The organism is Streptomyces griseoflavus (assembly GCF_014649995.1).
In the GTDB taxonomy this organism is placed as follows: Bacteria; Actinomycetota; Actinomycetes; order Streptomycetales; family Streptomycetaceae; genus Streptomyces; species Streptomyces griseoflavus.
The window spans coordinates 111719-168086 of sequence record NZ_BMUC01000010.1 but is presented as its reverse complement, the minus strand read 5'-3'; the positions used below and the strand labels follow the sequence as shown (position 1 = coordinate 168086).

The following is a 56368-nucleotide window of genomic DNA, read 5'->3' as shown; positions in this document are numbered from 1 at the left end:
CACCTGCTCGCGCACCCACCGCGTCGGGCTGGGTTCGTACTCCCCTTGCAGAGGCATGGCATCCGTCCCATCGTCGTCGTGTACTCAGCCGAGTCGATCATCAGTGGAACACCGCCGCACGCGGGATTCATCCGGACCACGCGGTTTTTGAACAGGTGCCGCCGCCGCGCACACGGCCCGCTCCGCGGGCCCGCCCTGGGAGCCGGGCACGAGCGCCGCGAACCCGAGCACGGTGGGGGTGGCGCGTGCCGGACTCACGGGCGCCGCCCCCGCGCGCGGGACGAGCCGATGGTCCCGGTACCGCCGTACGGCGGTCGCCGCGCCCCACGCCGCCAGGGCCGGCAGCACCGGCACGCAGACCCGGCGCAGCAGCCCCGGCACCGGCCCCGGCGCCGCCGCGCGTGCCGAGCCGCCGAGTAGGGCGGCCAGGTCGTACAGTCCGTCGGCCGTGGCGACGCCGAGGGCCGCGCGGGTACGTTCCGACGGCGCCCACGGGGATCGCGATGCCGTAGCCGGCGAGCAGCGCGGCCCTCACGAGCGCGACAGCGGCGGTCCTCCCCGGGGGCCGGACCGCTGCTGTCGGCCCGCGGCGGACGCGGCGGCGGACAGCGGCACCGGGAGTGCACGAGGGCTCGTGGCGGGATCCTGAGCCCGCCCCGGCAGACGGGACATCGGTCTTCGCGGGGATGGTCAGGGTTCCCCGGTGACCGAGAAGCCCTTCCTCTACGTCGTGGTCTGCGCCGCGGGTGTCGCCTGCGACGTCAGCAAACTGATCGCCCGCGCCCAGGAGCGGGGCTGGGACGTCGGTGTCATCGCGACGCCCCTCGCCCTGAACGGTTTCTTCGACGCCGCCGCCGTCGAGGCGCAGACCGGCCGGCGGATCAGATCCGCCTGGCGCAGCCCGGGCGATCCGCGCCCCTTCCCGGCCCCCGACGCCGTGGTGGTCGCACCGGCCACCTTCAACACCGTCAACAAGTGGGCGGCCGGCATCGCGGACACGCTCGCCCTCGGCACCCTGTGCGAGGCCACCGGTCTCGGTGTGCCCGTCGCCGTCCTGCCGTGCGTGGCCGGCGCGCTGGCCGCCCATCCCGCCTACCGGGACAGCCTCACCCGGTTGCGCGGCATGGGCGTGCGCTTCGGCGATCCGTACGAGGGCGGGACCGAACGGGACGGCGGGCGGGCCGAGTTCGGCTGGGAGCGGGCGCTGGACCTGCTGCGACCGGAGTGACGCACCCGGCTCCGGGCGCCCGCCGGCGCAGCCGCTCACCCCGCGCCGACGGCCGGGCTCCCGCGTCGGTCCGGTGGGGTGACGAGCGGGCGGCCGACGGCCGCCCCGAGGTCACGCCTCGTCCGTCAGGGACAGCTCCGCCCAGATGGTCTTGCCGTCGGCCGTGTGCCTGCTGCCCCAGCGCTGGGTGAGCTGGGCGACCAGCAGCAGCCCCCGGCCGCCCTCGTCCCAGGTCTTGGCCCGGCGCAGATGGGGTGCGGTGTGGCTGGTGTCGGACACTTCGCAGATCAGCGTCGAGGCGTCGTGGATCAGCCGGAGCCGGATGGGCGGGGCGCCGTACCGGATGGCGTTGGTGACCAGCTCGCTCACCACCAGCTCCGCCGTGAACGACGCCTCGGTGAGCGCCCAGGCGGCCAGCTGGTCGAGGGCCTGCTTGCGGATCGGGGCGACCAGCGCCGGATCGGAGGGGATGTCCCAGGTGGCGACCTGTGAGGACGGCAGCCCGTGGATACGGGTCAGCAACAGGGCCACGTCGTCCCCGGCGCCGCCCGGCGCGAGCACCGACTGCAGCACGCGGTCGCAGGTCTCGTCGAGCGGGCCGGCGGCGCCGGACAGCGTCTCGCGCAGCAGCGCGTACCCCGCGTCGCGGTCCCGCCCGGGGGACTCCACCAGTCCGTCGGTGTAGAACGCCAGCACCGCACCGTCGGGCAGTTCCAGCTCGGCCGACTCGAAGGGCAGTCCGCCCACGCCCAGCGGCGGGCCCGAGGGCAGGTCCAGGTGCCGGGCCGTGCCGCCCGGCGGGATCAGGACCGGTGCCGGGTGTCCGGCCCGGGCGAGGGTGCAGCGGCGGGACACGGGGTCGTACACCGCGTACAGACATGTCGCGCCGACCTCGCTCTGCACCGGGTCGCCGCCCGACTCCTGCGCCAGGTGGTGGACCAGGTCGTCGAGGTGGGTCAGCAGTTCGTCGGGCGCCAGGTCGATGTCCGCGAGCGTGCGCACCGCGGTGCGCAGCCGGCCCATCGTCGCGGACGCCTGGATGCCGGATCCGGCCACGTCCCCCACCACCATGGCCACCCGCATCCCGGACAGCGGGATCACGTCGAACCAGTCACCGCCCACACCGGAGCGCGCCGCGGGCAGATAGCGGGTGGCCGCCTCCACGGCGGCCGTGTGCGGCAGGGTGCGGGGGAGCAGGCTGCGCTGGAGGGCCAGCGTGGTCTCGCGCTCCCGGGAGTAGCGGCGGGCGTTGTCGATGCAGACCGCGGCGCGCGCCGTGACCTCCTCGGCGAGCAGCACGTCGTCGTGGGTGAACGCCTCGGGGTGGCTGAAGCGGGTGAAGGCCGCGACGCCGAGCGTGGTGCCACGGGCCTGCAGCGGCACCGACAGGATCGAGTGCACTCCGTGCTCCCGGATCTCCCGGGCCCGCTCCTCGTCCGCGGCGAGCCACGGGTCGAGCTCGCCCGAGGACATCGAGGCCATGATGCTGTGGCCCGCGATCAGCGAGTCGGCGTGCGGCGCGGCAGCCGGGTAGACGACCAGCTCACCCGTCTCGACGGTCGCTTCGGGATCGCCCGGGGTGCGGGACCGGTGGGCGACCCGGCGCAGCGACACCGGAGTGGTCCGCGGCTGGACGGGCTCACCCCCGGGCTCGTCCGGCTCCAGCAGGTCCACGCTGACGAAGTCGGCCAGCGCCGGTACGCAGACCTCCGCCAGCTCCTGCGCCGTACGGGTGACGTCCAGGGTGGTGCCGATGCGCATGCTGGCCTCGTTGACCAGTTGCAGCCGCTCGCGCGCCCGGAACTGCTCGGAGAAGTCGTGGGCGGTGACGCACACGCCCCGCACCCGCCGGGACCCGTCGGTGAGCGGCGCCAGCCGGGCCAGCCAGGCGTGCGCGCGGCTCTCGCTCGTGGCCTTCATGTACGTCTGCATCTCGTGCGGCCGGCCGGTGCGCAGCACCTGGTCCAGGTGCCGCTCGAGCTCGCTGTGCTGCACCCGTCCGCCGACGTCCGTGGGCCGCAGCCCGCGCAGGTGGTCGGCCGGCAGTCCGAGGAGGTGCGCCATGGCGTCGTTGACGCCGCGCAGCCGCAGCGCCCGGTCGAAGACCATCGCGGCACAGGGCGACTGGTACACGGCAGCCCTGACCAGCGGTTCGTCGGGCAGTTCGTGATCCGAGGCCTCCAGCGGGGTGACGACGAGCCAGTCGCCCGGGCCACCGTCCGCCGGAAGTCTGTGGTGGGCGAGCACCCACACGGTGACGGTGCCGCCGTCGCGGTGCCGCAGCGCCAGGGTGCCGCTCCAGCGGTCGGCCGGCAGCGGGACGGAGGCCGACCCCTCGGCCAGCAGGACGGCGGCCGGCCGGCCGACGACCTCCTCGGCCGTGTGTCCCAGCAGCAGGCGCGCGCCCTCGCTCCACCGCGCGAGCGTGCCGTCGGCGGCGATGACGGCCCTGGCCGTCACGGCATCGTCGAACGGGTCGTCCGGCCTCATCGTCGCCACTCCATCGCGCACACTCACCGTGAACCGGTGTATCGCCAGAGCCCCAGCCTAGTGCGTCCGGGCCCCGCGCGAACGCGAACGCGGCACGGGAGCCGACCGTCACCAGTCCCGTCCCACCCGTTGACGGGTCGTCACCACAGCCACAACCATGGTCCGCGCACGGAGATGGGAGCGCTCCCAAAGTGCGCTCCGGAGTCCCGCACCTCCCCAGAGGAGCCCAGACGTGAACCGACGCAGAACCGCTCTGCTGTCCCTGACCGGCCTGTTGGCGACCGCCCTCACCGCGCTGCCCGCGGCCCCCGCCGGGGCCGACGAGGTCGAGCAGGTCCGCAACGGAACCTTCGACACCGGCACCGACCCCTGGTGGGCCTCCGCGAACGTCACCGCGGGCCCCTCCGAGGGCCGGCTGTGCGCCGACGTCCCCGGCGGCACCACCAACCGCTGGGACGCGTCCGTCGGCCAGAACGACATCACCCTGGTGAAGGGCGAGTCGTACCGCTTCTCCTTCCAGGCCACCGGTTCTCCCGCGGGCCACGTCGTTCGGGCGATCGTCGGCCTGCAGACGGAGCCGTACGACACCTACTACGAGGTGTCCCCGCAGCTCAGCGTCTCGGGGGACACCTACTCGTACACCTTCACCTCGCCCGTCGACACCGCGCAGGGGCAGGTCGGCTTCCAGCTCGGCGGCAGCGCGGACCCCTGGCGGTTCTGCGTGGACGACGTGTCCCTGCTCGGCGGCGTCGCGCCGGAACCGTACGAGCCCGACACCGGCCCCCGGGTCCGGGTCAACCAGGTCGGCTACCTGCCCTCGGGGCCGAAGAACGCCACCCTGGTCACCGATGCCGTCGAGCGGCTGCCCTGGCGGCTCACGGACGACCGCGGCCGGGTGGTCCGCAAGGGCTGGACGGTGCCGCGGGGCGTGGACGGCTCCTCCGGGCAGAACGTCCACTCGGTCGACTTCGGCTCCTACCGGGGGCGGGGGACCGGCTACACCCTCACCGCGGACGGCGAGACCAGCCGGCCCTTCGACATCGACGCGCGCGCCTACGAGCGGCTGCGGCTCGACTCGGCCAAGTACTACTACACCCAGCGCAGCGGAACGGAGATCCGCGACGACCTGCGCCCCGGATACGGACGCCCCGCCGGACACGTCGACGTGGCTCCCAACCGGGGCGACGGAGCGGTCCCCTGTCAGCCGGGCGTGTGCGACTACACCCTCGACGTCACCGGCGGCTGGTACGACGCCGGGGACCACGGCAAGTACGTCGTGAACGGCGGCATCAGCACCTGGGAGGTGCTCAGCACCTACGAACGCGCCCGGCACGCCCGCACGGGCGAGGCGGACAAGCTCGGCGACGGCACCCTGAACATCCCGGAGAGCGGCAACAAGGTCCCGGACATCCTCGACGAGGCCCGCTGGGAGTTGGAGTTCCTGCTGAAGATGCAGGTGCCCGACGGTGAGCCGCTGGCCGGCATGGCCCACCACAAGATCCACGACGAACAGTGGACCGGGCTGCCGCTGCTGCCGAGCGACGACCCGCAGAAGCGGGAGCTGCACCCGCCGACCACCGCCGCCACCCTGAACCTCGCGGCCACGGCCGCGCAGGCGGCCCGCCTGTACCGCTCCTACGACAAGGAGTTCGCGGCCACGGCGCTGGCGGCCGCGCGCAAGGCATGGACCGCGGCCCTCGCCCACCCGGACCTGCTCGCCGACCCCGACGACGGGATCGGCGGCGGGGCCTACCCGGACGACACCGTCTCCGACGAGTTCTACTGGGCGGCCGCCGAGCTCTACCTCACCACGGGGGAGCGGCGGTTCGAGGAGTACGTGCTGAACTCCCCGGTGCACACCGCCGACATCTTCGGCCCGACAGGTTTCGACTGGGCGCGCACCGCCGCGGCCGGCCGGCTCGACCTCGCGACCGTGCCGAACCGGCTGCCCGGCAGGGACAAGGTCCGCCGCTCCGTGATCGAGGGCGCCGACCGCTACCTGGCCACGCTGAAGGCCCACCCGTACGGCATGCCGTACGCGCCCGCCGGCAACCTCTACGACTGGGGCTCCAGTCACCAGGTGCTCAACAACGCGGTCGTCCTCGCCACCGCCTACGACCTCACCGGCGCGGCGAAGTACCGCGACGGCGCGCTGCAGAGCATGGACTACGTCCTGGGCCGCAACGCCCTGAACATCTCCTACGTCACCGGCTACGGGGAGGTCAGCGCGCAGAACCAGCACAGCCGCTGGTACGCCCGCCAGCTCGACCCGGACCTGCCGAACCCGCCCGCGGGAACGCTCTCCGGCGGACCGAACTCCAGCATCCAGGACCCCTTCGCCCAGTCGAAGCTGCAGGGCTGCGTCGGCCAGTTCTGCTTCATCGACGACATCCAGTCCTGGTCGACCAACGAGCACACGATCAACTGGAACGCGGCACTGACCCGGATGGCCTCCTTCGTGGCCGACCAGGGCTGATGCCGGCACCGCGGGCCGGCGGCCGCCGGCCCGCGGGAGGCACCCGCGGCCCGCGACACGTCGATCCGGCGTGTCGCGGGTCCGGAGGCACCCTTGTGGGTGGTCGTTCGGTACCCCTGCGGGTAGCCCTTGACCTGCGAGTATTTACGAGTAAGTACCCGAGCGGTACCGTGTGGGCATGCCTGCTCTCAACGTGGAGTTCAGCGACCGCGAGCTCGAGGACCTGCGGCAGATCGCCAAGGAGCGCGGTACGTCCATGAAGGCGCTGGTGCGCGAGGCGGCCGCGGCCGACATAGCCCGCCACCGCGCCCTGCAGGAGGGCGCGGAGGCCTTCCGCCGGTTCTTCGCCTCCCACAAGGACGAGTTCGCCGCCGCCTTCCCGGACGACGAACCTCCCGCCAAGGGCGAGGGGCGGGCCGCCTGACCGATGGCACCCGTGCTGCACATCGACGTGCCCTGGCTGCTCCAGCGCCACGAAGAGGTCCTTCCCGACCAGCCCACCGTCAACGACTTCTCCGCCCTGGTCGCGGCCGTCGCCCGGCATCGCGTCGACCCGCCCCGGCTGGGTGTGGACTCCGATCCGGCCTGGCGGGCGGCGGCCCTGCTGCACACCCTGGCCGTGCTCCGGCCGCTGCCCTCGGCCAACGCCCGCTTCGCCTGTTCCACCGCCGTGGCGTACATGTTCGTCAGCGGAGTCGGCATCGACCCGCCCTACGGCGCCCTGGTCGATCTCGCCCGTGACCTGATCTCCGGCGACGCCGATGTCTACGCCGCGGCCGACCGGCTGCGCTCCTGGCAGATCTGACACCGCGCCGGACGGGGCCGCGCGCGGTGCCCGCTCCCTCGGGGCCGCCGGCCGGGCGCGCCGGAGAGCCGCCGGCCGCGGGCACGGCCTCCGGGCAGGGCCGCGGCCGGCCGACCACGCACCGGCGTGCGCCGGGAGCGCGCGCGGAGTCCCGGCGCGGGCGCGGCGTGCGCACGGGGTGCGGGGCGCGTGCCGTCCTCGCGCGGGTGAGCGACGTGAGGCAGCCGCGCCGCTCCGGATGTGCACCAGGGAAAAACGCAGATCGAAAGCCGGAGCGACCGCTTGCCGCCGCCCTTCTCTTTCTGACTTTCTGTCAACGCGGGGATGTTGCCCCACCGCCTTGTTGGCCGAGCGCCGGTTGTGCGAGAGTGAGCCACCCGCGAGGGGGTAAAGGCCGGGGACGCACGAGAGTTGAGGAACCGGATCCGATTCGCCACGGGTGAATTCGCGCCCCCCGCGCCACGCCAAAGAGGTATGCACCGATCGGGCTTCCTTTTTCGGTGTCGGAATCGCTCGAATGTCACATGCGCTGTGGGAAGGAACCATCTCAGTGCACACCCCCCACCCTCCTCGACCTCCCTACCCGCCCCCGGGCGGGGATCCCGGGGAATCCGACGAGGCCCTCGCCACGCGGTTGCGGGGCCGGCCGGAGGGCGAAGCCGCCCACTCCGTCGCGCTGCTGACCGCGCGGCACTGGCGGCCGATGCAGGACTACGCGGCCGTCTGCCTCGCCTCGTCGGGACAGACGGCCGCCATGGTCACCGCCGCCGCCCTGCACCGTGTTCTGGGCCGGGTCGCCGTGGGCGAATCGGCCGTCGCGCTGCGGCCCGTCCTGCTGGTCGGAGTGCGGGACACGGTCCGGGAGTGGGCCGCCGACGACCGAATAGCCGGAGTTCTGCCCGGTCTGCAGAAACCGGCCGGCGGACGCGGCATGCGCGCCGCGACGACCATGACGCCGGAAAACCGCTCACTCGCCCAACGGGCATTCCGGTCCCTGCCCGCACTCGCGCGCTGTTTGCTCTGGCATGCCGAGGTCGAGGCCGAGCCGATTTCCGTACCGGCCGGTCTGCTGGGCATGGATCCCGACATCGCGTCGGGCGCACTCGAACAGGCGCGGGACACTTTCCGTCAGAATCTTGTCCACGCCCATCTGGAACTGGCACCGACGAAGGACTGCGGCTTCTACAACCGTCTCCTCGACGTGCCCATCCGCCGGGGCGGGGCCCTGCTGCCGGACGTCCGCAGGCATCTGGCCGAGTGCCGCTACTGCCGGAACGCGGCCGAACAACTGAGCCACTTCGAGGGCGGGCTGGGCACGCTGCTCGCCGAGGCCGTGCTCGGCTGGGGCGCCCGGCGCTATCTCGACTCGCGTCCGGGGCGTGCGGCGGCGGGCCCGCGCGGTGGCCGGGCCGTCCGCCGCGGGCGCCGCGGCGGCGACGGGGAGTCCGGCGGCGGCCGGCACCGTCTGCTGGCCCGGCTGCCCGTCCCCGACCGTCTCGCCGGCATCGCCCTGCCGGATCCGGTGCGCTCCACCAGGACCCTGTTCACCGGCCTCGGCGCGGTGTCCGCCGGGATCCTGGTGAGCGTGCTCATCGCCGGGCCCTCCACACCGGACGGCGGCGCGGCCGACCCGACGGGCTCCACCGGCGCGGTGGGCGGGCGTGCGGCCGTACCGTCCGCGTCCCCTCCCGGCGCCGCCGGACTGCCGAGCGCGCCGGGGCGCACCCGGCTGCGCAACATCGCCTCCGGCCTCTGCCTCGACACCCGGGGCGAGCCGCGGGACGGCTCGGGCACCCGGCTCGCGGAGTGCTCCTCGGCGTGGACCCAGCAATGGACGTACGAGGACGACGGGTTGCTGCGCAGCGTCGCGGACCCCGGTCTGTGCCTGGACTCGCACAAGGACGCCGGTGTCGTCGTCCTGGGGACCTGTGCCGAACCCGGCGACCCACGCCGTGACGACGTGCGCTACGACCTCACCCTCCAGGGGGAACTGCTGCCCCGCTGGGACGACCAGCTGGCCCTCCTCCCCGCCACCCCTGACGCGAACGCCGACATCGTCGTCAAGGTACGCGACCGGACGGTGAACCAGCGCTGGGCGGCCGAGTCCGTGGGCACCGGCACGGACTCCCTCTCCATCACGGGCACGGACATCCCGCCGGCCCGGCAGGCGAGGCTGCCGGAACCACTGGCGTGACGGCGCCGACGGCCGGGACGGGACCCTCTCGGGAAGTGGTCCCGTCCCGGCCGTCGACCCGGCGGCGGCCCGAGGTGCCCGGCAGGAGCCCGGCGGGGCCCACGAGCTCGTGACGGCCCCGGCGGCCGGCGCGAGGGCATCGCGGCCGCTGCGGACGGGGGAGCGAGTCACCGGGGCGGTGCGGGTGACGTGCCGCGCAGTCGGCGCGTTCCACGCGCCGCGCCCCTGGCCCCGAGCCGCGTGCTCGGACCGGCCGTGCCGGGGAGTGACGGCCCGCTGCGGGTCAGTGGCCGGTGTGCGTGAGGTCGCCGGGGCCGGGCGTGGCCGGTGTGGAGTGACCCGACAGCGCCAGGGTGAGGTCGAGTTCGGCGAGCAGGCAGCGGATGACGTGCTCCACGCCCGCCTGCCCGTCGAGGCCGAGCCCGTACACGTACGGGCGTCCCAGGAGGACCGCCCGGGCGCCGAGCGCCAGTGCCTTGAAGACGTCGTCGCCGGTGCGGACCCCGCTGTCGAACAGCACGGTGAGCCGGTCGCCGACGGCCTCCACCACGCCGGGCAGCGCGTCCACGGCGGCGATCGCCCCGGCCACCTGGCGGCCCCCGTGGTTGGACACCACCACACCGTCCATCCCGGCGTCGGCGGCGAGCCGGGCGTCGTCGGGATGGAGCACGCCCTTCAGCACGATCGGGCCGTCCCAGTTCTCCCGCAGGAACGCCAGGTCCGGCCAGGACTTGGCGGGGTCGGCGAACATGCCGACGAAGTGCATGACCGCCGCGTCGCGGTCCTCGTGCACCGGCTTGGCCAGCCCCGCCCGGAACGCCGGGTCCGAGAAGTAGTTGGCGGTGCCCACCCCGTGCAGGAACGGCAGATACGCCCGGTCCAGGTCGCGCGGGCGCCAGGACAGCAGGGGAGTGTCCAGGGTGACGACCAGCGCGGTGAACCCGGCGGCCCTCGCCCGCTCCAGGAAGCTCCGGGCCACCTCCACGTCCTTCGGCCAGTACAGCTGGAACCAGCGCTCCGCCTCGCCCATCGCCTCCGCGACCTGCTCCATGGGCGTGCTGGAGGCGGAGGACAGCACGAACGGCACACCCTGCGCGGCGGCGGCCCGGGCCGCCGCGCACTCCGCGTCCGGGTGCATGATCGACAGCACCCCGACCGGCGCCAGCGCCAGCGGTGCCGGCAGGGCACGGCCCAGCACCTCCACCGACAGATCACGCTCGTGCACGTCCCGCAGCACGCGCGGGACGATCCGGTGGCGGTCGAGCGCGGCGCGGTTGGCGCGGGCGGTGCTGCCGTCCCCGGCGCTGCCGGCGACGTACCCCACCGGGCCGGGGCCCAGCCGCTGCTCGGTCAGCTCCTCCAGCCGGGTCAGATCGGTCGGCAGCCGGGGCACGGCGCCGGTCATCCCGTTCAGGTAGATCTCGTACTGGAAGTCGGCCCAGTGCTTCGCCATCCGTCCCGCCCCGTCTCCTCCGGCTCTGTCGTCCCGCGCATACTCGCCGGTATGCGCGGGCCGCGTCCAGTACGGGACGACCCCGGCTTCAGCGGCCCGCGGCCGCCGCCTCGTGCAGGACCCGCGCCAGCTCCCCCGGGCGGGAGAACATCGGCCAGTGCCCGGTGTCCATGGTCACCAGCTCCCAGCGGCGGCTCCGCAGCGGTTCCGCCGCGGCGGGCGGGGGCTCGTCGCCGTCGAGGAGGCACTTCACGTACGTCGCCGGCAGCTCGGTGACCGGCCGGTCGAGGACGGCCGCCTCGGTGAGCGTGGCGCCGGGGTGCGGGGTCGATCCGCCGACGATGCGCGCGATCTGATCGTCCGTCAGCCCCTGCCCGGCGAAGTCGTCCGGCCCCGCCGGCGGCCAGAAGCCGTCATGGGCCTCGACGGCCCGCCGGACGTGGTCGCTGGGCCAGCCCGAGAGGAACGACTCCCCGTCGACCGGGAGGGCGGCGTCGACGAACACCACCCGCCGCAACCGCTCCCCGATCCGCACGGCCGCCTGGCCGACCGGGATCCCGGAGTAGCTGTGCCCCACGAGGACGACGTCGCGCGGGCCGAGGCGCTCCACCTCGTCCACGATGTCCTGGACATGCGTGTGCTGACCGGCCGGCACGCCCCGCTTCTCGGCGAGGCCGGACAGCGTCAGGGGATGGGCCTCGTGGCCCGCCGCCCGCAGCTCGGCCGCCACCTCGTCCCACGCCCACGCCCCGAGCCACGCACCGGCCGCCATCACGAATCGAGTCATGCCCGCACCGTAACGACGGGCACTGACAACGCCGCTGACCGCGGCGGGCGGGAAGCTCCGTCCGCCGGTGCGCGGGCGGACGCGCGATGACCACTGCGCGCTGCTTCCGTGAACACGAGACGTCACGGAACGGTCCGCCGAGAGCGGATCCGGAATGTTTCAGGCCGATTAATGAACAGGGGGAAGTCGGCCATCTGGCCACTTCGCATGTGCGACGCCCGCCCGGTTACCGGGCCGAGCCCTCCGCACGCCGTCGCTTCACGCCACTGATTCAACACGCAATGTTACCTGAATCTGCACATCCGATGTGAGTTTCCGCCGCGGACTCGGCAGACTCCGGCACGCCGGTCCGGCACCACCGAGCCCGGGCCGGCGACCCGACGAAACGAAGCGGAAGGATGCACACAATGCGGAACACCGCGCGCTGGGCCACCGTCCTCGGCCTCACGGCCGCAGCCGTCTGCGCACCCCTGTCCGGGGTCGCGCTGGCCGCTCAGGGAGACGCCCCGTCCGCGCTCTACGCCCCCTCGGCCCTGGTGCTCACCGTGGGCCACGGCGACAGCGCGGCAGCCGTAACGCCGGAACGCGCGGTCACCCTGACCTGTGCCCCCGGCCCCTCGGGCAGCCACCCGGCCGCGGCCTCGGCCTGCGCGGACCTGAACGGCGTCGGCGGCGACTTCGACGCGCTGACGATGCGGGAAGGCGTCTTCTGCACCCAGCAGTACGACCCGGTGGTCGTCACCGTCGACGGCGTGTGGCAGGGGCAGCGCGTCTCCTACGAGCGGATCTTCCCCAACACTTGCGTGATGAACGCTCACGGATCGAGCGTCTTCGCGTTCTAGACCGGGATCGCACGGTTCCCGTGACCGCGCGGCGGCCCGCAGATTTGGGGAGTGCGAGCCCCCACGCGGAACGTGCGATCTCGCGGAAGGAGGCCGGCGGGCGGAGTGGGGCCGCCCGCCGGCCTCCGGGACGTCCACGGGCCGCGGCTCACGCCCGGTCGCGGTGGCTGGTGTCGCACCACGGATAGCGGCGGCTGCGGCGACAGGTGCACAGGGCCACCCGGAAGCGGTCGGAGGACACGACCGTACCGTCCTCCAGCTCCACCTCCACCGGACCCTCCAGCAGCAGCGGCCCCTTGCGCTGCACGGTGACCCGCCGCGGGGCGTCAGACGGGGAGTTCGGCACGGACCACCACCAGCTCCTCCTCGTGCTCCGCCGGGGGCAGCAGCCCCCGCTCGCGCAGCCACTTCTCGCGCTCCTGGAGCACCGGCCCGAAGGCGATGCGCCGGCGCCGGGTGACCGCGGCCTTCATCCCGGCCGACCGCAGCAGACCGAGCGTCGCCTCCGGGTCGCTGAGCGCGGACTGCACGAGGAGCAGGACGCCACCGGGCCGCAGCAGCCCGGGGGCCTCCCCGCAGATCCGGTTCAGCACCATCCTCCCGTCGCCACCGGCGTCCCAGGCCCGGGCGGCGCCGCGCGGCAGCCTGTGGCCCCCCGGCGCGGGGACGTACGGCGGATTGGCGAGGATCAGGTCGAACGACCGCCCCCGCACCGGATCGAACAGATTGCCGTGGTGGACCCGCACGGTGACCCCGGCCCGCAACGCGTTCATCCGCGTCGCGCACACCGCCCGCCACGACACGTCGACCGCGGTGACGCGGGTGCCGCGCCGCGCGGCGGCCACCGCCAGCGCGCCGGACCCGGTTCCCACGTCGAGCACGTCGGCGCCCGGCGACACGGGCTCCTCGAACAGGGCGCCGGCCAGGAGTTCGGTGTCCTCTTGAGGGGCGTACACGCCCGGTGGTACGAGTGATTTCACAGCCCGCCGAGTACCCCGGTGCTCAGGAGGTATGGGTGGACTTCTGATCCAGGGGTGTCCGCAGGCCGGAGCGGCCGGCCCGCCAGTCCGCCAGCAGGGCGTCACCGAGCAGGTCCTCGGTGAACACCGTCGCGTCCACACCGAAGGCGATGTCGGGGGCCAGATGCGGCTCGTCCTCCAGCAGTCCGCCGATGACGTCGTGGCGCACCACCTGCTCGTGCACCGCGTCGGCCTCCACGTGCTCGTCGTAGAAGTGCTCGGCCGCCGGGCCCGCGCCCGTCCGCCGCATCGCCTCCGCGAGCCGCCGGGAGCCCGGCGAGGAGGTGATCTCGACCGTCGCGAAATGGCCCACCAGGGCGCCCCTGAGGGAGCGGTGCAGGCCGAAGAGCGACATCAGGTTCACCACCACGAGAAGCTCGGCGCGGGCGGCGTCCAGGTAGCGGCCGTACGTCGTGTCCAGGCCCAGGTCGGTCATCAGGTCGGCGAACAGGCGGGCGTGCACCCGGTCGGCGCGGCCGCCCCCGTACTCGTCGAACTCGACGGCCGCCATCGCCGCCTTGGCCCGACCCCGCAACCGGGGCAGGACCCAGGCGTGCGGGTCGGCCTCCTTGAGGTGGTACAGCGACCGCAGTGCGGCGTACTCGCGCAGGTGCCACAGCTCGCCCTTGTCGCGCAGGAAGTGACTGACGCCGGTGCCGTCGACCGGCTCCACCAGGATCCCGGCGAGCGCGTCGTCGACGGTGTCGTGCCGGCGGGCGTCCGCGCGGAGCGCGCCGAGGAAGCGCCGCTCCAGGGCGGCACGGGTGCGCAGCAGCTCCGGGTCCCATTCCAGGTCGGGGGCGACGCCCGCGAAGCCGCGGTAGTGCAGTTCGTAACAGAGGTACAGGGCGAGCTGGAGGTCGTCGCCGTACACCGGGGCCGCGTCGACGTCCCGCTCGGAGGGGAGCGGGCCGGTGCCGCGCAGATGGTCCTGAACGGCGCTGCTCACGGGGCCGCGCGGCGCGGGCAGCAGGGGTTCGTCTCGGAGGTCTTCCATGGGGCTCCGGGTACCCGGACGGCGCACGGAAACCCCTCACCGTGTGGCAGCGAGGCCTCCACGGGGTACCCCATGCCGGTATGAAGGCACTAGTGATCAACTGCACCCTGAAGAAATCGCCGGAGACGTCCAACACCGAGGCGCTCTTCCGCACCGTCACCGAGCAGCTGGAGAGGGAGGGCGTGCAGGTCGACGTCGTCCGCGCGGTGGACCTGGACATCGCACCGGGAGTGGTCAGCGAGGCCGTGCACGAGGGCGACGACTGGCCGGAGGTGCACCGGAAGATCCTCGCCGCGCGGATCCTGGTCATCGCCACCCCGACCTGGCTCGGCCAGCCCTCCTCGGTGGCCAAGCGCGTCCTGGAACGCATGGACGGGATGATGTCCGAGACCGACGACGCCGGCCGCCCGGTCGCCTACAACAGGGTCGCGGGCGTGGTCGTCACCGGCAACGAGGACGGCGCGCACCACGTCATCAGCGAGGTCAGCGGCGGGCTCCAGGACATCGGCTACACCATCCCCGGCCAGGCGTGGACCTACTGGAACCAGGGGCCCGGCCCCGGACCGAGCTTCCTCGAGGGCGGCAGCGGCCACGACTGGTCCCGCAAGACCGGCCGCGCCATGGCGGCCAACCTGCTGGGCGTGGCCCGGGCCCTGGAGGCCCGTCCGCTCGGTCCGCCCCCGCAGTAGGGGCCGGTCCCCCCGGCCCGGCCCCTGGGCGCGGGGTTGGGTTCAGCGGTCGCCTCGCGACTCCTCCTGCGCCTCGGTGCTGGGCGTGACGGCGTCGCCCGCCTCGCCGGGCTCCCCGCGGGCCGCGCCGGAGTCACGGGTGCGGCGCCCGGCCTCCTCGACCTCGTGCAGCACCTCCTCGGCGGCCGTCCGGGGCTTCTCGCGGTCGTCCTGCTCGGACATGGTGTCTCCCTTCGTCGTGTGAATCCCGGATCACCCGCGCGCGGTGGCGACGCGCAGGGGTACGGGACCGGTGCCGGCCGCCTCCTTCTCGTGGAGGCGGGTGATCTCCGCCCACCAGGACGGGCCGTCCTCGAGATGACGCAGCAGCACCCCCTCCCGCAGCGCCCAGGGACAGATCGTCACCGTCCGCAGCCCGGTCAGCTTCATCGCCGTGTGCGCCACCACCGCGCCCGCCAGGCTCTGCACGGAGCGCGGCGCGGAGATGCCGGGCAGCCGGGCGCGGTCGACGGCCGGCAGGGCGGCCAGCCGGTCGACGGCCCCCCGCAGATCGGCGCTGCGCAGCTCGCGCTCCACGAACGGCCCGTGCCGTCCGGGCGAGGCCCCGCACAGCCGCCCCAGCTGCTGGAACGTACGGGAGGTGGCGACCGCCGTGCGGGGCCCCTCCCAGCGGATCCGGGCCGCCACGTCACGCAGCTGGTGGCGCACACGGCGGCGCAGCGCCCGCACCCGCTCCGCGGCGGGCGGGTCCTGCTCCTCGAAGTACTCGTGCGTCAGCCGGGCCGCGCCCAGCGGCAGCGACGCCGCGAAGTCGGGCAGCCGGCCCCGCCCGAAGGCGACCTCCATCGACCCCCCGCCGATGTCCAGCATCGCCAGCGGCCCGCACCGCCAGCCCATCCAGCGGCGCGCCGCGAGGAAGGTGAGCTCCGCCTCGACCTCGCCCGGCAGGGTGCACAGTTCCACGCCCGTGCGCTCCCGGACCGCGCCCAGCACCTCCAGCCGGTTCGGGGCGCCGCGCACCACGGCCGTCGCGAACGCCAGCGGGCCGGCCGCCCCCCAGCGTGTGGCGGCCCGGTCCGCGGCGGCCACGGCGTCCACCAAATCCTCCACCGCTCGCCCCGGCACCGGTTCGCCCGGTGCGACCTGCTCGGACAGTCTGAGCCGCCACTTGGACGTGTGCACCGGAAGCGGAGCACCGCCCTCCGTGTCCGACACGACGAGTCTGACGGTCTTCGATCCCACATCCACCACGCTGGTCCGCATGGCCCGTGGGTACCCCGTTCACCGGTCCGGTCAACGGAGCGGCCGCCACGGAGGCCGGGGACCGGGACCGGCCACGGGAGAGGACCCACGGCGGCTCACGCCAGCTGCCGCCGCACCAGCTCGTGCAGCCGGCCGCCGGTGTCGGCGAGCAACCGGGCGGGCGGTCCCTGCTGGACCACCTTGCCGCCCTCCATCACCACCACCCGGTCCGCGTCCAGGACCGTCGACAGCCGGTGCGCGATGACGATCCGGGTCGCCTCCAGGGCCTTGGTGCTCTCGATCACCGTGCGCTGCGTCCGGTTGTCCAGGGCGCTGGTCGCCTCGTCGAAGAAGAGGATGCGGGGCCGGCGGATCAGTGCCTGGGCGATCATCAGCCGCTGCCGCTGCCCGCCGGAGACAGCGCCGCTGCCCGAGACGATGGTGTGCAGCCCCATCGGCATCCGCCGGATGTCCTCGGCCAGCCCCGCCATCTCCGCCGCCGCCATCGCCTCCTCCGGCGTGTATGGTTCGGCACCGCGGATCACGTCGAGGACGGAGCCGGTGAACGGCTGCGCGTGCTGGAGCACCACACCGCACTGCCGGCGCACCGCCGACTGGTCCAGGGCGGCCAGGTCCTGCCCGTCGTAGAGGACACTGCCGGACACCGGCCGGTCGAAGCCGATGAGCAGCCTCAGCAGCGTGGACTTGCCGCAGCCGCTGGGGCCCACGACCGCCACGAACTCGCCCGGCCGTACCTCGAAGGACACGTCGTCCAGGACCAGCGGGCCGTCGTCGGAGTAGCGGAAGGACAGCCGGCGCGCCTCGACCGCCCCGGTCAGCGGGCCCGGCCGGGTGCTCGCCGCGCGCACCTCGGGCGTGGCGTCCAGCACCGGCCTGATCTGCTCGAACAGCGGCAGCGCGGCGACCCCCGAGACGAACGCGCCGGTCAGCTGGGTGACCGAGGTCAGCACCATCGTCACCGACGTGTTGAAGGTGAGGAACTCCGCCGCCGTCATCGACCCCCGGGCGGGACCCGCCAGCAGCATGAACATCGCCAGGGTGCACAGCGGCAGGTAGACCGCGCCGAGCACCGCCGTCAGGTTCTTGATCCGGCCGGCCCGCTGCTGCAGCTCCCGGCTGCGGGCGAACTCCGACGCCCAGGCGGCGTACGCGTAGTTCTCCGCCGCGGCCACCCGCAGCTTCGGCAGCCCGCGCAGGGTCTGGAAGGCCTGATTGTTCAGCTTGTTGGTGAGGACCACCAGGCGGCGCTGCCAGCGCACCTGCCACAGTCCGAGCCCCAGGAACACACCCGCGACGACCACCAGCATCCCGATCGCCGCCAGCGCCATCGGCACGCTGAACCACAGCAGGACACCGAGGTTCACCGCCCCCACGGTGACCGCCTGGGCCACCGTGGGGGCCACCCCGGCCAGCAGCCGGCGGATCGCGCTGATGCCCATGGCCGCGCTCGCCAGCTCACCGGTGGACCGCTCGGTGAAGAAACGGGTGGGCAGCCGCAGCAGCCGGTCCCACACGGCGGGCTGGAGCGTGGCCTCCACCCGGCCCTCGAGCCGCAGCAGGGTGAGGTTCTGCAGCAGCATGAAGGCGGCGGCCACCACACTGCCGATGATCACCGCCAGGCACACCTGCGCGATCAGCCCGGTCTGCGCCCTCGGCACGAACTCACCGAGCACCTTGCCGGTCGCCAGCGGCACCAGCGCCCCGATCGCCACGGTCACCAGGCCGCTCAGCAGCAGACCGGTCAGATCACCGCGCGTGCCGGTCATGCAGAACCGCAACAGCCGCAGCGGACTCGGCCGCCGCTCGGGCAGCGGACGGTAGAACATCACGGCGCGGGGCTCGAACTCCTCGGCGTTCGCCCGCTCGACCGGCGTCTCCCGGCCGGTCGCGGGATGCACCGCCACATAGCCGCCGCGCCGCCACAGCAGGGCCACCGGTGCCCCCGACAGCGCCCGGTGACCCACCAGCGGACCGGTGTCCTCCCGCCACCATCGGCCCTGCAGCCGCACGACGCGGGTCCGCAGACGGGAGGCCAGGGCGATCCGCTCGACCGGGTCGAGACGGTCCGCGCCGGTGCCCGACTGCGCGGCCGGCGCCAGGGAGATCCCCGCCGCGCGCGCCACCAGCTCGCAGGCCGCGTACGTGGCGTCCGCGTCGGTCGCCGTCGCGCGCTGTCCCGGCGGCTTGCCGATGGCGGCGAGCAACGTCCGGTCGGCCCGGGCGCGCACCGCCTCACCGGCCCTGATGCCCTCCGCGGTCCGTGCCTCATGGGTGTGTTCCAGCTGTTCGATCCACCGGTCCAGCGTGGTCATCAGCCGGTACTGCTGGTCGACCATGCTCTGCCACAGCGCCGGATCCAGCAGGAGGTCGGCCGCCGTCTCCGCGCCGTACAGCGAGCCGTACTGCACGCTGCCCGGCGGCACCTGCATCCAGAACACGTCGTCGTCGCCGGGCGCGGCGGAACGCTCCGTGGCCATCGGTGCCTGGAACAGCACCGCCAGGCCGCGGCCCACGCCCAGGGCGAGGGCGTATTCCAGAGGGCTCGTGGTGGGCGGCACGTACTGCGGGTTGCCGTACTCGTCGTACGACCAGGTCCGGGTGCTCGCCGGCTGGTACAGCTCGCGCAGTCCGATGCGGTGCACCACGCAGTCCCGCAGCGGACGCGCCACCAGCGTGTGCGCCGGACCGGCCGGCGGACCCAGCACCAGGGAACCGGCCTCCAGCCGGCCCAGATGGTGCCAGTGGCCCTGCTGCTCCGCGTCCACCGCGAACAGGTCCACCCCGCCGGACGCGATCAGCCACAGCACCTGCGGCCCCTCAAGGTCCAGCCGGCCGGACCCGGAGCAGTCGATCGGCGTGCCCAGCGATCCGAGCGCTCCCAGGACGAGGTCGCCGCCCCGGCCCTCGTGCACGGCTGTCATCTCATCGCTCCCTGACCAGCGCCGCGTACGCGCCGCCGCGCGCCACCAGTTCCTCGTGCCGTCCGCGCTCCACGACCGTGCCGTGGTCCAGGACGACGATCTCGTCGCTGTCGCGCACCGTGCTCAGCCGGTGCGCGATCACCACGCAGGCACAGCCGCGCCGGCGCAGGTTGTCCATCACCACCCGTTCCGTCTCGGCGTCCAGCGCGCTGGTCACCTCGTCCAGCACCAGGATGCTCGGCCGGCGCACCAGCGCCCGGGCGATCTCCAGCCGCTGGCGCTGACCGCCGGAGAAGTTCCGGCCGTCCTGCTCGACCGGACTGTGGATGCCGCCGGGCCGGCGCGTGATCACGTCGTGGAGCGCCGCGTCCCTGAGCGCCTCCACCACCGCCTCGTCCGGGATCGACGGGTCCCACAGCGTCACGTTGTCGCGCACCGTGCCCTCGAACAGGAACACGTCCTGGTCGACGAAGGACACCGACGCGGCCAGCGCCCCGCGCGGGATGTCCTCGATGCGCCGCCCGTCGATCCGGATCACGCCCTCCCAGGGCGTGTACAGGCCGGAGATCAGCCGCGACACCGTGGACTTGCCGCTGCCCGAGCCGCCCACCAGCGCCACCTGCTGCCCCGGCCCGACGGTCAGGTCGAAGCCGGTGAGCAGCGGTTCGTCCAGCGGGTTGTAGCCGAAGGCGAGGTTCTGCAGCTCGACGTGTCCGTGCAGCCGGCGGGTGGACTCCCCGGCGCCCGGACGGCCGTAGAGCGGGTCCGTCCGGAAGTTCTCCACGTCCTTCAGCCGGGCCACGTCCGCCGCGAAGTCCTGGATGCGGCCCGCGACGCCGTTGAGCCGGGTCAGCGGGGCGGTGAACCGGGTGACCAGCGCCTGGAAGGCCACCAGCAGACCGACCGACACATACCCCTCGACCGCGCGCAGACCGCCGATCCACAGGATCAGCGCGCTGTTGAGCGTGGCGAGCGTCGGCGCCACGATGCCGAGCCACGCCGTCGGCACCCCGAGCCGCTGCTGTTCCTCCAGGGTGGTGGCGTGCTGCCCGGCCCACTTGCGGAAGTAGCCGTCCTCCCCGCCGGTCGCCTTCAGCGTCTCGATCAGCTGCAGACCGGTGTACGCCGTGTTGGTGAGCCGCGCGGTGTCCGCCCGCAGCTTCGCCGTACGGGTCGCGCGCAGCCGGACGACGACCCGCATCGCCACGATGTTCAGCAGTGCCACTCCGATGCCCACGAAGGTCAGCTGCGGGTCGTACGTGTACAGCAGCACCGCGTAGAGCACGACCACCAGCGCGTCCACGCCCGCCGCCGACAGGTCGCGGGACAGCGTCTCGGCCACCGCGTCGTTGGACTGCAGCCGCTGCACCAGGTCGGCCGGGCTGCGCTGCCCGAAGAACGTCACCGGCAGCCGCAGCAGGTGGCGCAGGAAGCGGGCGCTGGACAGGGTGGAGGAGATCAGCCGGCCGCGCAGCAGGTTGCCCTGCTGGAGCCAGGTCAGCACCAGGGTGAGCAGCACACAGGCGCCCATCGACGCGAACAGCACGTCCAGCGTCGAGGTCCGGCCGCCGATCAGGAAGTCGTCGATGAAGGTACGGCTGAGCCCGGGCACCGCCGCGCCCACGGCCACCAGCAGCAGGCTGGACAGCACCACCGCGGGCATGGTGCCCGCGGTGCCGCGCAGCCGGGCCGGCATCGCGCCGAGCACGCCCGGCTTGCGGCCGCCCCGGGTGAAGCCCTCACCGGGCTCCATCACCAGCACGACACCGGTGAAGCTGCCGTCGAACTCCTCCATGGGCACGAATCGCCGCCCCTTGCCGGGGTCGTTGATGTACACCCCGCGGCGGCCGAACCGGCGGCCCATGCCGTCGTAGACGACGTAGTGGTTGAACTCCCAGAACAGGACCGCCGGTGCCGTCACCCCGGCGAGCGCGGCCAGGTCCATCTGCATGCCCTTGGCGGTCAGCCCGTAACCGCGCGCCGCCTTCAGCAGGTTGCCGGCGCGCGAGCCGTCCCGCGAGACACCGCAGGCGATGCGCAGCTCCTCCAGCGGGACGTGGCGGCCGTAGTGGGCGAGCACCATGGCCAGCGAGGCGGCGCCGCACTCCACGGCCTCCATCTGGAGCACGGTGGGTGTGCGCACCGGCCTCGCACGGGACGTGGGCACCGTGCGCTTCGGCGGTGCGGCCCGGCGTCTGCCGCGGGTCTCCCGGGCGGTGCTCACGGCAGCAGCCAGTCGACGGGCCGCCGGTCGGCCAGCCGGACCGAAGCGGTGGCCAGGGTCATCGAGGTCAGCCCGAACGGCGGACCGTCCGCGGAGGACCACACGTAACCGCTCTTCGTGGCCGGCGACTTCTTCAACTCGACCGTGACGGCCACCGGCCTGCCCTCCTCGGTGAACTGTTCGCCCAGCTGGGCGTCCCCGAGGAACGCGGCGATCTGCCGGGCCGACTGGACCGACCGGTCGACGGACGTCACCTCACCGCGCAGCACGCCGTACTCCTGGCTCGGCACCGACTGCACCGTGAGGTCCACGGAGGCGTGGGCGGGAATGGCGGCGGCGCTCTCGGCGGGGACGTACACCGTCGCCCGCAGCGGCGCTCCGGCGCGGGGGACCTTCTCCACGGCGGCGACGTTCGCGCCGGTGGAGATGATCTGGCCGGTACTCGCGGCGAGTGCGGTGACGCGGCCCGCGTCGAGGGTACGGACGATCTCGTCGTCGCCCCGCGCGGTGCGCACCTCCAGGACGGGGGAGCCGGCGGGCAGCCGCGCGCCCTCCTTCGCGTGGACGGCGGTGACCTGCCCCGCGACCGGGCTCTGCAGCACGTAACTGCCCTGCCCGTACGTCAGGACGGCGGGCGCGCCGACGGTGGAGGTCACCGACCCGGTCACCGCCCACACCGAGGCCGCCGCCATCGCGATGACGGTCACGGAGAACACCAGCCAGCCCTGCGGGCGGGCGAAGCGGACGGGGAGATCGAGTTCCTCGGGGGACTGGAGCTTGGCGAGGGCCTGCTGGCGGAACTGCACGGGTCTTGCCTCACCTGGACGGACTGTGCGTGGTGACGGGGAACTTCACACGCACCACGGAGTCCCGGAGCCGGGGGGCGGCTCCGGGACTCGGTGACGCGGGGGATCGATCAGAGACCGGCGACCAGGTTCGTGACCGGGGCGGTGTTCAGACCGGTGGCGCCCTCGACCGTGCCGACGACCGTGTCGACCAGGCCGGAGACCGGGGCGATGCCGTCCACCGCGCCCGTGAGGGTGTTCACGGCGTTCACGGACAGGCCGCCGGAGACGTTGTCGAGGTCGGCGTCGGAGATCTCGACGGTCTGGACCTGGGGGGTGGAGTTCATGTCGGAACTTCCCTTCGTATGGAATGTCACAAGGGGAGCGGCCCCTCTGGGGACAGACGAAAGCCGCGGGCCGCAGGCGCCGGACGCCCGTCTCCGGGAGCCCGCATCGGCCTTGCGGTGCGATGGATCAAAGCACGCCGCCGATGCGGGCTTCCAATCAATCAGACGTCCCATCAGGGGATGTGCGGCCGGCCGGCGCCCAAGCGTGCAGAGTCGGGCACGGCGCGGCGGCGACTTCTTCACATGGCTCACGGCATCGTCCCGTCCCGCCACTTGCGTCGCCCGGCCGGATTCCGGCAAGCCGGACCCAATGCCGTGCCCCGGCCCTCCGGCGCCCGTGCGGACACCGGCTCCGGTGACCGCGCTGGGCATGCGCTGTGCAGATTCGCTGAAGTCACCGTTCCGCTTCCCGGAGTCGACGTTACGTGCGCGGCCCGTCACGTTGTGTGAAGGCTGGGTGGGGTTTGAACGCGCTCCGGGCCCCGCTCGTACCAACAGCCATCCAGGCGCCCCCCGTTGACGCCGCACAGCGGCACCACGCCGGTCCCCCCAGGAGGTCGAGTAGTTTGAGTCACAAGCGAATGCCGAAGCGCAAGGCCGCGATAGCGGTGGGCGGTGCGGTGGCGCTCGGAGCCGCCGCCATTCTGCTGCCCCACGCCAACGCCTCGCAGGACGGCGCGTCGGACGAGACGGCCGCGGCGCCCAGGACCCTGAAGGCGGGCGACGCCTCGGATCTCGCCTCACGACTCGCGGGGCTCCTCGGCGACGCCTACGCCGGCGCCTACTACGACGGCGGGAACAAGCAACTCGTCGTCAACGTCGTGGCGGGCGAGGACGACACCGTCGTCGTGCGGGCCGAGCAGGCGGGCGCCGCCGTCCGCGAGGTCGACAACAGCATGACCGAACTGGAGGCGGGGGCGCGGACGCTGAAGTCGGAGGCGACCATCCCGGGCACCTCGTGGGCCGTGGACCCGCGCACCAACAAGATCCTTGTCACCGCGGACAGCACGGTCACCGGGGACAAGTGGGACCGGTTGGAGTCCACCGTCGAGAGCCTCGGCTCCGGGATGGCGACCATCAAGAAGTCCGCGGGCACCTTCAGGACGTTCGTGTCCGGCGGCGACGCCATCTTCTCCGGCGGTGCGCGCTGCTCGCTCGGCTTCAACGTCACCGCGGGCGACGGCACCCCCGCCTTCCTGACGGCCGGTCACTGCGCCGCCGGGGGTGACCAGTGGTCCGACGCACAGGGCGGGCAGCCGATCGCCACGGTCGACCAGGCGGTCTTCCCGGGCGAGGGCGACTTCGCTCTCGTCACCTACGACGATCCCGCCACCCAGGCGCCGAGCGACGTCGACGTCGGCAACCAGGTGGTCCCGATCTCGCGGGCGGCGGAGGCCACCGTCGGACAGGAGGTCTTCCGGATGGGCAGCACCACCGGGCTCGCCGACGGGCGGGTGCTCGGTCTGAACGCCACGGTGAACTACCCGGAGGGCACGGTCACCGGTCTGATCCAGACCGACGTGTGCGCGGAGCCCGGTGACAGCGGGGGCTCGATGTTCACCCGGGACGGCCTCGCCATCGGCCTGACCTCGGGTGGCAGCGGCGACTGCGCCTCCGGCGGCGAGACGTTCTTCCAGCCGGTCACCACGGCCCTCGCGGCGGTCGGCGCGACCCTCGGCGCCGACGGCGCGGCGGGCGCCGGCGACCGGGCGGGCGGCGAGCAGGCGGGCGGTCAGGACGCCGGTGGCGAGCGGGCGGGCGCCGGTGAGGAGGCCGGCCCGGGCCACGGAGCCGGGCAGGACGCCGGGGGCGACTCCCGACTGACCGACACCCACTGACGCTCCCACCCGGGGCGACCCCGGCCCGGTTCCGCCCCCCTACGTGCGACGGGACCGGGCCGCCGCGGCGCGGACCCCGTGCCCCGGCCGTCCGCACCGCGTTCCCGGCGTATCCGCCGTTCCCGCGGACGCTTCCCGGACGGCGGCCGAAGGAACTGCTCGCGGCTCAGTCGGGCGGCACTGCCCTGAGCAGCAGCACCGCCACGTCGTCCGGCCGGCCCTCCGCGGCCGCGCCGTCCTGGACCAGCGCGTCGGCCAGGTCGTCCAGCGGCAGGTCACCGAGGTCGGTGAGTCGCCGGCCCAGGTCGGCGAGCGCGTCCTCGAAGTCCGTCCCCGGGGACTCCACCAGCCCGTCGGTGTACAGAACGAGCAGGGAGCCGGGGGAGAGGTCCACCTCGGTCGACGGATAGGCCGCCGAACCGTCGATCCCCAGCAGCGGACCGCCGGCCAGGTCCAGCACCCGCACCCGCCCGTCCGGCCTGCGCAGCAGCGGGGGCGGATGACCCGCGCGGGACATCACGGCCCGCCCGTGCGCCGGATCGAGCCGCAGGTACAGACAGCTCGCGAACAGATCCGAACCCAGCTCCAGCAACAACCGGTTGGTGCTCCGCAGGACGTCCTCGGGGGCCTGCCCGACGGTCGTGTAGGCGCGCACCGCGGTGCGGACCTGGCCCATCAGCCCGGCCGCCGTCACGTTGTGCCCCTGCACGTCCCCGATCACCGCCGCCGCCATGCCCTGCGCCGGAACCAGGTCGTAGAAGTCGCCGCCGATCTCCATGCCCTGGGTCGCCGGCAGATAGCGTGCGGCCGCCTCGATCCCGGCCAGCGGGGGCAGTGTGTGCGGCAGCAGCGCCTCCTGCAGCCCGTGGGCGAGCCGGTGCTTGGCGTCGTAGAGCACGGCCCGCTCCAGCGCCTGGGCGATCAGCCCGGCCAGACTGGTCAGCACCGCCCGCTCCTCCGTGGCGAAGTGGTGCGGGGACGCGTAGGACAGCACGCACGTCCCCACCGGCCGTCCCGAGGCGATCAGCGGCAGGTACGCCCACGCCGAGAAGTCCGACAGGCGCACCAGCGCGGGATACAGGCGTTCGATCTCCGCACGGTTCCCGAAGAACGCGGGTACGCCCGTGCGCAGCACCTGGCCGCCGGGGGTCGGCTCCGACAGCGGCATCCCGTCGTACCGCTCCACGACCTCCGGATCGGCGTACCCGCGGTGCCCCAGCACCCGCAGCCGGCCCGCCCGGGAGCCGAGCACCACGAGCCCCTGGCCGCCCACCGCCGGGACGACCTCGTCCGCGACGAGCTGCACCACGTCCTGCACCCCGACCGCCTCGGTCAGCGCACCGGCCAGGCCCAGCACCTGGCTGATGGTGACCAGCCGGGTGCCCGCCCCCACGGGCGGCGGCGCGGAGCGGTTCGTCTCCGCGACCGCGCGCGCCCGGGTGATCCGCACACTGAGGCCGGTGGTGCTCGGATACAGCCGGAAGGACAGCCACTCGTGGGGCGGCCGCAGCGCGACGAACGAGGTGACGTGCTGGCTGAGCAGCGCGGCCCGGTAGCGGTCCTCGTACACGGGGTCGTTCAGCCACGGCACCGACGCCCACAGATGGGTGCCGAGCAGCCGGCCGGCCGGGACGTCGAGCAGTTCGGCGGCGGCCGCGTTGGCGAAGCCGACCCGCCCGTGCACATCGAGCGAGCACAGCCCGTACGGCAGCCGCGACACCATCCGCGCCGCCTCCAGCGAGCCGAGTGTGCCGGCCGTGTCGCCGACCAGCGGCGCGGCCGGCAAGTCCGGCTCGCCCGCCAGGGGCAGGCTCTGCTCGGCGGCCCGCTCCAGCCGCACCGCCAGCCGGTCGCAGGCGGCGGTCAGATGGTCCCGCTCCGCGTCGGACAACTCCTGCGGACGGGTCCCCGGCCAGGTCACGAACACCGCGCCGTACGCCCTCGTCGCGGTCGCCACCGGCAGCGCGGCCAGCGCGAAGGGGTACGGCAGCACCATGGCGATCCGGGGATAGCGGCGGGCCATCTCCTCCTCGCCGCCCACCCACACCAGCCGCCGGTCGCGCACCGCGTCGGCGACCGGGATCGGCGCGCTCAGCCCCACCCGCTCCCACGGCGCCGCGAAGGCGCGCGGCAGCCCCGCCATCACCGCCATCTCCAGCACCGGGAGGTCCGGCGAGAGCAGGTACACCGCCCCCGAGTGCGCGTGCACCTCGTCCATCATCGAGGCCAGTGTCAGCGACAGCAGCGGGCGCCCCACCGGCGTCCGCGCACCCGCCGACGCCTGCGCGGACGACTGCCCCTCGGACACGTCGACCACCTCCTCGCAGGGCCTCGCCCCGCGACCCAATCTCCTCCCTGCCGGGCCGTCGCGCACGACGAGCGGCGGGGGAAGAGGCCGCGCGCCGGGGGGACACCGCAGCGGTCACGGCCCGTCGGCGCGGCCCAGCACCGCGCCCGGCCCGCGTACGTGTCGTCGCGGCCCGCCGTCGAGATCGCCCGGAGCGAGCGGCGAGCCGGACCGCCTCCGAACGCTCCCAGGGGCTGCGCCGGTGTCCCACAAGCGCTGTAATGGCCAACGTGGTCGGTGAGGGCGCTGCGGGACGCAGCACGAGAACGCTGCGCGCGGAAAGTGCCCTCGCGGTGATCGCGGCCGACGCGGACGCACCCGGCCGGGTGCGCACGATCCTGGAGCAGGCCCTCGTCTTCGCCGGCGCCGCGTTCGTCGGCGTGTACGCGCCCAGCGCGGACGGGGAGGCGCTCTGTCTGGCGGAGTCCGCCGGGGTGCCGAGGACCTTGTGCGGGGTGCGTGACAGCTACCCCCTCGCGGAGCACTCCCCGGTGGCCGAGGCGTACCGCGGGCGGCCGGTGTGGCTGGGACCGCGTGACCTCGCCGCGCAGGCCCGGTCGAGGCGGGTGCCCCGCCGCGACTTCCACCTGGCGGCCCTGCCCGTGCGCCGGAACGGCGGCGGCTGCCTCCTCGCGATCGGCGAGCGCCCCGGCGGGTTCGACACCGACGACCGCGACTGCCTCGGGCTCGTGGCCGCCGCCGTCGCCTTCCCCGCGCCGCCCGCGGCCGCCGACGGCGCGGAGCTGCCGCCGGGCGGCTTCAGCCTGGCCATGGACACCGGCCGGATCCGGGTCGACCCCGACGTCCTGGAGCTGTTCGGCCTCGACTCCGAGGAGTTCGACGGACGGGTGGAGACCCTGCTCGGCCTGACGGTGCCCGAGGACCTGCCCGCGCTGATGTCCGTGGTCGAGGCCGACCACATGACGATCGGCGAGCGGGAACTGGAGTTCCGGGTGCTCCAGCCCGGCGGGCCGCCCAAGTGGGTCCGGCTGCGCGGCCGGCTGATGCCCGGCGGGGAGGGGCGCCCGGCCCGGCTGTCGGGTTCCGTCGCGGACGCCTCCACGCTGCGCTCCGACATCACCGACGTGGCCCGCGTCCAGCGGCTCGCCGCCGCCCTGGCCACCGCGGTCACCGTCCGCGACGTCGGCAAGGCCGTCGTCGCCGCGCTGCGGCGGCCGCTGCGCGCCGACCGGATCGCGCTGGCCGAGCTGGAGAGCGAACGGCTCGTCGTCACCGTCCTCGACCCGCCCGAGCCGGAGGCGTGGCCGGAGCTGTGGCGCGCGGAGTGGCGCAGCGAGTGGCCCGACGCGCCCGTGCGCACCATGCCCACCCTCGCCGCCGCCCTGCGGGAGGGCCGCGCCGGTATGTGGCCGGCGGGCTCACCGCTGGAGCCCGCCCTCGCCGGTGTCGGGCCCGGAGGTCTGGCCGTGCTGCCGCTGCCCGCCGGCAACCGCATGGCCGGCGCCTGTCTGATCGGCTGGGACGCCCCGCACGACTTCGGCGCCGACGAGCGCGCCCTGCTCACCGCGGCCGCCGGCCTCGCCGGACAGGCCCTGATGCGGGCCCGCGCCTTCGACGCCGAGCACGAACTGGTCGGCATGCTCCAGCGCCAGCTCCTCCCGCGCAGGCTGCCCCGGCTGCCGGGCGCGGTCGCCGTCGCCCGGTACCTGCCCAGCACCGCGGGCCTGGAACTCGGCGGCGACTGGTACGACGTGATCCCGTTGCCGGACAACCACGTCGCCCTCGTCATCGGCGACGTCCAGGGCCACAACGCCGGCGCCGCCACCCTCATGGGCCAGATGCGCACCGCGCTGCGCGCCTACGCCGTCGAGGGGCACCCGCCGGACGTGGTGGTGTCCCACGCCAACCGGCTGCTCATGGACATGGAGACCGACCTCTTCGCGACCTGCTGCTACGTCGACGTCGACCTGGAGGAGGGCTTCGCCTGGTGCGTACGCGCCGGTCACCTCCCGCCGGTGCTGCGCCACCCGGACGGGCGCACGGAGATCGCGGAGGCCGAGGGCGGCCCTCCGCTCGGGGTGGTCCGGCAGGGCGACTTCCCCATGAGCCCGATACGGCTGCAACCCGGCACGATGATCACCCTCACCACCGACGGCCTGGTCGAGTCGCCCGGGACCGACATCGACGAGGGCATGGCACGCCTCGCGCGGCTGCTGTCCGAGGCCGACCCCGCCCATCTCGGACCGGTCGCCGACACCCTGCTCGGCAAGGCTCCGCGCAGCGACGACGTCGCCCTGCTGCTGCTGCGCTACGACGGCATGACCGCGCGCCCGCTGCGGGAGAGCTGGACGGTGTGGCGGGTGCCCCAGGCGGTCGGCCACGCCCGTCGCTTCACCCGGCGCACGCTGCGCTCCTGGGGCGTGACCGAGGACATCGACGCCGCCCTGCTCGCCGTCTCCGAACTGGTCACCAACGCCCTGGTGCACACCGACGGCCAGGTGCGCCTCGACCTCACCCTGGTGGGAGGCCGGCTGCGCCTCGCGGTCGCCGACGCCTCGCCCCGCACCCCGGTGAAACCCACCAGCATCGGCTGGGAGGCCACCGGAGGCCGGGGCGTCCTGCTCGTCGAGGCCGTGTCGGCGGACTGGGGCACGCTTCCGGTCAGCGGGGGAAAGCAGGTGTGGGCGGAGTTCGTCGTGCGCTGACCTCGCCGTCACGCCCCGGTGCCGGTGACCCCCACCGGCACCGGCGTGGGCCCGGCCCGACCGTGAGCCTTCCGGCTGCGCGGAGGAAATCGGCCTGGAGATGGGCGAGTTGAGGACCTGGTGGCGTGTGCGACGGCGGAGGGTTTGCGTGCCGCCGTGCCGGGGACCCGAGGGCGAGCGGAAGCAGAAGGAAGATGATGCGTCGTGATACCGGAGATCAGCGACAAGCCCCGGCTCCGCCGGCCGGAGACCGGATGGGCGCGTGCGCGGCGACTGCGCGGCAAGGAACCGCTGCGGACCTGCCTGCCCGCCGTGGAGCGCGCCGTGCCCGCCCCCGCCCCGGACACGGGGCCGGAGACGAACATAGTGAGGGGCGAGGACTAGGGGGTGTCAGACACCCCCTGGCGGACGGACGGCCCGAACGGGCCGTCCCGCCCGCCCCGGGCCGTCGGCGGACCTAGGCTGTGACGCGTGCGACTGCTGCTGATGTCCGACACCCACCTGCCCACACGCGCCAAGCGGCTCCCGGAGCCGCTGCTCGAAGAGATCCCCCGCGCGGACGTCGTGTTCCACGCGGGGGACTGGGTCGACACCGACACCCTCGACCTGCTGGAGAGCCGCAGCCGCAGACTCGTCGCCGTCCACGGCAACAACGACGGGCCGGAGCTGCGTGCCAGGCTGCCCGAGACCGCGTACGCCGAACTCGGCGGACTGCGCTTCGCGGTGGTCCACGAGACGGGACCCGCCCGGGGGCGGGACGCACGGTGCGCGGCGCGCTTCTCCGACGCCGACGTCCTGGTGTTCGGGCACAGTCACATCCCGTGGGACACCACCGCGCCCACGGGGCTGCGTCTGCTGAACCCGGGCTCTCCGACGGACCGCCGCCGGCAGCCCCACTGCACCTACATGACCGCCGTGATCGCCGCCGGCCGGCTGACGGAGGTGGACCTCCACCGGCTGCCCCGGCGCTGACGGTCCGGGCCGCTTCGTCTCGGTGGAAGCGGCCCGGGCGCTGCGAGTATGTGCGCTCTCACGGACCTCCTTCCCACGGTCGGAGGTGATACCGGGGCGACTACCCTCCTGTTCACGGCTCACACACCCTTTTTCTCCCGAATTCTCCGCCGAGCCGCGGGCGCGCCGTCCTCCGTGGCGCCCGACGGCGCGCCCGTGCCGCCCTGCCGTTCCGGTCAGGTGCCCGGCGTACCCGTCCAGCCGGTCTCCACATGGCCGAGACGCACCCGCTGCGGGTGGTCGCCGACGGGTACGGAGACGGTCTTCCCGCCGGTCGCGAAGTCGATGACGGTGACCCGGTCGGCTCCGCTCTCGGAGACCACGCAGGACTTCCCGTCGCCGCTGACCGTCGCCCAGTACGGCTTGGACACGGTGACCAGCGGCCCCTCCCGCAGGGTCGCCCGGTCGACCACGGTCGCGTAGTCGTCCATGGTGCCCGCGACGCACAGCTTCGTGCCGTCGGGCTTCATGGTGATGCCGTGGTGTCGGGAGTCGTTGACCCAGGTGGTGCGGTCGTTACTGGTGGCCGGGTTCTTCGGCAGGGTCTTGGTGCGGGTGATCCGGTCGGTGGCGACGTCGTACTCGAAGAAGCCGTTGAAGAAGGAGACCTGGAAGTACAGCTTCGACTCGTCGGGGGAGAAGGCGGCCGGGCGGACCGCGTCCGAGTAGTCCTTCAGGCCGATCGCGTCGAGCCGCTCGCGCATGTCGATGACCTCGACCCGTTCGAAGGTGGTGGCGTCGACGACCGTGATGCGCCGGTCGCCCTTCGTCCAGTCCAGCCAGGTCGCGTCGAGCGCGGTGTTCACCTCGCCGATGGACATGTTCCAGATGTGCCGGCCGTCGGCGCTGAAGATGTTCTCGTGCGGCTTGGCACCGGTGGCGAACGAGCCGAGCTCCTTCCCGGTGGCGATGTCCAGGACGTGGACCTTGTCGGCGGTCGAGGCGGAGACGGCGACGCGCCTGCCGTCCGGGGACACGGCCATGTGGTCGGATCGGTAACCGGACACGGGGAAGCGCCAGTTGACCGCTCCGGTGGCGAGGTCCAGGGAGACCACGTCGGCGAAGCTCGGCCGGGACACCACCACCGAGGCGCCGTCCGGGGTGGAGTACATGTCGTCGACGAACTGGTCGTGGCCCTCGCCGACGCTGCTCCTGATGGCCATGAAGTAGATCCAGCGGATCGGATCGGCGTTGATCTCCGCCATCCGCTCGGCCTTGTCGGGGACGACGTCGATCCGGCCGATCTTCGCGAAGTCGCCGGTGGACTCGATGACGTCGGCGGTTCCGTCCCAGTTGTTGCCCACGAACAGCACCTCGCGCAGGGCGGCGGAGGGGTCCGGGGCAGCGCCGGCGGCACTCGCGACGGACGCCGGAGCGGTGACGGTCAGGGTGAGGGCGGCGAGGACGCACAGGTGCCTGGTTCTGCGGAGCGGCATGACTGCTCTCTCCTCTGCGGTGGGGGGTGAGTGGGACATGTCAAGGCGAGGCGGAAATCCGAACACCGGTCCCACGGAATCAACTTACTGCAAAGTAAGGACGGTTCCCGGTCTTCACAAGACCGCGGACACCGTGAGTTCCGGACCCCCGGACGGACGCCGCCCTCCACACCCGCCGTCCTCCGCGCCCACACCGCCCGCATCACCGCCCGCCCGTGCCGGCGTGCCGCTGCCGCGGTACGCCGGCACGGGCGACGTCCGGTATGCCGACCCGCGTCCCGACGGCACACGACCGCCGCGGGAACGGGGCGCGGGGCTACTCGTCCCAGGCCTGGATCATCGTCTGACCGGTGATCTTCCCGTCCCGCAGGGTGAGCATCGACTCCGAGAGCACCCGCACCCCGTCCGGGTACCGGCAGCTCTCGCAGTAGGCGGCGTGATCGCCCTGGACGACGCACGCCTCCAGCGAGTGCGTCATGTCGCGGCTGTAGACGTCGTCGAGCATCGCGGCGATCTCGTCCCGGCCGTGCAGCACCTTGGGGCTACTGGGCTGGGTGTTCCGGTCGACGATGCGCACCTCCGCGTCGTCCGCGTACAGCGCCGCCAGCCCCGCGGACGTGTCCGCCTCGATGCCCCGGCGCAGGGTGTCCGTGCCGAAGCCGGACTGTGCCGCGGTTGTCATGATGACCACCTCCCGTCGAGGCCGCGACCCGGACCTCCGGCGGGCCGAGACGGCCTCTCCTTCGAGCGTCCTCCGGCCCGGCGGGCAGGGCAAGTCCCGAGTCGCGCTTCCGGCCGCGTTCATCCACCCGTGGCGAGGAACTGGGTCGCCGCCAGCTCCGCGTACAGCGGATCGGTGGTCACCAGCTCCCGGTGCGTGCCCACGGCGCGGACCCGGCCCGCGTCCATCACCACGATCCGGTCGGCCATCGTCACCGTGGACAGCCGGTGCGCGACCACCAGCACCGTCGTCGTGCGGGCCACGTCGGCGACGGTGTCCCGCAGCGCCGCCTCGTTCACCGCGTCGAGCTGCGAGGTGGCCTCGTCGAGCAGCAGCAGCCGGGGCCGGCGCAGCAGGGCGCGCGCGATGGCCACCCGCTGCCGCTCACCGCCGGACAGCTTGGTGCCGCGGTGCCCGACGAGGGTGTCGAGACCGTCCGGCAGCCCGGACACCAGACCGTCCAGCCGGGTCGTCTTCAGCACCCGGGTCACCGTGTCGTCGTCCGCCCCGGGACTGCCGAGCAGCAGGTTGTCCCGGAGCGAGCCCGACAGGACCGGCGCGTCCTGCTCCACGTACCCGATCGCCGCCCGCAGCTCCGCGAGCGGCCAGTCGGCCAGGTCCCGGCCGTCGAAGGTGATCACGCCGCTCTCGGGGTCGTAGAACCGTTCGATGAGGGAGAAGACGGTGGTCTTGCCCGCGCCGGACGGGCCGACGAACGCCGTCATGCCCTGTGCGGGCACGTCGAACGTCACCCCGTGGTGGACGTGGGGCAGGTCGTCGGCGTACCGGAACCGGACGTCCTCGAAGGCGAGCGCGGCGGGCGCCGTGCCCGGACCGGGCAGTTCCGCGGGCCCGGCCGCCGGTTCGGCGGGCAGCCGCAGCGCCTCCTGGATCCGGGCGAGGGCGGCACTGCCCGCCTGGTACTGCGTGACGGCTCCGACGACCTGCTGGATCGGCGCCATCAGGTAGAACACGAACAGCAGGAACGCCACCAGCGTCCCGATGTCGATGGCCTCCGTCGCCACCCGCGCGCCACCCACCGCGAGCACCGTGATGAACGCGATCTGCATCGCCAGACCGGCCGTGTTCCCCGCCGCGGCCGACCACTTGGCGGCGCGCACGCTCTGCCGCCACGACTCCCGGGCGGCCTCGTGCAGCGTGCGCTCCTCCCGGGGCTCGGCCCCGGAGGCCTTCACCGTGCGCAGCGCGCCCAGCACCCGCTCCAGCGAGGCACCCATCACGCCGACCGCGTCCTGCGCCCGCCGGGAGGCGCGGTTGATCCGCGGCACGATCAGGCCGAGCACGGTCCCCGCGGCCACGATCACCCCCAGCGTGACACCCAGCAGGACCGGGTCCACGAAGCCCATCAGCACCACGGTCGCGATCAGTGTCAGCCCGCCCGTGCCGAGACCGACCAGCGAATCGGTGGTGACCTCCCGCAGCAGCGTGGTGTCGGAGGTGATCCGCGCCATCAGATCGCCCGGCTCGGTGCGGTCCACGGCCGCTATGCGCAGCCGCAGCAGATACGACGACAGCGAGCGCCGTGCCCCGAGCACCACCGACTCCGCCGTGCGCCGCAGTACGTACGAACCCAGCCCGCCCAGTACGGCGTTGGCGACCACCAGGGCCGACATCAGCAGCAGGGCGCCGGTGACGGTCCGGTCGGCCGAGAGGTCCTCGATCAGCTCCCGCGCCACCAGCGGCAGCATCAGCCCCGTCGCGCCGGTCAGCAGCGAGAGCAGGGCACCGCCCAGCAGGGCCCACCGGTGCGGCCGCACGTATCCGAGCAGCAGCCGCCAGGCGGGCGGAGCGGATTCCTCGGCTGCGATGGTCACGTGGCCCCCCTCGGTGACGGACGAAGCCCCAGGTTACGGCGAGGACACCGGCCCGCCGCACCCTGGTCGGCATCACCGATCATTCCCGCGTAGGGTCGGAGGGACGGACACCGGCCGATGAAGGAGTCAGCACCATGGCCCAGGAAGTACGCGGCGTGATCGCACCCGGCAAGGACGAGCCGGTGCGGATCGAGACGGTCGTCGTACCCGACCCGGGACCCGGCGAGGCCGTCGTGCGGGTCCAGGCCTGCGGCGTGTGCCACACGGACCTGCACTACAAGCAGGGCGGGATCAGCGACGACTTCCCGTTCCTGCTCGGCCACGAGGCCGCGGGCGTTGTCGAGTCGGTCGGCGACGGAGTCACCGACGTCGAACCCGGCGACTTCGTGATCCTCAACTGGCGTGCGGTGTGCGGCAAGTGCCGCGCCTGTCTGCGCGGCCGCCCCTGGTACTGCTTCGACACGCACAACGCGAAGCAGAAGATGACCCTGGCCTCCACCGGCCAGGAGCTCTCCCCGGCCCTGGGCATCGGCGCCTTCGCCGAGAAGACCCTCGTCGCCGCCGGACAGTGCACCAAGGTCGACCCCGCCGTCGCCCCGCAGGTCGCCGGGCTGCTCGGCTGCGGTGTCATGGCCGGCATCGGCGCCGCCATCAACACCGGCAACGTCGGCCGGGGCGACTCGGTCGCCGTCATCGGCTGCGGCGGCGTCGGCGACGCGGCGGTCGCCGGGGCCCGGCTCGCCGGAGCGGCGAAGATCATCGCCGTCGACATCGACGAACGCAAGCTGGAGACCGCCCGCTCCATGGGCGCCACCCACACCGTCAACTCCCGCGAGACGGACCCCGTGGAGGCGATCCGCGACCTCACCGGCGGCTTCGGCGCCGACGTGGTCATCGAGGCGGTCGGCCGCCCCGAGACCTACCAGCAGGCCTTCTACGCCCGCGACCTGGCCGGCACGGTCGTCCTGGTCGGCGTGCCCACCCCGGAGATGAAGCTGGAACTGCCGCTCCTCGACGTCTTCGGCCGCGGCGGCAGCCTGAAGTCCTCCTGGTACGGCGACTGCCTGCCCTCCCGGGACTTCCCGATGCTGATCGACCTGCACCTCCAGGGACGCCTGGACCTGGGTGCGTTCGTCACCGAGACCATCCAACTGGACGAGGTGGAGAAGGCGTTCGAGCGGATGCACCGCGGCGACGTGCTGCGTTCGGTGGTGGTGCTGTGATGACCGCCCGTATCGAACGACTCGTCACCTCCGGTCAGTTCAGCCTCGACGGCGGCACCTGGGACGTCGACAACAACGTGTGGATCGTCGGCGACGACCACGAGGCGATCGTCATCGACGCCGCCCACGACGCCGACGCCATCGCCGAGGCGGTGGGCGACCGGCGGCTGACGGCCATCGTGTGCACCCACGCCCACAACGACCACATCGACGCCGCCCCCGCCCTCGCCGAGCGCACCGGGGCCACCATCTGGCTGCACCCCGACGACCTGCCGCTGTGGAAGCAGACCCACCCGGACCGCGACCCGGACGCCTGGCTGGCCGACGGCCAGGTGATCGAGGCCGCCGGCGCCGACCTCACCGTGCTGCACACCCCCGGGCACGCCCCGGGCGCGGTCTGCCTCTACGACGCGGGACTGGGCACCGTGTTCACCGGCGACACCCTCTTCCAGGGAGGTCCCGGCGCCACCGGCCGCTCGTTCTCCCACTTCCCGACGATCATCGACTCGATCCGGGACCGGCTCCTCGCCCTCCCGCCCGAGACCAAGGTCCTCACCGGTCACGGCGACCCCACCACCATCGGCGCGGAGGCCCCGCACCTGGAGGAATGGATCGCCCGGGGCCACTGAGGGAGCCCACCCGGGTGGCCGCGGGGAAAAGGCGACAGAAGATGTCCGGCTTACCCGTCACTCTTTGAGCGACAGCCGAGCAGGAGTGACGGGAGGCCGTACATGTCGGAGCAGTTGAGGGGCAAGGTCGCGCTGGTGGCCGGGGCGACCCGGGGAGCCGGGCGGGGCATCGCCGTGGAACTCGGAGCGGCGGGCGCCACCGTGTACGTCACGGGCCGCAGCACCCGCGCCCGCCGCTCCGAGTACGACCGCCCCGAGACCATCGAGGACACCGCCGACCTCGTCACCGAGGCCGGCGGCACGGGGATCGCGGTGCCCACCGACCACCTCGACCCCGCACAGGTCCGCGCGCTGGTCGACCGGATCGACACCGAACAGGGCCGCCTGGACGTCCTGGTCAACGACATCTGGGGCGGCGAGACGCTCTTCGCCTGGGACGCCCCCGTCTGGGAGCACGACCTGGACGACGGACTGCGCCTGCTCCGCCTCGCGGTCGAGACGCACGCGATCACCAGCCACCACGCCCTGCCGCTGATGCTGCGCACCCCGGGCGGACTGGTCGTCGAGGTCACCGACGGCACCGCCGACTACAACCGCGACACCTACCGCGTCTCCTTCTTCTACGACCTCGCCAAGTCCTCCGTGCTGCGCATGGCCTTCGCCCTCGGCCACGAACTCGGGCCGCGGGGCGCCACGGCGGTGGCCCTGACCCCGGGCTGGATGCGCTCGGAGATCATGCTCGAACACTTCAAGGTGCGCGAGGACAACTGGCGCGACGCCCTCACCGACGTCCCCCACTTCGCCATCTCGGAGACCCCGCGCTACGTGGGCCGGGCCGTCGCCGCCCTCGCCGCCGACCCGGAGGTGGCCCGCTTCAACGGCACCTCCCTCTCCAGCGGCGGCCTCGCCCACGAGTACGGCTTCACCGACCTCGACGGCAGCCGCCCGGACGCCTGGCGCTACATGGTCGAGGTCCAGGACGCGGGCCGGCCGGCGGACGTGACCGGCTACCGCTGATTTCCTCCGGCCCCCTGCCGCGATGATCGTCCGGCGGCTACCGTCACCGCATGACGACGGACACACGCCGGTTCGAGGGGTACGGGGTTCTCATCACGGGGGCGGCACGCGGTATCGGCGCGGCCACCGCCCGGCGGTTCGCCGAGGAGGGGTCACGCGTCCTGGTGGCCGACATCGACCCGGACGCGGCACGGTCGACGGCCTCGGAGCTGAGGGAGCGGGGCCTCGGCGCCGAGGCCGTCGCCTGCGACGTGGCCGACCGCGTCTCGGTCGAGGCGGCGGTGGCGCACGCGGTGAGCGCCTTCGGCTCGCTCGACGTCCTGGTCAACAACGCCGCCCACTGCACCCCGGACGCGCCGCGCCTCGAGGACGAGGCGGACGAGGAGTGGGCCGCGGACCTCGACGTCACCCTCACCGGCGCCTGGCGCTGCTGCCGCGCCGCACTCCCGCACCTCGAGGCCTCGGGCCGGGGCGCCATCGTCACCGTCGGCTCCGTCAACGGCCTGCAGGACTTCGGCAATCACGCCTACAGCGCCGCCAAGGCCGGACTGATCTCCCTGACCCGCACCCTCACCGGGCACGCCGCGCCACGCGGGGTCCGGGTCAACCTCGTCGCACCGGGGACCGTCCGCACCCGCGCCTGGGCCGGCCGGGACGACGACCTCGAGGCGCTCCGGCGCCTCTACCCGCTGGGACGGGTCGGCGAGCCCGAGGACATCGCGGCCGCCGTCGCCTTCCTCGCCTCGCGCGACGCGTCCTGGATCACCGGGACCACCCTGGTGGTCGACGGCGGGATCACCGCGGTGAACACGGCGTTCGGCCAGGCGGTGGCCCGTCCGGGAGACCCTCGGTAGGAGCGGCCCCGGGAGCGGATGTCACCGTTCGGTCGCGGACGGTGCGCGCCGTACAACCGATTTTCCCGATGAGTCGTCTACCTGGCAGAGTGCGCAGGCCATGCGCTCACTCACCCACTGCGGAAAGGCAGAACCGACCATGGGGGACACACGTAGACGGAGTGCGGTGATTCTGGGGGTCACCTCGCTGGTGGCTCCGCTCACCATCGCGCTCGGCGCGACCGAGGCGCAGGCGGCGAGCTGTACCACCTCGACGGGCCCGCACCAGAAGAAGGTGGAGAAGTTCCTCGGCCGCCCGGCCGACGGCAAGCAGTCCTCCGCCGACTGCAAGGCCATCCGGGCCTTCCAGAACAAGCACGGCATCCAGCCGAACATCGGGTACGCCGGTCCCGTCACCTGGGGCGTGATGGACCTGATGAACAAGCAGAAGGCGGTCGGCAAGAACCCGAACAAGGCCGGCAAGTGCCCCACGAACAAGGGCCGGATCGCCTGTGTGAACCTCACGCTCCAGCTCAGCTGGATCCAGGACGGCAAGAAGCTCGTCCACGGCCCCGTCCCCGTGCGCACGGGGCGGGACGGGTACGAGACCCGCACCGGCCTGAAGAAGGTCTACTGGCGCAACATCGACCACGTTTCGACGATCTACGACGTGCCGATGCCCTACAGCCAGTTCTTCGACGGCGGTCAGGCCTTCCACTCGGTCGGGGTCAGCATGTGGAACCCGCCCGGCTCGCACGGCTGCGTCAACATGACCAGGACCGACGCCAAGAAGTACTGGTCGCTGCTGAAGAAGGGCGACGACGTCTACGTGTACGGCCGCAAGCCGGGCACCTGATCCCGCCCGGGCACGGGCAGGGGCCCGGGCGTGAGTGCTGTGAACTCGCCCACGTTCCACGGCAGATACGGCAGATGGACGTGATCAGCAACACTGTCGGATATGTCCGATTCAGGTGCGATTACTCACAGCGTCTTCACCTCGGGCCCCGTATGCTTCACGGCATGTCCACCAGTGTTGAACCTTCTTCCGAGCGATCGGCTGCCGAGGTCAACGAGGAGATCCGGGCCCTGTGGCTCCGGTCGGGCGGGACACTGAGCGTCGAACAGCGCGAGGAGTACCAGCGCCTGGTCCAGGAGTGGGCCTCGGCTCTTCCGCAGCCGGCCAGGGCCGCCTGAACGATCCGTAGGCGGCCCCGGCCTCACCCCCCAGCCGACCGGGCACCCATGAGCGATGGGTGCCCTGCTCGCACTGGCTTCGGCCCTCTGCTACGGCCTCGTCGACTTCGCGGGCGGCCTGCTCTCCCGTCGCGTCCCGCACGCCGCCGTCACCTTCCTCGGCCGGCTCGGCGGCCTGCTGCTCGCCACCGCGGCCGCCCTCCTCCTGACCGCCGACGCCGTCGCCGTCCCCGACCTGCTGTGGGGCGCCCTCTCCGGCGTCGGCAGCGCCACCGCGATGCGCTTCCTCAACCGTGGCCTCAGTCACGGCGCGATGAGCGTGGTCGTGCCCGTGAGCGCGGTCACAGGCGTCGCGCTGTCCGTCCTGTGCGGGGTGCTCCTCCTCGGCGACCGGCCCGGCACCCTGGCCTGGACGGGGATCGCCGTCACGGTCCCGGCGCTCTGGTGGGTCTCCGGCGGCGGCACCCGGCTCGGCCGCGCGGCGACCGACGGGCTCCTGGCGAGCCCGGGTGTCGCCGTGCAGTACGTCGCCCTGGGCCAGGTCCGGTCCGGACAGCGGGCTGTGGCCGGTGGCCGCGGGCCGGGCCGCCGCCGTCCTCGTGCTGCTCCCCGGCGTCGTCCGCCACCCCCGGCTCGCCCGGCTCCCGGCCCGGCCCGCCGGGCAGGCCCTGCTGATCGGGGCGGGCGCCGCCCTCGGTCTCGTCCTCTACCTGCTCGCCGCGCAGCGGCAGATGCTCTCCGTCGCCGTGGTCCTCGCCTCCCTCTACCCGGCCCTCCCGGCCCTCCTCGGTCTCGCCGTCCTGCACGAGCGCGTCTCCCGGCGGCAGGCCGCCGGACTGCCGGCCGCCGCCCTGGCGACGGTGCTCCTGACCGCGGGCTGACCGGCCCGCGCCCCGCGCTCAGCCCCAGGTCGCCGAGTAATGGCGCCGGTACGCCTTGCGGTCCTGCTCCGCCCGTATCCACCGCGAGGCCACCAGGGCGACCAGGCTGCCCCCGATCACCAGCAGACCCGGCCCCACGCTCCGGGGGTCGGCCAGCCGGGACAGCAGCGTCGACGGGTCCGGGACGATGCCCCGCACCGGAGTCGACGAGCCCGGAGAAGCGGCGTCCGGCGCCGTGGCGGCCCCCGACGGCGCCGGGGACGGATCCGCGGCGCCGCCGTCGGCCCCGGGCGCCACGATGAGCCGTACGTCGAGATCCGCCAGCGCCTTCGTCAGCGGCTGGAAGAACGTCGTACCGCCGGTGCGGCAGTCACCGCTGCCGCCGGAGGTGACACCGAGCGCGATCCCCTCGGAGAACATCGGGCCGCCGCTGTCGCCCGGTTCCGCGCACACGTCGGACTCGATGAGACCGCTGACCGTGCCCTCCGGGTAGTTCACCGTCGCGTCGAGGGCGGTCACCTCACCGTCCCGCAGCCCGCTGGTACTGCCGCTGCGGAAGATCCGCTGTCCGACCGTCGGATCCGCCACGCCCGTGATCCGTACGCCCTTGCCGTCGCCGATCGCCACCACGCCGGCCCCCTCGCCCGCGCGGCCACCGGCGTACTCGATCAGCGAGTAGTCGTCCCCGGGGAAACTGCCACCGATCGTGGTGCCGACCTCCTGATTGCCCCCGTTGTCGGCGAACCACACCGACCCCTCGGGCCCGCAGTGCCCGGCCGTGAGGATGAACTCCCGTTTCCCGTCGGTCACGTTGAAGCCCGCCGAACAGCGGCCGGCGGTCGACAGAATGGGCCGGGCGCCGTTGAGGCGGGTGGTGAAGGTGCCCTCGGTCCGCTCCATGCGCACGAACGTGCCGATGCCGCCGGCCACTTCGGTCAGCTCGGACCAGTCGTCCGCGGACACCGTGGCGTCGCCGCGGACCACCACCTGGTTGGACCGGTAGTCCATGACCCACGCCGTGCCGGGCACGCGTGGCGCCGAACCCAGCGTCTTCGTGGCGGACTTCAAGTCGTCCATGCTGTGGCGGACCATCCTCGCCTCCGCGCCCGCCTCGCGCACCTCGGCCGCCGCCTCCTCGTCGGTGACCGCGACCACCGTCCTGCCCTCGGCGTCCGTCCAGCTGCCCGCCGTACGGGACGTGCCCAGCCGCGACACCAGGCCGGCGCCCGGCCGCGCCGGAGCCTCCCCGGCGGTGGAGAACGGGACCGCGTCGGGCACCTGGGGTTCACCGGCGACGGCGCGGGTGACCATGGTGGCCCCCAGGAGGAGTCCGCCGACGGCCGCCAGCCGTGTCACCCGCCGGACCACCCGTCGTCGTGCGTGCCTCATGCATGGCTCCAGAACCTCTGCCGCACGGTGCGAACACCGCGGGGCCTCCCCGGAGTCGGGTGCCCTCCGTCCATACGGAACCGGGGCCCCGAGCGTTCAGCGCGGACGTGACGGCCGGCGGGAGGGCCGCGGCGCGGGTCGATCCGGATGTCCGCTCCCGGCACGGCTGCCTATGGTGAGCGCATGACCACGACCCCGCACGAGAAGCCCGGTGAACCGAACCCCCTGCGCGCCCTCACCCTCGACCGTCTGCGGCGCCGCACCAGCATGAAGTGGCGCACCCATCCCGAGGACGTACTGCCGCTGTGGGTGGCCGAGATGGACGTGCCGCTCGCCGAACCGGTCGTGCGCGCCGTCACCGAGGCCATGGAACTCGGCGACACCGGCTATCCCGCCGGCAGCGCCTACGCGGAGGCGCTGGCCCACTTCGCCGGCGAACGGTGGGGCTGGGGCGGCCTCGCCGTGGAGCGCACCGCGATCGTGCCCGACGTCATGCTGGGCGTGGTCGAGATGCTCAAGCTGGTCACCGGGCACGGCGACGCGGTCGTGGTCAGCCCACCCGTCTACCCGCCCTTCCACGACTTCGTCCGGCACGCCGGCCGCGCACCGGTCGAGGCGCCGCTGGGGGCGGACGGACGGATCGACCTCGACGTCCTGGAGGACACCTTCCGGCGGGTGACGACCGGCCGGCGGCGGGCCGCCCACCTGCTGTGCAGCCCGCACAACCCCACCGGCACCGTGCACACCGCGCAGGAGCTGACCGCCGTCGCCGCCCTCGCCGAGCGGTACGGCGTACGGGTCGTCGCCGACGAGATCCACGCGCCCCTGGTCGTCGGCGGGACGCGCTTCGTGCCGTACCTCGGCGTGCCGGGTGGTGAGCGTGGCCTGTCCCTCATGTCGGCGTCGAAGGCGTGGAACCTGCCCGGTCTGAAGGCGGCCCTCGCCGTCGCCGGGGCCGACGCGGCCGACGACCTGGCGCGGATGCCGGAGGAGGTCGGCCACGGCGCGAGCCACGTCGGCGTCCTCGCCCACACCGCGGCCCTGCGGGACGGCACCCCGTGGCTGGACTCCCTGCTCACCGGACTGGACGCCAACCGCCGGCTGCTCGCCGGCCTCCTGGCCGAACACCTGCCCGCCGTCCGCTACCGCCCGGGGGACGCCACCTACCTCGCCTGGCTCGACTGCCGCGCCCTCGGCCTCGGCGACGACCCGGCCGAGGTCTTCCTCCGGTACGGCCGCGTGGCCCTCAACTCCGGTCTCCCCTTCGGCACGGGCGGCGCCGGGCACGTCCGCCTGAACCTGGCGGCCTCGCCCGAGGTGATCGCGGAGGCGGTGCGGCGGATGGCGGCGGCCGTGGAGCGGGAGGGCGTCGCCCGTGGCTGACGACGCCTTCGGCCACCCGCGCCTCGCCGCGCTCTACGACCCGCTCGATCCCGACCGCTCCGACCTCGACGCCTACCTGCGCATGGCGGAGGAGTTCGGAGCCCGGCGGGTGCTGGACATCGGCTGCGGGACGGGGGTGTTCGCGCTGCTCCTGGCCGGCCGGGGGATCGAGGCGGTCGGCGTCGATCCCGCCCGGGCCTCCCTCGACGTGGCCCGGGGCAAGCCGGGTGCCGCACGGGTCCGCTGGATCGAGGGCGACGCGGGCGCCCTGCCCCCGCTGCGGGCCGACCTGGCGACCATGACGGCCAACGTCGCCCAGGCCGTGGCCGATCCGGACGCCTGGCACCGCACCCTCGCGGGCGCCCGCACGGCGCTGCGGCCCGGCGGACGGCTGGTGTTCGAGACCCGGGACCCGGCCCGGCGGGCGTGGGAGTCGTGGACCAGGGAGCGGTCGTACCGGAGCGTGGACGTGCCCGGCGCCGGCACGGTCGGGACCTGGCACCAGGTGACCGGCGTGGACGGCCCGCTGGTGACGTTCCGTACGACCTACGAGTTCGCCGCGGACGGGACGGTGCTGACGTCGGAGTCGACGCTGCGGTTCCGTGAGCGGGACGAGGTCGGGGCCGACCTCGCCGCGCACGGCTACGAGCTGGAGCGGGTGGGGGACGCGCCGGACCGCCCGGGCCGGGAGTTCGTCTTCGTCGCCCGCCGCCCGGACGCCTAGACTGCGCCGCATGGACGAAGCGTCGCTCGACCGGCTCGGGGCCGGGAAGTACCTGCTGGTCACCAGCTACCGCAAGAACGGCACGCCCGTGGCCACACCGGTGTGGGTGGTGCGGGACGGTGACGCGCTCGGGGTGTGGACCGTTTCCGACTCCTGGAAGGTGAAGCGCATCCGCGCCCGCGGTGACGTCCTCGTCGGACCGTGCGACGTGCGCGGCAGGCCGACCGGTGACCAGGTCCCCGCCACCGCGGAGATCTGCGACCCGGCCACCACCGCACGCTATCGGCGGCTGCTTGCCCGCAAGTACGGCCTCCTGGGCCGGATGACGCTCCTCGGCAGCCGCCTGCGCCGGGGACTCGGCGGCACGGTGGGTATCCGCATCACCCTCTGAAGCGGGGCGCCCGGGCCCGGCGGGCCGTCAGGTCCAGGCGCGGAACGGCTCGTCGACGAGCTGGAAGACCGGCTCGCCCCGTACCGGGTCCTTGGCCGTCGACAGCCGGACGCGGTCACCGCTGTGAATGCCGATGGGCGGTCCCATCACCCGGCCCCGGACCACGAACCCCTCGGCCATCTCGATCAGGGAGATGTTGCGGGCCGCGGGGGTGTTGCGGTGCAGCACCGTGGAGTGGCGGACCGTGCCGACCCCCTCGCTGTGCTCCGTACGCAGCTCGCTGCCCTGACAGACCGGGCACAGCAGCCGGTGGTACATGGCGGTGCCGCACCAGGTGCAGCGCTGATAGACCATGGCCTCCGCCCTGTCGGCGCCCCGGGGGTCGAGCACGCTCGTCGCGGAGCCGGCTGCCTGCTGAGTGACGCTTCCTGAGTGGTGATACACGCTGGTCAACTCCCTGCGCTGGGGCCGGAAATCCCGCGTGCGCGGTCGCCCGGGCACGCACGTGCCCGGTCTGCGGTGCCGCCGCGCACAGCCACAGAGTATGGCACTGAGTGCCACGCGTAAAGGCACTCCGTACCCTCAGTTGTGAAGGGCGGGCAGCCGGGCTCAGGCGCGGCCCAGCGCGGACTCCAGCTCCTGCACCACCCGCCACAGCGGCGCCCCGCGCCGCGAGACGATCACCACCACGTCCTCGGGGCCCCGCGCCACGGCGGGTTCCGGCCCCGCGCCGAACGACTCCCGCACATGCCCGAGAGCGTGGTCGACCGCCGCCTCCGCGTCCCCCTTGCCGTCCGAACGCAGCCAGGAACGCAGCGCGTTGTTGTGCGCCGCGACCACGGCCGCCGCGATCACGTCGGCCCGCAGGATGCCGTCCGGCAGGCCGGCGAACCGGACCCGCAGATATCCCGCCAGGGCCTGCTCGTAGCGCCAGACCACGGACAGTTCGTACTGCCGCAGTCCCGGCACCTGCCGGGTGAGCCGGTAGCGCTGCACGGAGAACGCCGGGTTCTCGGCGTACATCAGCATCACCAGCCGGGCCGCGTCGCAGACCCTGCGCACCGGATCGGACTCGGAGGGAGCGGCGGCCAGGAAGGCCGTCATGTCGGCCAGGCACCGCTCGTGGTCGGGGAAGACCACGTCCTCCTTGGAGGGGAAGTAACGGAAGAAGGACCGCCGGCCCACCCCGGCGAGCGCCACGATGTCGTCCACCGTGGTCCGTTCGAAGCCCCGCTCCAGGAACAGCCGGAAGGCCGCCGCCACCAGGGCGTCCCGCATCGCCGGTTTCCCGGCCTCGTCACCGCGGCCGGGAGCCGCACCGCTGGAGCTCATGCACGGAACGTAGCACCGGGAAGTCCCTGATGGCACTCGGTGCCCGGCCGGCACGGAACTCGGTACCGTCGCAGCGTGGCATCGCGGGCCGTGCCTATGATCGGGCACCCGCCGTCCCCGAGGAGCACGTATGCCGTCCGCCCGTCCCCGCGTCCTCTACGTCACCGACCTGGCCTACCCGGCCCGCGGGCGCCGCTACTGCGACGAGGACGTCTTCCTGACCTCCCGGCTGCGCGAGCACCTCGACCTGGCCCTGTGCCACCCGCGCGACGCCGCCGCCCTCATGGACGCCTTCGACGCCGTCGTGGTCCGCAACAGCGGCCCGGTGCTGGGGTACCTGGACGCCTACCACGCCTTCCGCGAGCGGGCCCTCGCCGAGGGCACCCCGGTCTACAACCCGCTCACCGGCCGGGGCGACATGGCGGGCAAGCAGTACCTGCTCGACCTGAGCGCGGCCGGCCGGCCGGTGATCCCCACCGTGGGCCGGCCCGGGGACGTGGACCTGCTGCCCGCCGCCGAGCGGTACGTGGTCAAGCCCCGGCTCGGCGCCGACTCGGCAGGGCTGCGCGTCGTCGGCGCGGACGAGGTGCGCGGCCTCGCCGACGACGACGTCCTGGTGCAGCCGCACATCGACTTCGCCTACGAGGTCTCCTTCTACTACGTCGACCACGCCTTCCAGTACGCCCTGCGCACCCCCGGCCCCGGGCGGCGCTGGCAGCTGGAGCCCTGTCGGCCCACCGCGGACGACCTGGACTTCGCCCGGGGCTTCATCGAGTGGAACACCCTCGGCCACGGCATCCAGCGCGTCGACGCCTGCCGCGCCCCGGGCGGCGAGCTGCTGCTGGTCGAACTGGAGGACCTCAACCCCTACCTGTCCCTCGACGCCCTCGACGACGAGGGCCGGGAGGCGTTCGTGTCGGCGATGGTGACCTCCCTGCGCGGCTTCCTCCGTGACGCCGCCGGAACGGGCGGCTGAACCCGCGGGCCCTGCGTCGCGTATCTCCTCCCGTGGCGCTCGATTCCCCCGCACGGCACGGAAGGAGAGCAACATGACGACACCGTCCGAGCCCGGCCGGCCGCACGACGCACCGTCCCTGGAACCCGTCCGCGTGCTGCGCCCGCGCCGCACCGACGCGCTCGCGGAGCTGTTCCGCGAGTTCGAGGAGGGGGAGCGGGGCGGCTACGAAGCGGTGCCGCCGCCTCCCGGCACGGAGGACGCGACGCGGGAACTGCCGCCCGTCCCCGCCGGGCCGCCGCCGACGGCCGCCCGGGTCGCCCCGGGACGGCGCCGTGCCGGGCCGGTGCTCGCCGTCGCCGCCGCGGTGCTGATCGGGTTCGGCGGTGCGCTCCTCCTCACGGACCGGAACGCCGACGACCGCGCGGCCCCCGCCCCCGCGGCCCCCGCTCCCGCGGCCCCCGCTCCCGCGGCCCCCGCTCCCGCGCCGTCCGCTCCCGCGCCAGTGCCTCCGGCCGACCGGCCGTTCCTCCAGGAGGGGGACTCGGGCCCCGAAGTGAGCGAACTCCAGGAGCGGTTGCTGCGCGTCCCGGACGTCTACCGGGCGGGCTCCACCGACGGCCGCTACGACGCCACCCTCTCGGCCGCCGTCGCACGCTTCCAGCTCTGGTACGGCGTCCGGGGCGACGAGACGGGCGTGTACGGCGACGACACCCGGCTGGCGCTGGAGTCGCGTACGGGCGAGGTGGCGAACTGAACCGCCGCACGCCGCCGTGGGGTGGGGAGGGGAGCACGGGACCACGCTCGAACCGCGCCTACCGGCGCCGCCGTGCTCCGCGGGCCCGGTCCGCCGGGCCGGCCCCACGGGACTTCCCCGGCACCCGGATGTCCAGGACGCACACGTCGTCGCGGCGTTCGTCCTCCAGCATCGACTCCAGGAGCGTCGCGAGGGTCCCCGGCCCGGGTCTGTCGCCCGGGGCGGCCGCGACGGCCCGGGCGAGCCGGTCGAGGCCCGCGTCGATGATCTCCGGGGGCCGCTCCACCAGTCCGTCCGTGTACAGCAGGACCCGGTCGCCCGGTTCGAGCCGGCACTCGGCTTCCTCGAAGTGCGGCGTGGCGGAGGCGCCGAGCAGCAGGCCGGCGGGCCGGCGCAGATAGTGGACCTCGCCGTCACGCGCCAGCAGGGGCGGGGTGTGGCCCGCCTGGGCCCAGAGCAGCCGCCGGTCCCGGGGCCGGTAGCGGGCCAGGACCATGGTGGCGGTGCCGCGGGTGTCCCGGGAGTGCAGCAGCAGGGTGTTGAGCCGGGCGAGCGCGCCGGTCAGCGAGGAGCCGGTGATGACCATGCCCTTCGCGGTGAACCGCAGCAGGGCCATGGTGGCGACGGCGCCCACACCGTGTCCGGCGACGTCACCGACGACGAACAGCGCGTCGCCGTCGGGCAGTTCGATGGCGCTGAACCAGTCGCCGCCGACCTGTATGCCGGCCTGGGAGGGCAGGTAGGCGACCTCGACGCGCAGCCCGGCGAGGTTCACCGGACGCTCCGGCAGGGGGAGCAGCGCGTTCTGCAGGCGGGCGACCAGGGTGCGCTCGGACTGCAGCACGTCGTGCTGGGTGAGGATCGCCCGCTCGCTCTCCACCAGGGCGAGCTCGGCCCGACGCCGTGCGGTCAGGTCCTGGACGATGCCGTGCACCTCGACGGGTGCGCCGTGCGCGTCGGCCACCACCTCGGCGACCAGGCGCAGATGCCGGACACCGCGCGCGCCGCGCACCCGGAACGAGACCTCGAACGGCTGCCCCTCGCGGATCAGTGTTCCCACGGCCCGGCTGAGCTCGGACCGGTCGTCGGAGAACGCGAGCCGCGGCAGGCCGGCGAGCGGGACCGGGCCGTCCGCCGGGTCCCGGTCGAGGATCGCGAAGACCTGTGACGACCAGGACGCCTCGCCCGTGACCAGGTTCCAGTGCGCCCAGCCGAGCTTGCCCAGCCGCTGCAGCACGGCGAGCCGCTGCTCCTGGCGGTCGGAGGAGGCATGCCGGACCCAGGTGACGACCAGCGCGTCCTCCAGCCGGGTCACTCGCACGGAGAAGGTGGAGAGTTCGGCGGCCCCGTCGACCGTCTCCTGGTGGGCGAACGGTTCGCTCTCGTACGTCCGCCCGTTCGCCAGGGTGTCCAGGCAGCCCGGCCACACCGGCGTGTCCGTCAGGTCGGGCCACACCTCCAGCAGTCGCCGGCCGGCCGGGTCGCCGGTGGTGCCGCCCAGGAGGTCGGCCGCCTGCGGCGTCGCCGCGTCGACCCGGAAGTCCTCGACGCGGCCGGTGGGGCCGCGCAGGGGGGTCAGCAGCATCGCCGCGACCGGAAGCGCCGCGAACAGTGCCTGGACGGCGTCGGAGGGCGCGCCGGACGCCGGGTCCGGCGGGGAGGTGAACGTCCGCAGCCGCCCGGCGCAGAGCCGGACGACGCCCCGCAGACGGACCCGGTCGCGGGCGGTGAAGGGGCCGGGCCGGCCGCGCAGCACGCCGACACAGACCTCGGCTCCGTCCCCGCCGGGCAGCGGCAGCCAGGCCCGGGACCGCCAGCGCCCGGGAGGTGCGCCGATCAGCAGGTACCGCGCGCTGTCCCGGGTGAAGTCCTCCAGCCAGCGGGGCTCACCGGCCTCCATGGCGTCCAGCACGGCGACACCGCTGAAGGGGGGCACCCGGCGCCACTGGTCCGCCAGTCGTTCGTCGATCCCGGCGTGCCCGAGGAGTTCCAGGCCCCCGTCGGCCCGGCGGGCGTAGATCATGACCGAGTCCGCGTCCAGGTCGGGACCGAGGTGTTCCAGCAGACAGCGGGCCAGTTCCCGGTGGGTGTCGACGTGCACGAGGTCGCGGGCGAGGCGGCGCAGGGCGTCGGCGACGTCGTCGGGCACGGAGGGGGGTGCGGCGAGGTCGGGCGCGGGCAGGCCCTCGGGTTCTCCGTCCGGTCGCGGGGTGCCGGTGCCGGTGCCGGCCGGTGTCAGTTCGCCGAGGGTGATCCAGCACTCCTCGAGCAGGGTGCGGCGGGCGGCCTTGGCGCGCTGGAGCAGGGTCTCGCCGGCGGTGTCCGCGGAGCAGCCGGTCAGGGCGATCACGGCGCCCCGGGCGCGCTCCACGACGGCCGAGGTCGCGGCCTGCTCACGCAGCCGGTCCAGTTCGGCGCGCTGCTGGGCGACGACCCTGGCCAGTTCCACCAGGTCCGGTGCGGAACCGGACCCCACCGGGACGGGGGGCTCGCTCTTCACGCCACGAGCATCGCACACGCCCGTCGGTTCGTTGACCGGGTCGTTCCGCCCGGTTCCGGGCCGGGCCGGGGTGTCCGGGCGAGGCCGGGACACCCCGGGGCCGGGGCACGGTCAGCGGCCGGTGTCGGCCAGGGCCTGGGTCACCGCCCGCACGCTGCGGGCGATGTGCTGGAGCTGCATGATCTCGGCGGCGTAGAGCTTGATGGTGTGCTCGATGACCCCTTCGTGCAGTCCGGCCCGCGGCAGGTCGGTGCGGGCGGTCTGCAGTGCGGTGCGGGCCACCTTGATCTCGTGCTCGACCTGGATCTGGGCGTGCCGGCCCAGCAGAACGGGGTGCCGGATGAACGCCGGGTAGCCGGCGTAGCGCGCGGGCACCAGCTCGCGCAGCCATTTGGCCGCCGAGCGTTCCCAGTCGTAGCTGCCGGGGGTCTTCACCTGGCAGGGCCAGTCGGGCCTGGGGCGCGTGGAGGTCAGGGCCATGATCATCGCTTCCGGGTGTGCGGGTGTCGCCGGAGTGGACGACGGGGTGGGGCGGCCCCGGTCCAGGGGATGACCGGGGCCGCCACGAGTGGCCGGGCAGGGGAGGCCCGGCCGAACACCCTGGTGTCACCGGGGCGGGTGGGGACCGGCGGCTTCGGGTGTTCGTGCAGGCGCCCGGTCGGTACCGGTGTCATCCGCGGCGAGTGGTGCTGGCAGCGCATGGGCGGACCGTCGGCCTTCCGGGCGGAGGGGGTGGGGGCGGGGGTGCGGGAAGCGGTCCGGGGCTGCCGGTCCGCGATCCGTGAGCAGTATTTATATATGCCATCGGGTTTGCAAGACGTATGAAAACATTCATGTCCGCTTCGTATCGGTGCTCTCACACCTCGGCGCGGACGTACCGGCTCGCTCAGTCCCTGAGGAAGAAACCGGCTCGCTCAGTCCCTGAGGAAGAAGTGGTGCTCGTCGGCCACGTGCTCGTACTCGTCGAGCCGCGCCTGCGTCCGCTCCGGATCCGCGTCGGTCATGGCCTGCAGCAGCGCCGCGCACATCACTCCGGGAGCGGCGTAGGAGTCGAACACCAGCCGCGAACCGGTCCCCGTGGCGAAGGTGACATCTGCCTCGTCCGCGACCGGGCCCAGCGCCAGATCGGTGATCAGCGCGACCTTCAGGCCCGCGCTGCGGGCGACCCGCACCGCCGTCAGGGTCTCCTGGGCGTGCCGCGGCATGGAGAACGCCAGCACCCAGGTGCCGCCCGCTTCCCGCGACTGCAGCAGCGCGTCGTAGGCCACGCTGCCGCCCCGCGTCACCAGCCGCACGTCCGGGTGGACACGGCGGGCGGCGTAGGCGAAGTACTCGGCCAGGGAGACGGAGATGCGCAGCCCGAGCACGGTGAGCGGCGTCGACGCCGACAGCCGGCGGCCCGCCTCGATGATCCGGTCGGCGTCCGCGAGATCGCGCCGCAGGTTCTCCAGGTTCTCGATCTCCGCGTCCACCGCCGCCTGGAGTTCGTTCCCCCGGGCCTCCTCGGCGGGGCCGCCGGCCCGGGTGCCGAGCGTGAGGGACTGGAGCCTCTCCCGCAGCGCGGGGTAGCCGCTGAAGCCGACGGCCGAGGCGAACCGGGTCACCGAGGGCTGGCTCACCCCGACCCGGTCCGCGAGGTCGGTGATCGACAGGAACGCCGCCTCGGTGATGTGCTCGATCAGGTACTGGGCGATACGCCGCTGGCCGGGGGAGAGCCGGGGCCGGTCGAAGAGTGCGCGGAGCTGGGCCGTCGGGGACAACTCCGAGTCCTGGCCCGCCTTCCCCGAGGTGATCGCGGATGCCTGTGCGCGTGCCCGCTGCGGCGATGGCACCGGTGCGCCTCGTTCGTCTCCCACGAGGGTTCAACATAGCCCACGCACCGTGACGGCCATTTTCCCGGCGTGCTCGGCGTTCCCGGCGCTCTTCGCCGTCTCCGCGGTCTCCGCGGTCTCCGCCGGAACACACCCGGTCCGTTCCCCGGGGGGATATCCGCGCCTCCCGAGGGAACCCGCCGACACAGCGCACAGGCGAACCCCAGGACACCCGAGGAGCCACCGGACATGACCGTCCCCGAGGAGAACCGGCCGAAGACCCGGGACACCGACGAGACCATCGAGCAGCGGGAAGGACAGGAGACGCGCGCGCAGGGCGGCACCGGCCGCACGATGCGCGAGGCGCTGGAAGAGGCCGAGATCCGGCCGGACGACTACGACGAGCGGTAGACGCACGGCGGGGAGTACCGGCACCGGGGCCCCGCCGCGGCGACGGCGCCCCGACGGGCGCCGATAGCCCCGGCGGACCCCGGACGGCACTCCCACGGCACCCACCCGTCCCCGACCCGACGACGTTTCGGCAGGTGAAGGCATGAGCGCCCTGAGCGCGCTGGAAAAGGCACTGGAGAACCGATGGGAGGCGCTGTGGGCGCGGATGTCCGGCCGGGACCCGGTCGAGCTCGTGGACGCCCTGCGGCGCGAGTGCGACAGCCACGCGGTGGTGTGCCGGGCGGGCCGGGTGATGGTGCCCAACGCCTATGACGTGGAACTCTCCGGCCCGGTCCACGAGGAACTGACGCGCCGGGGCAGCCGCGTGGGGCAGATGCTCACCGACCGGCTGGCCCGGCACGCCGCACGCCACGGCTACGAGTGGGCCGGCCCGCTAGCCGTGCACGTGCGCCGGTCCGCGGAACTCCCCAACGGCCGTTACCGCGTGGCGAGCAGCGTGATGCCGCACGTGAGCGCGGACGGCTTCCAGCGGGCGGCGGCGGGACAGGGGTGACCCACTCCCGACCCGGGCCTCACGTTCCCTCGCGGGCGGGTGAGTTCCGCGCACGGCCGTCGGCCTGACGGCACACCACCCCGTGGCGGCTCCGCTCAACGGCCCGTTCCCCTGGGCGAGTCGGCGGACTCCGGCTGCGGTTCCCACGGCGTCGGTCCGTCCGCGCCGGAGAGCCCACGTCAGCCGGCCGTACCGCGTCCGGCCTCTCCCGCCGGCCGGGACGCGCCCGGCAGAGCGGAGGCCGGCACCACGAGATCGGCCCGGTCCCGTGTCGGGGCGACCAGCTCGGCGTTGCGCCGGTCGGAGCGTTCGACCCAGGCCACCGCCTCCTCGTGGCTCTTGCCGAACTCCACGTGGCGGGCGGTCAGACGGCGCAGCCGCTCCTCCTCGTCCAGGGCGCAGAACCACACCTCGTCCAGCAGTGGCCCGACCCGGGCCCACGCGCCGGTCTCCAGCAGCAGGTAGTTCCCCTCGGTCACCACCAGCCGGGCGGCCGCCGGCACCGGGACGGCTCCCGCGAGCGGCTGTTCCAGCGTCCGCTCGAAGCCGGGGGCGTACACGTCCTCCTCGTACCTCTCCTCGCGCAGCCGCTCCAGCAGCGCCGCGTACCCGGCGGCGTCGAAGGTGTCGGGAGCGCCCTTGCGGTCCCGGCGGCCCAGCCGGTCGAGTTCGGCGTCGGCGAGGTGGAAGCCGTCCATGGGGACGTGCGCCGCCCACGGCTCGCCGGAGCCGTTCAGCTCCCGCACCAGGTGCCCGGCGAGCGTGGACTTGCCCGCGCCCGGACCGCCGGCGATGCCGAGGACGGCGCGCCGGCCGGCCCTCGGGAGGGAGCGGGCACGGATCAGGAGGTCGTCGAAGGTCAGCGCCACACGCCCGAGTGTGTCACCCGGTCCGGGGACGTCCGGCCGCCGGGTGCCCTCCCGGGCCGCCCGTCCCGTCCGCCGTCCACCGCGGAACGGGGGCACCATGTCCCCTATGACGGATCTCGGCCTGCCCGACACCATCCTCGCCTGCCTCTTCGACCTCGACGGCGTCGTCACCAGGACGGCCGTCGTCCACGCGGCCGCCTGGAAGGAACTGTTCGACGCCTTCCTGCACGAGCGGGACGGCGACGGCTTCCGCCCCTTCACCGACGCCGACTACGACCAGTACGTCGACGGCCTGCCCCGCGCCGACGGCGTGCGCTCCTTCCTCGCCTCCCGCGGCATCGCACTGCCGGAGGGCGGGCCCGGCGACCGGCCCGGCGCCCGCACCGTCCACGGCCTCGGCAACCGCAAGAACGAGCTGCTGCTGGAGAGGATCCGCACCGACGGCGTCGAGGCCCACGACAGCACCCTGCGCTACATCGCCGCGGTCCGCGCCCGGGGACTGCGCACCGCGATCGTCTCCTCCAGCGCCAACTGCCGTGACGTCCTGCGGTCCATCGGCGCCGAGGACCTCTTCGACGCCCGGATCGACGGCGTGGACGCCGCCGAACGCGGGCTGCCCGGGAAGCCCGCCCCGGACACCTTCCTCGCCGCCGCCCGGGAGCTCGGCGTGGAGCCCTCCCGCGCGGCCGTCTTCGAGGACGCGCTCGCCGGCATGGACGCGGGCCGCGCCGGGGGTTTCGGATACGTCGTCGGCGTGGACCGGGCCGGCCGGGCCGACGCGCTGTACGCGCACGGCGCCGACCGCGTCGTGTCGGACCTCGGTGAACTCGGGCGCGAGACCTGAGCACACCGTCGCCGACGGGTCCCCTGGGACGGTTGGCCGTATACCGCCCTGCATGACCCGTCCGTCCGGGTTAGGTTGTCCGTGATCTTCGAGAACCCGGCCGGACCTCCCCGTCGCCGACCCGTGACGCGCGGAACCCGGCACCCATGACGCGTGCGAACGAAGGACGGACGATGACCGACGGCGCCGGCGCCCTCCTCGCCGCGGTACGGCGCCGCGAGCGCCGGCCCGGGCCGGACGCCTCCCGCAGGGCGTACGGCAGCGGGCCGCTCGCGGTGCTCGCCGCCCTCTTCGTCCTCGCCCAACTCGCCCTGGTGCGCCCCGGGCTGGGCCTCGGCTGGGACGAGATCGTGTACACCAGCCAGGTCACCTCCCACCACCCGGCCGCCTTCTTCAGCGCCCCCCGCTCCCGGGGCGTCTCCCTGCTGGTCGCGCCCGTCGCGTCATGGTCCGACTCCACCGCGCTGCTGCGCGTCTACCTCGCTCTGCTCTCCGGCCTCGCCCTCTACCTGGCCCTGCGCGTCTGGCGGGGCCTGTTCCCGACCGGGGTCCTGGTCACCGCCGGCGCCTTCTTCGCCTCGCTGTGGGTGACCCTGTTCTACGGCCCGCAGGCCATGCCCAACTACTGGGTCGCCGTCGGCGCGCTGATCACCGTCGGCGGCTTCCTGCGCCACCGCGCCGACCCCTCGTCCGGCGGCCCGCTGTGGACCGTGGTGGCGGGGTCGGCGCTGATGGCCTGGATGCGTCCCACCGATGCCGTCTGGGTGGCGATCCCGCTCCTCGCCCTCGCCCTGGCGGGCCGGCACTGGCGCTCACTGCTCGCCCTGGCGGGCGGCCTCGCGGCGGGCGGGGCCCCGTGGGTGATCGAGGCGTACACCGCCTTCGGGGGCCTCGCGGAGCGGCTGGCCGAGGCATCCCGCATCCAGGGCGGGCTCGGCCGGCACGTCGCCGTCGACGACCAGCTGCGCAGCCTGGGCGGGCGGGCCCTGTGCCGCCCGTGCACCGGGTCGATGCCGCACCCGGTGATCACCCTGTGGTGGTTCGTCCTGCCGCTGCTCGCCGTCCTCGGCCTGGTCGTCGCCGTACGGGCCCGCCGCACCCTGCGCACCGTGGTGCCGCTGGCCTGCGCCACCACCGCCGCGCTCCCGTACCTGTTCATGATCGACTACGCGGCGCCCCGCTTCCTCCAGCCCGCCTACGCCCTGCTGGCGATCCCGGTCGCCGACGCGCTCCGGTACCTGCTCACGGCGCCGCGGGGGACATGGCGGCCGGCCGCCGGGGTGGTGGTGGCGCTCGCCGTGGCCGGTCATCTCACCGTGCAGCTGACCGTCCTCGTGCACACCGTCGACCGCACTGCCGACAGCCGCCGCGACTGGGCCCGCACGGCCGGTGAACTCCACCGGCTCGGCGTCCGCCCGCCCTGTCTGATCACCGGACACGAGGCCATCCCCATCGGCTACTACACCGGCTGTTCCTCCGGTGCCACCTCCGGCAACAACGAGAACACCACGCCCGCCGAGATCCTGCGGACCGCCTCCCGCCTCCCCGTCGCCACGCTCACCGGTCCCGGCGGCACGCCGCCCGGCTACGCCCGGCCCTGGCCCGTCCACCGGATCGGCGACCTCGAGGTCCGCGTCGCCCCGACGCCCGGGTGACGCGGCCGGCCGTCGTCCCGGCGCGCCCCTTCGGCCTCACCGGACCCGCTCCGCGCCGTCCGGCACACGGGGTTAGAGATCGCGTGACGGGAAACGCGGATCGGACACCGCACACCGATTGCGCCGACGCGGCGTGACAAGGAGGACGCCATGAGCTCCGAACCGATGGCCGACGACGCCTACCAGCCCACCGGGAGCAACGAGGAGCAGGAGGACGCCGCGCCCCTCGACATGCAGGACGCCCTCGACGAGCGGACCTACGACGACACCCTCGACGAGGGCTACTCGCCGCCGGAGAAGCCGCTCGGCGTCACCAAGCACGGCACCACGGCCGCCGAGCAGCACGAGGGGGAGACCCTCGACCAGCGGCTGGCCCAGGAGGTGCCCGACGCGTCCGCGCCCACCGGGGACGCGGTGGGCGACCTGCCCGGCGGTGAGGGCGAGCCGGTGGACCCGGAGGCGGGCACCGCCCGTGCGGGACGGCTGGTCGCCCCCGACGAGGGGGCCCGCGCCGACACCACCAAGGAGACCGTCGCCGACGACGTGGGCGTCGACGGCGGGGCCGCGGGTGCGGAGGAGGCCGCGGTGCACGTCGTCGAGGACGAGACGGCACTCCCGGACGACGGCGACAGAACCTGACCGG

At 73.8% G+C, this 56368-nt stretch carries 52 protein-coding genes and 2 pseudogenes (1 of these 54 only partly in view); 29 read left to right on the top strand and 25 right to left on the bottom strand.

What is annotated here, in order from left to right:
* Positions 1-57 carry the 5' end (the start) of a nitroreductase family deazaflavin-dependent oxidoreductase gene (locus tag IE172_RS21755; protein ID WP_190098953.1) on the bottom strand. It extends 393 nt beyond the left edge of the window, so 57 of the gene's 450 nt are visible here — the first part of the coding sequence; it begins with the start codon at positions 55-57; its stop codon lies off the left edge, out of view.
* A gap of 99 nt (positions 58-156) precedes the next feature.
* A pseudogene (locus IE172_RS34640) lies at positions 157-535 on the bottom strand (lysine transporter LysE); the annotation flags it as partial.
* A gap of 168 nt (positions 536-703) precedes the next feature.
* Here IE172_RS34640 and IE172_RS21750 point away from each other — a divergent pair.
* Positions 704-1228, top strand: a complete 525-nt coding sequence (locus IE172_RS21750; RefSeq protein WP_190098952.1) for a flavoprotein — start codon at positions 704-706, stop codon at positions 1226-1228.
* A gap of 111 nt (positions 1229-1339) precedes the next feature.
* Here the strand turns inward: IE172_RS21750 and IE172_RS21745 are convergent, their stop codons facing one another.
* Complete coding sequence (locus IE172_RS21745) at positions 1340-3718, bottom strand: SpoIIE family protein phosphatase (protein ID WP_190098951.1); 2379 nt, start codon at positions 3716-3718, stop codon at positions 1340-1342.
* Positions 3719-3950: 232 nt separating this feature from the next.
* Here IE172_RS21745 and IE172_RS21740 point away from each other — a divergent pair, with 232 nt between their 5' ends.
* The 4 genes from IE172_RS21740 to IE172_RS21725 all read left to right on the top strand — a co-directional run bounded on the left by IE172_RS21740 (position 3951) and on the right by IE172_RS21725 (position 9193).
* Entirely contained in the window at positions 3951-6194 is a 2244-nt protein-coding gene (locus tag IE172_RS21740) for a glycoside hydrolase family 9 protein (protein ID WP_190098950.1), read from the top strand.
* A 178-nt stretch (positions 6195-6372) separates the two neighbouring features.
* Positions 6373-6618: a hypothetical protein gene (locus IE172_RS21735; RefSeq protein ID WP_103541942.1), complete on the top strand. Its 246-nt coding sequence runs from the start codon at positions 6373-6375 to the stop codon at positions 6616-6618.
* 3 nt (positions 6619-6621) lie between these two features.
* The gene (locus IE172_RS21730; protein ID WP_189556372.1) at positions 6622-6999 is read left to right on the top strand and encodes a toxin Doc; all 378 of its coding nucleotides are present in this window, start codon (positions 6622-6624) and stop codon (positions 6997-6999) included.
* Positions 7000-7549: 550 nt separating this feature from the next.
* Positions 7550-9193, top strand: a complete 1644-nt coding sequence (locus IE172_RS21725) for an RICIN domain-containing protein (protein WP_190098949.1) — start codon at positions 7550-7552, stop codon at positions 9191-9193.
* 283 nt (positions 9194-9476) lie between these two features.
* On the opposite strand, the gene IE172_RS21720 is transcribed toward IE172_RS21725, so the two are convergent.
* Positions 9477-10646: a lactate 2-monooxygenase gene (locus IE172_RS21720; protein WP_190098948.1), complete on the bottom strand. Its 1170-nt coding sequence runs from the start codon at positions 10644-10646 to the stop codon at positions 9477-9479.
* Positions 10647-10734: 88 nt separating this feature from the next.
* Positions 10735-11433: an alpha/beta fold hydrolase gene (locus tag IE172_RS21715; protein WP_190098947.1), complete on the bottom strand. Its 699-nt coding sequence runs from the start codon at positions 11431-11433 to the stop codon at positions 10735-10737.
* Positions 11434-11840: 407 nt separating this feature from the next.
* Between IE172_RS21715 and IE172_RS21710 the strand changes: the two genes are divergently transcribed.
* A complete protein-coding gene (locus tag IE172_RS21710; protein ID WP_190098946.1) occupies positions 11841-12275 on the top strand; it encodes a subtilase-type protease inhibitor in 435 nt (144 codons plus the stop codon).
* Between the two features lie 148 nt (positions 12276-12423).
* Here IE172_RS21710 and IE172_RS21705 read toward each other — a convergent pair whose 3' ends face one another.
* The 3 genes from IE172_RS21705 to IE172_RS21695 are packed head-to-tail and all read right to left on the bottom strand — an operon-like array spanning position 12424 to position 14291.
* A complete protein-coding gene (locus tag IE172_RS21705) occupies positions 12424-12621 on the bottom strand; it encodes a CDGSH iron-sulfur domain-containing protein (RefSeq protein ID WP_125501900.1) in 198 nt (65 codons plus the stop codon).
* Entirely contained in the window at positions 12602-13231 is a 630-nt protein-coding gene (locus IE172_RS21700) for a HemK2/MTQ2 family protein methyltransferase (RefSeq protein ID WP_190099084.1), read from the bottom strand. The genes IE172_RS21705 and IE172_RS21700 overlap by 20 nt, the downstream gene beginning before the upstream one ends.
* Before the next feature lie 46 nt (positions 13232-13277).
* Positions 13278-14291 carry an iron-containing redox enzyme family protein gene (locus tag IE172_RS21695; protein ID WP_190098945.1) on the bottom strand — a complete coding sequence of 338 codons (1014 nt, stop codon included), beginning with the start codon at positions 14289-14291 and terminating at the stop codon, positions 13278-13280.
* Positions 14292-14371: 80 nt separating this feature from the next.
* On the opposite strand from IE172_RS21695, the gene IE172_RS21690 reads away from it, so the two are divergent.
* Positions 14372-14980 carry a flavodoxin family protein gene (locus IE172_RS21690; RefSeq protein ID WP_190098944.1) on the top strand — a complete coding sequence of 203 codons (609 nt, stop codon included), beginning with the start codon at positions 14372-14374 and terminating at the stop codon, positions 14978-14980.
* 42 nt (positions 14981-15022) lie between these two features.
* Here IE172_RS21690 and IE172_RS21685 read toward each other — a convergent pair whose 3' ends face one another.
* The 6 genes from IE172_RS21685 to IE172_RS21660 all read right to left on the bottom strand — a co-directional run bounded on the left by IE172_RS21685 (position 15023) and on the right by IE172_RS21660 (position 22520).
* Positions 15023-15202 carry a hypothetical protein gene (locus IE172_RS21685; protein WP_190098943.1) on the bottom strand — a complete coding sequence of 60 codons (180 nt, stop codon included), beginning with the start codon at positions 15200-15202 and terminating at the stop codon, positions 15023-15025.
* A 30-nt stretch (positions 15203-15232) separates the two neighbouring features.
* On the bottom strand, positions 15233-16243 hold the full coding sequence (locus IE172_RS21680) for a Ppx/GppA family phosphatase (protein ID WP_190098942.1): 1011 nt from the start codon (positions 16241-16243) through the stop codon (positions 15233-15235).
* 95 nt (positions 16244-16338) lie between these two features.
* Positions 16339-19164, bottom strand: coding sequence for an NHLP bacteriocin export ABC transporter permease/ATPase subunit (locus IE172_RS21675; protein ID WP_190098941.1), 2826 nt, complete (start codon positions 19162-19164; stop codon positions 16339-16341).
* 1 nt (position 19165) lies between these two features.
* The gene (locus IE172_RS21670) at positions 19166-21388 is read right to left on the bottom strand and encodes an NHLP family bacteriocin export ABC transporter peptidase/permease/ATPase subunit (protein ID WP_190098940.1); all 2223 of its coding nucleotides are present in this window, start codon (positions 21386-21388) and stop codon (positions 19166-19168) included.
* Positions 21385-22194, bottom strand: a complete 810-nt coding sequence (locus tag IE172_RS21665; protein ID WP_190098939.1) for a DUF2118 domain-containing protein — start codon at positions 22192-22194, stop codon at positions 21385-21387. The genes IE172_RS21670 and IE172_RS21665 overlap by 4 nt, the downstream gene beginning before the upstream one ends.
* A gap of 110 nt (positions 22195-22304) precedes the next feature.
* On the bottom strand, positions 22305-22520 hold the full coding sequence (locus tag IE172_RS21660) for a type A2 lantipeptide (protein WP_190098938.1): 216 nt from the start codon (positions 22518-22520) through the stop codon (positions 22305-22307).
* Positions 22521-23086: 566 nt separating this feature from the next.
* Between IE172_RS21660 and IE172_RS21655 the strand changes: the two genes are divergently transcribed.
* Entirely contained in the window at positions 23087-24358 is a 1272-nt protein-coding gene (locus IE172_RS21655; RefSeq protein ID WP_229886253.1) for a S1 family peptidase, read from the top strand.
* 166 nt (positions 24359-24524) lie between these two features.
* Here the strand turns inward: IE172_RS21655 and IE172_RS21650 are convergent, their stop codons facing one another.
* A complete protein-coding gene (locus IE172_RS21650) occupies positions 24525-26675 on the bottom strand; it encodes a PP2C family protein-serine/threonine phosphatase (protein WP_190098937.1) in 2151 nt (716 codons plus the stop codon).
* Between the two features lie 251 nt (positions 26676-26926).
* On the opposite strand from IE172_RS21650, the gene IE172_RS21645 reads away from it, so the two are divergent.
* From IE172_RS21645 to IE172_RS21635, 3 genes are all read left to right on the top strand, one after another.
* Positions 26927-29371 (top strand): SpoIIE family protein phosphatase, encoded by a 2445-nt coding sequence (locus IE172_RS21645; protein ID WP_190098936.1) that lies wholly within the window; start codon positions 26927-26929, stop codon positions 29369-29371.
* Positions 29372-29575: 204 nt separating this feature from the next.
* On the top strand, positions 29576-29755 hold the full coding sequence (locus IE172_RS21640; protein ID WP_190098935.1) for a hypothetical protein: 180 nt from the start codon (positions 29576-29578) through the stop codon (positions 29753-29755).
* A gap of 87 nt (positions 29756-29842) precedes the next feature.
* Positions 29843-30343 carry a metallophosphoesterase family protein gene (locus IE172_RS21635; protein ID WP_190098934.1) on the top strand — a complete coding sequence of 167 codons (501 nt, stop codon included), beginning with the start codon at positions 29843-29845 and terminating at the stop codon, positions 30341-30343.
* Positions 30344-30558: 215 nt separating this feature from the next.
* Here the strand turns inward: IE172_RS21635 and IE172_RS21630 are convergent, their stop codons facing one another.
* The 3 genes from IE172_RS21630 to IE172_RS21620 form a co-directional block, all read right to left on the bottom strand.
* A complete protein-coding gene (locus tag IE172_RS21630; RefSeq protein ID WP_190098933.1) occupies positions 30559-31818 on the bottom strand; it encodes a YncE family protein in 1260 nt (419 codons plus the stop codon).
* 316 nt (positions 31819-32134) lie between these two features.
* Positions 32135-32500 carry a nuclear transport factor 2 family protein gene (locus IE172_RS21625; protein ID WP_190098932.1) on the bottom strand — a complete coding sequence of 122 codons (366 nt, stop codon included), beginning with the start codon at positions 32498-32500 and terminating at the stop codon, positions 32135-32137.
* A gap of 119 nt (positions 32501-32619) precedes the next feature.
* Positions 32620-34374 (bottom strand): ABC transporter ATP-binding protein, encoded by a 1755-nt coding sequence (locus IE172_RS21620; protein ID WP_190098931.1) that lies wholly within the window; start codon positions 34372-34374, stop codon positions 32620-32622.
* Between the two features lie 134 nt (positions 34375-34508).
* Between IE172_RS21620 and IE172_RS21615 the strand changes: the two genes are divergently transcribed.
* From IE172_RS21615 to IE172_RS34630, 8 genes and pseudogenes are all read left to right on the top strand, one after another.
* Positions 34509-35597, top strand: a complete 1089-nt coding sequence (locus tag IE172_RS21615) for an S-(hydroxymethyl)mycothiol dehydrogenase (RefSeq protein WP_190098930.1) — start codon at positions 34509-34511, stop codon at positions 35595-35597.
* Positions 35597-36226, top strand: coding sequence for an MBL fold metallo-hydrolase (locus IE172_RS21610; RefSeq protein ID WP_190098929.1), 630 nt, complete (start codon positions 35597-35599; stop codon positions 36224-36226). Before IE172_RS21615 ends, IE172_RS21610 begins: the two co-directional genes overlap by 1 nt.
* A 102-nt stretch (positions 36227-36328) precedes the next feature.
* Positions 36329-37243: an SDR family oxidoreductase gene (locus tag IE172_RS21605; protein ID WP_190098928.1), complete on the top strand. Its 915-nt coding sequence runs from the start codon at positions 36329-36331 to the stop codon at positions 37241-37243.
* Positions 37244-37293: 50 nt separating this feature from the next.
* A complete protein-coding gene (locus tag IE172_RS21600; RefSeq protein ID WP_190098927.1) occupies positions 37294-38097 on the top strand; it encodes an SDR family NAD(P)-dependent oxidoreductase in 804 nt (267 codons plus the stop codon).
* Positions 38098-38236: 139 nt separating this feature from the next.
* A complete protein-coding gene (locus IE172_RS21595) occupies positions 38237-38932 on the top strand; it encodes a L,D-transpeptidase family protein (protein ID WP_190098926.1) in 696 nt (231 codons plus the stop codon).
* 152 nt (positions 38933-39084) lie between these two features.
* The gene (locus IE172_RS21590) at positions 39085-39270 is read left to right on the top strand and encodes a hypothetical protein (RefSeq protein WP_030218996.1); all 186 of its coding nucleotides are present in this window, start codon (positions 39085-39087) and stop codon (positions 39268-39270) included.
* Between the two features lie 55 nt (positions 39271-39325).
* A pseudogene (locus tag IE172_RS34635) lies at positions 39326-39664 on the top strand (DMT family transporter); the annotation flags it as partial.
* A 175-nt stretch (positions 39665-39839) separates the two neighbouring features.
* Positions 39840-40151, top strand: coding sequence for an EamA family transporter (locus IE172_RS34630; protein ID WP_229886249.1), 312 nt, complete (start codon positions 39840-39842; stop codon positions 40149-40151).
* Between the two features lie 18 nt (positions 40152-40169).
* Here IE172_RS34630 and IE172_RS21580 read toward each other — a convergent pair whose 3' ends face one another.
* Positions 40170-41540, bottom strand: coding sequence for a S1 family peptidase (locus tag IE172_RS21580; protein ID WP_190098925.1), 1371 nt, complete (start codon positions 41538-41540; stop codon positions 40170-40172).
* A gap of 183 nt (positions 41541-41723) precedes the next feature.
* Between IE172_RS21580 and IE172_RS21575 the strand changes: the two genes are divergently transcribed.
* From IE172_RS21575 to IE172_RS21565, 3 genes are read left to right on the top strand one after another with little or no spacing between them, the layout of a single operon-like run.
* Positions 41724-42923, top strand: coding sequence for a MalY/PatB family protein (locus IE172_RS21575; protein ID WP_190098924.1), 1200 nt, complete (start codon positions 41724-41726; stop codon positions 42921-42923).
* Positions 42916-43647, top strand: a complete 732-nt coding sequence (locus IE172_RS21570; RefSeq protein WP_190098923.1) for a class I SAM-dependent methyltransferase — start codon at positions 42916-42918, stop codon at positions 43645-43647. The genes IE172_RS21575 and IE172_RS21570 overlap by 8 nt, the downstream gene beginning before the upstream one ends.
* Before the next feature lie 10 nt (positions 43648-43657).
* A complete protein-coding gene (locus IE172_RS21565; protein ID WP_190098922.1) occupies positions 43658-44038 on the top strand; it encodes a PPOX class F420-dependent oxidoreductase in 381 nt (126 codons plus the stop codon).
* 27 nt (positions 44039-44065) lie between these two features.
* Here the strand turns inward: IE172_RS21565 and IE172_RS21560 are convergent, their stop codons facing one another.
* On the bottom strand, positions 44066-44482 hold the full coding sequence (locus IE172_RS21560) for a Zn-ribbon domain-containing OB-fold protein (RefSeq protein WP_190098921.1): 417 nt from the start codon (positions 44480-44482) through the stop codon (positions 44066-44068).
* Positions 44483-44647: 165 nt separating this feature from the next.
* Positions 44648-45370, bottom strand: a complete 723-nt coding sequence (locus IE172_RS21555; protein ID WP_190098920.1) for a TetR family transcriptional regulator — start codon at positions 45368-45370, stop codon at positions 44648-44650.
* A 130-nt stretch (positions 45371-45500) separates the two neighbouring features.
* On the opposite strand from IE172_RS21555, the gene IE172_RS21550 reads away from it, so the two are divergent.
* The gene (locus IE172_RS21550; protein WP_190098919.1) at positions 45501-46346 is read left to right on the top strand and encodes an ATP-grasp domain-containing protein; all 846 of its coding nucleotides are present in this window, start codon (positions 45501-45503) and stop codon (positions 46344-46346) included.
* Between the two features lie 73 nt (positions 46347-46419).
* Positions 46420-47082: a peptidoglycan-binding domain-containing protein gene (locus IE172_RS21545; RefSeq protein WP_190098918.1), complete on the top strand. Its 663-nt coding sequence runs from the start codon at positions 46420-46422 to the stop codon at positions 47080-47082.
* Between the two features lie 58 nt (positions 47083-47140).
* Here IE172_RS21545 and IE172_RS21540 read toward each other — a convergent pair whose 3' ends face one another.
* The 3 genes from IE172_RS21540 to IE172_RS21530 all read right to left on the bottom strand — a co-directional run bounded on the left by IE172_RS21540 (position 47141) and on the right by IE172_RS21530 (position 51414).
* On the bottom strand, positions 47141-49582 hold the full coding sequence (locus tag IE172_RS21540) for a SpoIIE family protein phosphatase (RefSeq protein WP_190098917.1): 2442 nt from the start codon (positions 49580-49582) through the stop codon (positions 47141-47143).
* A 111-nt stretch (positions 49583-49693) separates the two neighbouring features.
* Positions 49694-50068 carry a hypothetical protein gene (locus IE172_RS21535; RefSeq protein ID WP_190098916.1) on the bottom strand — a complete coding sequence of 125 codons (375 nt, stop codon included), beginning with the start codon at positions 50066-50068 and terminating at the stop codon, positions 49694-49696.
* A gap of 428 nt (positions 50069-50496) precedes the next feature.
* Entirely contained in the window at positions 50497-51414 is a 918-nt protein-coding gene (locus IE172_RS21530; protein ID WP_190098915.1) for a MurR/RpiR family transcriptional regulator, read from the bottom strand.
* Between the two features lie 228 nt (positions 51415-51642).
* Between IE172_RS21530 and IE172_RS21525 the strand changes: the two genes are divergently transcribed.
* On the top strand, positions 51643-51804 hold the full coding sequence (locus IE172_RS21525; RefSeq protein ID WP_190098914.1) for a hypothetical protein: 162 nt from the start codon (positions 51643-51645) through the stop codon (positions 51802-51804).
* Between the two features lie 142 nt (positions 51805-51946).
* Complete coding sequence (locus IE172_RS21520; RefSeq protein WP_190098913.1) at positions 51947-52357, top strand: DUF3662 domain-containing protein; 411 nt, start codon at positions 51947-51949, stop codon at positions 52355-52357.
* Positions 52358-52536: 179 nt separating this feature from the next.
* On the opposite strand, the gene IE172_RS21515 is transcribed toward IE172_RS21520, so the two are convergent.
* Positions 52537-53226: a nucleoside/nucleotide kinase family protein gene (locus IE172_RS21515; RefSeq protein ID WP_190098912.1), complete on the bottom strand. Its 690-nt coding sequence runs from the start codon at positions 53224-53226 to the stop codon at positions 52537-52539.
* 106 nt (positions 53227-53332) lie between these two features.
* On the opposite strand from IE172_RS21515, the gene IE172_RS21510 reads away from it, so the two are divergent.
* The 3 genes from IE172_RS21510 (at position 53333) to IE172_RS21500 (ending at position 56364) form a co-directional block, all read left to right on the top strand.
* Positions 53333-54070 carry a beta-phosphoglucomutase family hydrolase gene (locus IE172_RS21510; RefSeq protein ID WP_190098911.1) on the top strand — a complete coding sequence of 246 codons (738 nt, stop codon included), beginning with the start codon at positions 53333-53335 and terminating at the stop codon, positions 54068-54070.
* 173 nt (positions 54071-54243) lie between these two features.
* A complete protein-coding gene (locus IE172_RS21505; protein WP_190098910.1) occupies positions 54244-55725 on the top strand; it encodes a hypothetical protein in 1482 nt (493 codons plus the stop codon).
* Positions 55726-55875: 150 nt separating this feature from the next.
* Positions 55876-56364, top strand: a complete 489-nt coding sequence (locus IE172_RS21500) for a DUF5709 domain-containing protein (protein ID WP_190098909.1) — start codon at positions 55876-55878, stop codon at positions 56362-56364.
* Positions 56365-56368: the final 4 nt, after the last annotated feature.

What these genes read in the sequence shown, in the direction of transcription:
- IE172_RS21575 (WP_190098924.1), top strand. Translation starts at nt 41,724, where the DNA reads ATGACCACGACCCCGCACGAGAAGCCCGGTGAACCGAACCCCCTGCGC.
- IE172_RS21590 (WP_030218996.1), top strand. Translation starts at nt 39,085, where the DNA reads ATGCTTCACGGCATGTCCACCAGTGTTGAACCTTCTTCCGAGCGATCG.
- IE172_RS21695 (WP_190098945.1), bottom strand. Translation starts at nt 14,291, where the DNA reads ATGGAAGACCTCCGAGACGAACCCCTGCTGCCCGCGCCGCGCGGCCCC.
- IE172_RS21510 (WP_190098911.1), top strand. Translation starts at nt 53,333, where the DNA reads ATGACGGATCTCGGCCTGCCCGACACCATCCTCGCCTGCCTCTTCGAC.
- IE172_RS21660 (WP_190098938.1), bottom strand. Translation starts at nt 22,520, where the DNA reads ATGAACTCCACCCCCCAGGTCCAGACCGTCGAGATCTCCGACGCCGAC.
- IE172_RS21745 (WP_190098951.1), bottom strand. Translation starts at nt 3,718, where the DNA reads ATGAGGCCGGACGACCCGTTCGACGATGCCGTGACGGCCAGGGCCGTC.
- IE172_RS21685 (WP_190098943.1), bottom strand. Translation starts at nt 15,202, where the DNA reads ATGTCCGAGCAGGACGACCGCGAGAAGCCCCGGACGGCCGCCGAGGAG.
- IE172_RS21645 (WP_190098936.1), top strand. Translation starts at nt 26,927, where the DNA reads ATGGCCAACGTGGTCGGTGAGGGCGCTGCGGGACGCAGCACGAGAACG.
- IE172_RS21535 (WP_190098916.1), bottom strand. Translation starts at nt 50,068, where the DNA reads ATGATCATGGCCCTGACCTCCACGCGCCCCAGGCCCGACTGGCCCTGC.
- IE172_RS21580 (WP_190098925.1), bottom strand. Translation starts at nt 41,540, where the DNA reads ATGAGGCACGCACGACGACGGGTGGTCCGGCGGGTGACACGGCTGGCG.
- IE172_RS21675 (WP_190098941.1), bottom strand. Translation starts at nt 19,164, where the DNA reads ATGACAGCCGTGCACGAGGGCCGGGGCGGCGACCTCGTCCTGGGAGCG.
- IE172_RS21605 (WP_190098928.1), top strand. Translation starts at nt 36,329, where the DNA reads ATGTCGGAGCAGTTGAGGGGCAAGGTCGCGCTGGTGGCCGGGGCGACC.
- IE172_RS21550 (WP_190098919.1), top strand. Translation starts at nt 45,501, where the DNA reads ATGCCGTCCGCCCGTCCCCGCGTCCTCTACGTCACCGACCTGGCCTAC.
- IE172_RS21520 (WP_190098913.1), top strand. Translation starts at nt 51,947, where the DNA reads ATGAGCGCCCTGAGCGCGCTGGAAAAGGCACTGGAGAACCGATGGGAG.
- IE172_RS21555 (WP_190098920.1), bottom strand. Translation starts at nt 45,370, where the DNA reads ATGAGCTCCAGCGGTGCGGCTCCCGGCCGCGGTGACGAGGCCGGGAAA.
- IE172_RS21500 (WP_190098909.1), top strand. Translation starts at nt 55,876, where the DNA reads ATGAGCTCCGAACCGATGGCCGACGACGCCTACCAGCCCACCGGGAGC.
- IE172_RS21710 (WP_190098946.1), top strand. Translation starts at nt 11,841, where the DNA reads ATGCGGAACACCGCGCGCTGGGCCACCGTCCTCGGCCTCACGGCCGCA.
- IE172_RS21525 (WP_190098914.1), top strand. Translation starts at nt 51,643, where the DNA reads ATGACCGTCCCCGAGGAGAACCGGCCGAAGACCCGGGACACCGACGAG.
- IE172_RS21690 (WP_190098944.1), top strand. Translation starts at nt 14,372, where the DNA reads ATGAAGGCACTAGTGATCAACTGCACCCTGAAGAAATCGCCGGAGACG.
- IE172_RS21615 (WP_190098930.1), top strand. Translation starts at nt 34,509, where the DNA reads ATGGCCCAGGAAGTACGCGGCGTGATCGCACCCGGCAAGGACGAGCCG.
- IE172_RS21600 (WP_190098927.1), top strand. Translation starts at nt 37,294, where the DNA reads ATGACGACGGACACACGCCGGTTCGAGGGGTACGGGGTTCTCATCACG.
- IE172_RS21505 (WP_190098910.1), top strand. Translation starts at nt 54,244, where the DNA reads ATGACCGACGGCGCCGGCGCCCTCCTCGCCGCGGTACGGCGCCGCGAG.
- IE172_RS21625 (WP_190098932.1), bottom strand. Translation starts at nt 32,500, where the DNA reads ATGACAACCGCGGCACAGTCCGGCTTCGGCACGGACACCCTGCGCCGG.
- IE172_RS21680 (WP_190098942.1), bottom strand. Translation starts at nt 16,243, where the DNA reads ATGCGGACCAGCGTGGTGGATGTGGGATCGAAGACCGTCAGACTCGTC.
- IE172_RS21715 (WP_190098947.1), bottom strand. Translation starts at nt 11,433, where the DNA reads ATGACTCGATTCGTGATGGCGGCCGGTGCGTGGCTCGGGGCGTGGGCG.
- IE172_RS21610 (WP_190098929.1), top strand. Translation starts at nt 35,597, where the DNA reads ATGACCGCCCGTATCGAACGACTCGTCACCTCCGGTCAGTTCAGCCTC.
- IE172_RS21730 (WP_189556372.1), top strand. Translation starts at nt 6,622, where the DNA reads ATGGCACCCGTGCTGCACATCGACGTGCCCTGGCTGCTCCAGCGCCAC.
- IE172_RS21565 (WP_190098922.1), top strand. Translation starts at nt 43,658, where the DNA reads ATGGACGAAGCGTCGCTCGACCGGCTCGGGGCCGGGAAGTACCTGCTG.
- IE172_RS21595 (WP_190098926.1), top strand. Translation starts at nt 38,237, where the DNA reads ATGGGGGACACACGTAGACGGAGTGCGGTGATTCTGGGGGTCACCTCG.
- IE172_RS21735 (WP_103541942.1), top strand. Translation starts at nt 6,373, where the DNA reads ATGCCTGCTCTCAACGTGGAGTTCAGCGACCGCGAGCTCGAGGACCTG.
- IE172_RS21720 (WP_190098948.1), bottom strand. Translation starts at nt 10,646, where the DNA reads ATGGCGAAGCACTGGGCCGACTTCCAGTACGAGATCTACCTGAACGGG.
- IE172_RS21545 (WP_190098918.1), top strand. Translation starts at nt 46,420, where the DNA reads ATGACGACACCGTCCGAGCCCGGCCGGCCGCACGACGCACCGTCCCTG.
- IE172_RS21630 (WP_190098933.1), bottom strand. Translation starts at nt 31,818, where the DNA reads ATGCCGCTCCGCAGAACCAGGCACCTGTGCGTCCTCGCCGCCCTCACC.